Source organism: Cyanobium sp. ATX 6F1, assembly GCF_024346315.1.
Classification (GTDB): Bacteria; Cyanobacteriota; Cyanobacteriia; order PCC-6307; family Cyanobiaceae; genus ATX-6F1.
In genome coordinates, this window is sequence record NZ_JAGQCS010000003.1 from 275,054 (window position 1) to 329,298 (window position 54,245).

57 protein-coding genes (2 of these 57 running past the window's edge) are annotated in these 54,245 nt (G+C 67.6%); 25 read left to right on the forward strand and 32 right to left on the reverse strand.

Features of this window, described 5'->3' with window-relative positions; genetic code table 11:
- Positions 1-1,337, reverse strand: partial view of a glycine--tRNA ligase subunit beta gene (glyS, locus tag KBZ13_RS06530; RefSeq protein ID WP_255007582.1) — the 5' portion only. 841 nt of this gene lie to the left of the window's left edge; 1,337 of the gene's 2,178 nt are visible here — the first part of the coding sequence; the start codon lies at positions 1,335-1,337; its stop codon lies off the left edge, out of view.
- 89 nt (positions 1,338-1,426) lie between these two features.
- On the opposite strand from glyS, the gene sir reads away from it, so the two are divergent.
- Together sir and KBZ13_RS06540 are read left to right on the forward strand one after the other, a co-directional pair.
- On the forward strand, positions 1,427-3,190 hold the full coding sequence (gene sir, locus KBZ13_RS06535) for a sulfite reductase, ferredoxin dependent (protein ID WP_255007584.1): 1,764 nt from the start codon (positions 1,427-1,429) through the stop codon (positions 3,188-3,190).
- Positions 3,187-3,753, forward strand: a complete 567-nt coding sequence (locus tag KBZ13_RS06540; RefSeq protein ID WP_255007586.1) for a hypothetical protein — start codon at positions 3,187-3,189, stop codon at positions 3,751-3,753. Before sir ends, KBZ13_RS06540 begins: the two co-directional genes overlap by 4 nt.
- On the opposite strand, the gene KBZ13_RS06545 is transcribed toward KBZ13_RS06540, so the two are convergent.
- The 11 genes from KBZ13_RS06545 to KBZ13_RS06595 all read right to left on the reverse strand — a co-directional run bounded on the left by KBZ13_RS06545 (position 3,726) and on the right by KBZ13_RS06595 (position 14,767).
- The gene (locus KBZ13_RS06545) at positions 3,726-4,451 is read right to left on the reverse strand and encodes a M15 family metallopeptidase (RefSeq protein ID WP_255007588.1); all 726 of its coding nucleotides are present in this window, start codon (positions 4,449-4,451) and stop codon (positions 3,726-3,728) included. The two genes, KBZ13_RS06540 and KBZ13_RS06545, sit on opposite strands and share 28 nt — an antisense overlap.
- A gap of 43 nt (positions 4,452-4,494) precedes the next feature.
- Entirely contained in the window at positions 4,495-7,029 is a 2,535-nt protein-coding gene (gene recG, locus KBZ13_RS06550; protein WP_409995619.1) for an ATP-dependent DNA helicase RecG, read from the reverse strand.
- Positions 6,987-8,312: a hypothetical protein gene (locus tag KBZ13_RS06555; RefSeq protein ID WP_255007590.1), complete on the reverse strand. Its 1,326-nt coding sequence runs from the start codon at positions 8,310-8,312 to the stop codon at positions 6,987-6,989. Before KBZ13_RS06555 ends, recG begins: the two co-directional genes overlap by 43 nt.
- 113 nt (positions 8,313-8,425) lie before the next feature.
- Positions 8,426-9,088: a translation elongation factor Ts gene (tsf, locus tag KBZ13_RS06560; protein ID WP_255007592.1), complete on the reverse strand. Its 663-nt coding sequence runs from the start codon at positions 9,086-9,088 to the stop codon at positions 8,426-8,428.
- 80 nt (positions 9,089-9,168) lie between these two features.
- Complete coding sequence (gene rpsB, locus KBZ13_RS06565; RefSeq protein WP_255007594.1) at positions 9,169-9,885, reverse strand: 30S ribosomal protein S2; 717 nt, start codon at positions 9,883-9,885, stop codon at positions 9,169-9,171.
- 132 nt (positions 9,886-10,017) lie between these two features.
- On the reverse strand, positions 10,018-10,950 hold the full coding sequence (locus tag KBZ13_RS06570; protein WP_255007595.1) for a glycosyltransferase family 2 protein: 933 nt from the start codon (positions 10,948-10,950) through the stop codon (positions 10,018-10,020).
- A 78-nt stretch (positions 10,951-11,028) separates the two neighbouring features.
- On the reverse strand, positions 11,029-11,184 hold the full coding sequence (locus KBZ13_RS06575) for a hypothetical protein (RefSeq protein WP_011293689.1): 156 nt from the start codon (positions 11,182-11,184) through the stop codon (positions 11,029-11,031).
- Positions 11,185-11,223: 39 nt separating this feature from the next.
- Positions 11,224-11,922 carry a DevA family ABC transporter ATP-binding protein gene (locus KBZ13_RS06580; RefSeq protein WP_255007597.1) on the reverse strand — a complete coding sequence of 233 codons (699 nt, stop codon included), beginning with the start codon at positions 11,920-11,922 and terminating at the stop codon, positions 11,224-11,226.
- A 3-nt stretch (positions 11,923-11,925) separates the two neighbouring features.
- Positions 11,926-13,053, reverse strand: a complete 1,128-nt coding sequence (devC, locus tag KBZ13_RS06585) for an ABC transporter permease DevC (protein WP_255007599.1) — start codon at positions 13,051-13,053, stop codon at positions 11,926-11,928.
- 56 nt (positions 13,054-13,109) lie between these two features.
- Entirely contained in the window at positions 13,110-14,009 is a 900-nt protein-coding gene (locus KBZ13_RS06590) for an HlyD family efflux transporter periplasmic adaptor subunit (RefSeq protein ID WP_255007601.1), read from the reverse strand.
- 32 nt (positions 14,010-14,041) lie between these two features.
- Positions 14,042-14,767, reverse strand: coding sequence for a phycocyanobilin:ferredoxin oxidoreductase (locus tag KBZ13_RS06595; protein ID WP_255007603.1), 726 nt, complete (start codon positions 14,765-14,767; stop codon positions 14,042-14,044).
- Between the two features lie 21 nt (positions 14,768-14,788).
- Between KBZ13_RS06595 and KBZ13_RS06600 the strand changes: the two genes are divergently transcribed.
- Complete coding sequence (locus KBZ13_RS06600; RefSeq protein ID WP_255007605.1) at positions 14,789-16,093, forward strand: M16 family metallopeptidase; 1,305 nt, start codon at positions 14,789-14,791, stop codon at positions 16,091-16,093.
- A complete protein-coding gene (locus KBZ13_RS06605) occupies positions 16,090-17,361 on the forward strand; it encodes a M16 family metallopeptidase (RefSeq protein ID WP_255007606.1) in 1,272 nt (423 codons plus the stop codon). The genes KBZ13_RS06600 and KBZ13_RS06605 overlap by 4 nt, the downstream gene beginning before the upstream one ends.
- On the opposite strand, the gene KBZ13_RS06610 is transcribed toward KBZ13_RS06605, so the two are convergent.
- Positions 17,351-17,611 carry an NAD(P)H dehydrogenase assembly family protein gene (locus KBZ13_RS06610; RefSeq protein WP_255007608.1) on the reverse strand — a complete coding sequence of 87 codons (261 nt, stop codon included), beginning with the start codon at positions 17,609-17,611 and terminating at the stop codon, positions 17,351-17,353. The genes KBZ13_RS06605 and KBZ13_RS06610 overlap by 11 nt on opposite strands.
- 72 nt (positions 17,612-17,683) lie before the next feature.
- Between KBZ13_RS06610 and KBZ13_RS06615 the strand changes: the two genes are divergently transcribed.
- Genes KBZ13_RS06615 through KBZ13_RS06630 form a run of 4 tightly spaced genes read left to right on the forward strand, consistent with a single transcriptional unit; the run spans position 17,684 to position 22,557 of the window.
- Positions 17,684-18,262, forward strand: a complete 579-nt coding sequence (locus tag KBZ13_RS06615; protein WP_255007610.1) for a biotin transporter BioY — start codon at positions 17,684-17,686, stop codon at positions 18,260-18,262.
- On the forward strand, positions 18,259-18,735 hold the full coding sequence (gene lspA / locus KBZ13_RS06620; protein ID WP_255007612.1) for a signal peptidase II: 477 nt from the start codon (positions 18,259-18,261) through the stop codon (positions 18,733-18,735). Before KBZ13_RS06615 ends, lspA begins: the two co-directional genes overlap by 4 nt.
- The gene (locus tag KBZ13_RS06625; RefSeq protein ID WP_255007613.1) at positions 18,716-20,926 is read left to right on the forward strand and encodes a transglycosylase domain-containing protein; all 2,211 of its coding nucleotides are present in this window, start codon (positions 18,716-18,718) and stop codon (positions 20,924-20,926) included. The genes lspA and KBZ13_RS06625 overlap by 20 nt, the downstream gene beginning before the upstream one ends.
- Positions 20,923-22,557 carry a YcjF family protein gene (locus tag KBZ13_RS06630; protein WP_255007615.1) on the forward strand — a complete coding sequence of 545 codons (1,635 nt, stop codon included), beginning with the start codon at positions 20,923-20,925 and terminating at the stop codon, positions 22,555-22,557. The genes KBZ13_RS06625 and KBZ13_RS06630 overlap by 4 nt, the downstream gene beginning before the upstream one ends.
- A gap of 102 nt (positions 22,558-22,659) precedes the next feature.
- Here the strand turns inward: KBZ13_RS06630 and KBZ13_RS06635 are convergent, their stop codons facing one another.
- Complete coding sequence (locus tag KBZ13_RS06635) at positions 22,660-24,081, reverse strand: pyridoxal phosphate-dependent decarboxylase family protein (protein ID WP_255007617.1); 1,422 nt, start codon at positions 24,079-24,081, stop codon at positions 22,660-22,662.
- A 71-nt stretch (positions 24,082-24,152) separates the two neighbouring features.
- Here KBZ13_RS06635 and KBZ13_RS06640 point away from each other — a divergent pair, with 71 nt between their 5' ends.
- Complete coding sequence (locus KBZ13_RS06640; protein WP_255007618.1) at positions 24,153-24,671, forward strand: nucleoside deaminase; 519 nt, start codon at positions 24,153-24,155, stop codon at positions 24,669-24,671.
- On the opposite strand, the gene KBZ13_RS06645 is transcribed toward KBZ13_RS06640, so the two are convergent.
- Together KBZ13_RS06645 and KBZ13_RS06650 are read right to left on the reverse strand one after the other, a co-directional pair.
- Positions 24,631-25,827 (reverse strand): pyridoxal-phosphate-dependent aminotransferase family protein, encoded by a 1,197-nt coding sequence (locus tag KBZ13_RS06645; protein ID WP_255007620.1) that lies wholly within the window; start codon positions 25,825-25,827, stop codon positions 24,631-24,633. The genes KBZ13_RS06640 and KBZ13_RS06645 overlap by 41 nt on opposite strands.
- Before the next feature lie 57 nt (positions 25,828-25,884).
- Positions 25,885-26,403 carry an allophycocyanin subunit beta gene (locus KBZ13_RS06650; RefSeq protein WP_255007622.1) on the reverse strand — a complete coding sequence of 173 codons (519 nt, stop codon included), beginning with the start codon at positions 26,401-26,403 and terminating at the stop codon, positions 25,885-25,887.
- A 235-nt stretch (positions 26,404-26,638) separates the two neighbouring features.
- Between KBZ13_RS06650 and glnA the strand changes: the two genes are divergently transcribed.
- Positions 26,639-28,060: a type I glutamate--ammonia ligase gene (gene glnA / locus KBZ13_RS06655; RefSeq protein ID WP_255007623.1), complete on the forward strand. Its 1,422-nt coding sequence runs from the start codon at positions 26,639-26,641 to the stop codon at positions 28,058-28,060.
- A gap of 298 nt (positions 28,061-28,358) precedes the next feature.
- On the forward strand, positions 28,359-29,420 hold the full coding sequence (locus KBZ13_RS06660) for a class I SAM-dependent methyltransferase (protein WP_255007625.1): 1,062 nt from the start codon (positions 28,359-28,361) through the stop codon (positions 29,418-29,420).
- Positions 29,421-29,447: 27 nt separating this feature from the next.
- Here KBZ13_RS06660 and KBZ13_RS06665 read toward each other — a convergent pair whose 3' ends face one another.
- Positions 29,448-29,720 (reverse strand): hypothetical protein, encoded by a 273-nt coding sequence (locus tag KBZ13_RS06665; RefSeq protein WP_255007627.1) that lies wholly within the window; start codon positions 29,718-29,720, stop codon positions 29,448-29,450.
- A 36-nt stretch (positions 29,721-29,756) separates the two neighbouring features.
- Between KBZ13_RS06665 and KBZ13_RS06670 the strand changes: the two genes are divergently transcribed.
- Complete coding sequence (locus tag KBZ13_RS06670; RefSeq protein WP_255007629.1) at positions 29,757-30,077, forward strand: DUF6439 family protein; 321 nt, start codon at positions 29,757-29,759, stop codon at positions 30,075-30,077.
- Here KBZ13_RS06670 and KBZ13_RS06675 read toward each other — a convergent pair.
- Together KBZ13_RS06675 and KBZ13_RS06680 are read right to left on the reverse strand one after the other, a co-directional pair.
- A complete protein-coding gene (locus KBZ13_RS06675) occupies positions 30,031-30,483 on the reverse strand; it encodes an ATP-binding protein (protein ID WP_255007631.1) in 453 nt (150 codons plus the stop codon). The genes KBZ13_RS06670 and KBZ13_RS06675 overlap by 47 nt on opposite strands.
- Positions 30,484-30,508: 25 nt before the next feature.
- Positions 30,509-31,231: a GUN4 domain-containing protein gene (locus KBZ13_RS06680; protein ID WP_255007632.1), complete on the reverse strand. Its 723-nt coding sequence runs from the start codon at positions 31,229-31,231 to the stop codon at positions 30,509-30,511.
- Between the two features lie 88 nt (positions 31,232-31,319).
- Here KBZ13_RS06680 and mnmH point away from each other — a divergent pair, with 88 nt between their 5' ends.
- Genes mnmH through KBZ13_RS06700 form a run of 4 tightly spaced genes read left to right on the forward strand, consistent with a single transcriptional unit; the run spans position 31,320 to position 34,907 of the window.
- Positions 31,320-32,375, forward strand: a complete 1,056-nt coding sequence (gene mnmH / locus KBZ13_RS06685) for a tRNA 2-selenouridine(34) synthase MnmH (protein ID WP_255007634.1) — start codon at positions 31,320-31,322, stop codon at positions 32,373-32,375.
- Between the two features lie 16 nt (positions 32,376-32,391).
- The gene (gene psb28 / locus KBZ13_RS06690; protein WP_255007636.1) at positions 32,392-32,808 is read left to right on the forward strand and encodes a photosystem II reaction center protein Psb28; all 417 of its coding nucleotides are present in this window, start codon (positions 32,392-32,394) and stop codon (positions 32,806-32,808) included.
- A 6-nt stretch (positions 32,809-32,814) separates the two neighbouring features.
- Positions 32,815-33,891: an AI-2E family transporter gene (locus KBZ13_RS06695; protein ID WP_255007638.1), complete on the forward strand. Its 1,077-nt coding sequence runs from the start codon at positions 32,815-32,817 to the stop codon at positions 33,889-33,891.
- On the forward strand, positions 33,888-34,907 hold the full coding sequence (locus tag KBZ13_RS06700) for an AI-2E family transporter (protein ID WP_255007640.1): 1,020 nt from the start codon (positions 33,888-33,890) through the stop codon (positions 34,905-34,907). The genes KBZ13_RS06695 and KBZ13_RS06700 overlap by 4 nt, the downstream gene beginning before the upstream one ends.
- Here the strand turns inward: KBZ13_RS06700 and KBZ13_RS06705 are convergent.
- The 7 genes from KBZ13_RS06705 to rsmA form a co-directional block, all read right to left on the reverse strand.
- The gene (locus KBZ13_RS06705; protein ID WP_255007642.1) at positions 34,898-35,086 is read right to left on the reverse strand and encodes a hypothetical protein; all 189 of its coding nucleotides are present in this window, start codon (positions 35,084-35,086) and stop codon (positions 34,898-34,900) included. The two genes, KBZ13_RS06700 and KBZ13_RS06705, sit on opposite strands and share 10 nt — an antisense overlap.
- Positions 35,083-36,093 carry a protein translocase subunit SecF gene (secF, locus tag KBZ13_RS06710; RefSeq protein ID WP_255007644.1) on the reverse strand — a complete coding sequence of 337 codons (1,011 nt, stop codon included), beginning with the start codon at positions 36,091-36,093 and terminating at the stop codon, positions 35,083-35,085. The genes KBZ13_RS06705 and secF overlap by 4 nt, the downstream gene beginning before the upstream one ends.
- Positions 36,094-36,096: 3 nt before the next feature.
- A complete protein-coding gene (gene secD / locus KBZ13_RS06715) occupies positions 36,097-37,608 on the reverse strand; it encodes a protein translocase subunit SecD (RefSeq protein ID WP_255007645.1) in 1,512 nt (503 codons plus the stop codon).
- 1 nt (position 37,609) lies between these two features.
- On the reverse strand, positions 37,610-38,593 hold the full coding sequence (locus KBZ13_RS06720; RefSeq protein WP_255007647.1) for a pyruvate dehydrogenase complex E1 component subunit beta: 984 nt from the start codon (positions 38,591-38,593) through the stop codon (positions 37,610-37,612).
- Between the two features lie 65 nt (positions 38,594-38,658).
- Positions 38,659-39,063, reverse strand: coding sequence for a DUF3082 domain-containing protein (locus KBZ13_RS06725; protein ID WP_315859605.1), 405 nt, complete (start codon positions 39,061-39,063; stop codon positions 38,659-38,661).
- The gene (ispE, locus tag KBZ13_RS06730; RefSeq protein ID WP_255007649.1) at positions 39,060-40,022 is read right to left on the reverse strand and encodes a 4-(cytidine 5'-diphospho)-2-C-methyl-D-erythritol kinase; all 963 of its coding nucleotides are present in this window, start codon (positions 40,020-40,022) and stop codon (positions 39,060-39,062) included. Before ispE ends, KBZ13_RS06725 begins: the two co-directional genes overlap by 4 nt.
- The gene (gene rsmA, locus KBZ13_RS06735; protein ID WP_255007650.1) at positions 40,015-40,869 is read right to left on the reverse strand and encodes a 16S rRNA (adenine(1518)-N(6)/adenine(1519)-N(6))-dimethyltransferase RsmA; all 855 of its coding nucleotides are present in this window, start codon (positions 40,867-40,869) and stop codon (positions 40,015-40,017) included. Before rsmA ends, ispE begins: the two co-directional genes overlap by 8 nt.
- A gap of 73 nt (positions 40,870-40,942) precedes the next feature.
- Here rsmA and KBZ13_RS06740 point away from each other — a divergent pair, with 73 nt between their 5' ends.
- Entirely contained in the window at positions 40,943-41,221 is a 279-nt protein-coding gene (locus tag KBZ13_RS06740; protein ID WP_255007651.1) for a hypothetical protein, read from the forward strand.
- A gap of 11 nt (positions 41,222-41,232) precedes the next feature.
- Here the strand turns inward: KBZ13_RS06740 and KBZ13_RS06745 are convergent, their stop codons facing one another.
- Positions 41,233-41,595, reverse strand: a complete 363-nt coding sequence (locus KBZ13_RS06745) for a YraN family protein (protein WP_255007652.1) — start codon at positions 41,593-41,595, stop codon at positions 41,233-41,235.
- 73 nt (positions 41,596-41,668) lie between these two features.
- Between KBZ13_RS06745 and KBZ13_RS06750 the strand changes: the two genes are divergently transcribed.
- The 4 genes from KBZ13_RS06750 to KBZ13_RS06765 are packed head-to-tail and all read left to right on the forward strand — an operon-like array spanning position 41,669 to position 44,374.
- Positions 41,669-42,148 (forward strand): pentapeptide repeat-containing protein, encoded by a 480-nt coding sequence (locus tag KBZ13_RS06750; protein ID WP_255007653.1) that lies wholly within the window; start codon positions 41,669-41,671, stop codon positions 42,146-42,148.
- A 1-nt stretch (position 42,149) separates the two neighbouring features.
- Complete coding sequence (locus KBZ13_RS06755) at positions 42,150-42,635, forward strand: hypothetical protein (RefSeq protein WP_255007654.1); 486 nt, start codon at positions 42,150-42,152, stop codon at positions 42,633-42,635.
- A gap of 53 nt (positions 42,636-42,688) precedes the next feature.
- Positions 42,689-43,078 carry a LexA family protein gene (locus KBZ13_RS06760; RefSeq protein ID WP_255007655.1) on the forward strand — a complete coding sequence of 130 codons (390 nt, stop codon included), beginning with the start codon at positions 42,689-42,691 and terminating at the stop codon, positions 43,076-43,078.
- A gap of 12 nt (positions 43,079-43,090) precedes the next feature.
- Positions 43,091-44,374, forward strand: a complete 1,284-nt coding sequence (locus KBZ13_RS06765) for a Y-family DNA polymerase (protein ID WP_255007656.1) — start codon at positions 43,091-43,093, stop codon at positions 44,372-44,374.
- A 34-nt stretch (positions 44,375-44,408) separates the two neighbouring features.
- Here KBZ13_RS06765 and KBZ13_RS06770 read toward each other — a convergent pair whose 3' ends face one another.
- The 3 genes from KBZ13_RS06770 to dnaG all read right to left on the reverse strand — a co-directional run bounded on the left by KBZ13_RS06770 (position 44,409) and on the right by dnaG (position 48,264).
- Entirely contained in the window at positions 44,409-45,737 is a 1,329-nt protein-coding gene (locus KBZ13_RS06770; RefSeq protein ID WP_255007657.1) for a Rieske 2Fe-2S domain-containing protein, read from the reverse strand.
- Positions 45,727-46,065 carry a hypothetical protein gene (locus tag KBZ13_RS06775; RefSeq protein ID WP_255007658.1) on the reverse strand — a complete coding sequence of 113 codons (339 nt, stop codon included), beginning with the start codon at positions 46,063-46,065 and terminating at the stop codon, positions 45,727-45,729. Before KBZ13_RS06775 ends, KBZ13_RS06770 begins: the two co-directional genes overlap by 11 nt.
- An 84-nt stretch (positions 46,066-46,149) precedes the next feature.
- A complete protein-coding gene (gene dnaG, locus KBZ13_RS06780; protein ID WP_255007660.1) occupies positions 46,150-48,264 on the reverse strand; it encodes a DNA primase in 2,115 nt (704 codons plus the stop codon).
- A gap of 97 nt (positions 48,265-48,361) precedes the next feature.
- Here dnaG and KBZ13_RS06785 point away from each other — a divergent pair, with 97 nt between their 5' ends.
- On the forward strand, positions 48,362-49,222 hold the full coding sequence (locus KBZ13_RS06785) for a DMT family transporter (protein WP_255007662.1): 861 nt from the start codon (positions 48,362-48,364) through the stop codon (positions 49,220-49,222).
- Here the strand turns inward: KBZ13_RS06785 and KBZ13_RS06790 are convergent.
- The gene (locus KBZ13_RS06790) at positions 49,167-49,622 is read right to left on the reverse strand and encodes a hypothetical protein (protein WP_255007663.1); all 456 of its coding nucleotides are present in this window, start codon (positions 49,620-49,622) and stop codon (positions 49,167-49,169) included. The two genes, KBZ13_RS06785 and KBZ13_RS06790, sit on opposite strands and share 56 nt — an antisense overlap.
- 22 nt (positions 49,623-49,644) lie before the next feature.
- On the opposite strand from KBZ13_RS06790, the gene ruvA reads away from it, so the two are divergent.
- Genes ruvA through KBZ13_RS06805 form a run of 3 tightly spaced genes read left to right on the forward strand, consistent with a single transcriptional unit; the run spans position 49,645 to position 51,087 of the window.
- Positions 49,645-50,325: a Holliday junction branch migration protein RuvA gene (ruvA, locus tag KBZ13_RS06795; protein WP_255007665.1), complete on the forward strand. Its 681-nt coding sequence runs from the start codon at positions 49,645-49,647 to the stop codon at positions 50,323-50,325.
- A gap of 58 nt (positions 50,326-50,383) precedes the next feature.
- A complete protein-coding gene (gene rpsO / locus KBZ13_RS06800; protein ID WP_255007667.1) occupies positions 50,384-50,653 on the forward strand; it encodes a 30S ribosomal protein S15 in 270 nt (89 codons plus the stop codon).
- A gap of 8 nt (positions 50,654-50,661) precedes the next feature.
- A complete protein-coding gene (locus tag KBZ13_RS06805; RefSeq protein WP_255007669.1) occupies positions 50,662-51,087 on the forward strand; it encodes a PAM68 family protein in 426 nt (141 codons plus the stop codon).
- Between the two features lie 9 nt (positions 51,088-51,096).
- Here the strand turns inward: KBZ13_RS06805 and KBZ13_RS06810 are convergent, their stop codons facing one another.
- Positions 51,097-54,245 carry the 3' portion of a DNA polymerase III subunit alpha gene (locus tag KBZ13_RS06810; protein ID WP_255007756.1) on the reverse strand. It continues 376 nt past the right edge of the window, so only the last 3,149 of its 3,525 coding nucleotides appear in the window; its start codon lies off the right edge, out of view; it ends in the stop codon at positions 51,097-51,099.

Genomic DNA, 54,245 nt, shown 5'->3' on the forward strand with positions numbered 1-54,245 from the left:
TGCTCCAGCACCGCCAGGGCCACCTCCCGCGGCTCCCCTTCGGCGAGCAGCAACTTGGCGCCGATCACCCCCTGCAATTCGGGGAATTCACCCACCAGCTGGCTGACCAGATCGTGCTTGCACAGCTGGGCCGCCCGCCGTGCATGGGCGCAGACGTCGCCCTCCAGGGGCAGGGCTTCGAGCAACAGCTCCGTGAGCCACTCCAGGCGCCGGGAGCGATCGAGCAGGCTGCCCAGGCCTTCGGCGAAGGTCACCCGATCGAGTTCATCCAGGCGGCGCTCACTGCTCAAGCTGCGGTCGGAGCGCAGGAAGAATTCGGCATCGGCGAGCCGGGCCTTGAGCACCCGCTCGTTGCCGCGCCTCACGGTGCTGGCGGCTGATTCCAGGCCATTGCCGATGCAGAGAAAGCTCGGCAGCAGCCGCCCCTCGGCGCTGAGGGCCAGGGGATCGCTGGGCGCCTCGGCATGGATCAGGGGCACGTAGCGCTGGTGCAGACGCATCACCGTGGAGAGCACCTCCGGCGGCAGGGCCAGGTAGCGCTCGGCGATGCTGCCCTCAATCAGTCTGGGGGACTCCACCAGATCGACCAGCTCATCGAACAGTTCGCTGGGCAGGTCAAGGCGGGCGCCACGCTCCTCGGCGGCCTGCTCCAGCGCCTGACGGATCCAGCGCGCACGTTCGAGCCGATCCACCTGCACCCCCGCCGCCGCCAGCGAGCTGGCGTAGGACTCGGCGTGCTCCAGGGGAACGCTCTCGGCCAGCAGCCGATGGCCACGGCTGTGGCGGGTGCTCCTGAGCGGAGGATCACTGCCCTCGAGCTGGAATTCGAGCAAGGTCGCATCGAGCAGGGCCACCAGCCAGCGCACCGGGCGGCTGAAGCGGATCTCCCCTTCGCCCCAGCGCATGAAGCGGCGCCCCTGCAGATCCGTGATCCAGCTGGGGATGCGCTCCACCAGCAACTCAGCGCTGGGGAGTCCGATCGAGCGCTGGCGGGCGAACACGAAGGCACCTTTGGGGGTCTCGCGAATCTCCAGCTCGGAGGTTTCGATGCCGCAGCGGCGAGCGAAGCCGATGGCCGCCTGAGTGGGCTCGCCATTGACGATCGCCTGGGCCAGCGGTGGTCCCTTGCGTTCCTCCAGCAGATCCTCCTGGCCCGCCGGCAACCCCTCCACCTGCACCGCCAGTCGCCGGGGTGTGCCCAGGCTGCGCAGGCTCCCATGGGCGAGCCGCAGTTCGTTCAGGTCGCGGCGAACAGCCGCCTCCAGCTGGGGCAAGGCGAGACGAACAAAATCCGCCGGAAGTTCCTCGGTGCCGATTTCCAGCAGGAAGGTGGCCACGAAAGCAGGTCTCAGCAGCCCACGACTGTATTGAACAACGTTGCTGGCACCGTCCATTCGCTACGGTCGACGCCTTCGGGTGAGTTGCCGTGACCGTCACCTCTGAGCCGACCAAGGCTCCGAGCAAGTTCGAACGCCTCAAGGCGGAAAGCGGACACCTGCGCGAACCGATGGCGAGCGAACTGACCAACACGAGTCAGCATTTCACCGAGCCGGCCGTTCAGATCCTCAAGTTCCACGGCAGTTATCAGCAGGACAACCGCGACAACCGCCAGAAGGGCAAGGAAAAGGACTGGCAGATGATGCTGCGGCTGCGCAGCCCCGGTGGCCGCATCCCTGTGCCGCTCTATCTGGCCATCGATGAACTCTCTGACCGGCTCGGCAACGGCACCTTGCGGGCCACCACCCGTCAGACCTTTCAGATGCATGGCATCGCCAAGGGTGACCTCAAGGAGGTGATCGCCACCATCCTGCGCCACATGGGCTCCACCCTGGCCACCTGCGGTGACATCAACCGCAATGTGATGGCCCCGGCCGCTCCGTTCGAGGGCGGTGGTTATCCGGCCGCCCGCCAGTTGGCTGAGCGCATCAACGACCTCCTCTTGCCCCAGGCGGCCGAGGGGGCCTACCTCGACATCTGGCTCGACGGTGAGCTCAGCCACCGCATCAAGCCCACTGCTGGGATTCGCAAGCTGCGCACGAGCCCGGCTCAAGGACCCGTGTTCAGCGGCGATGGGGCCGAACCCATCTACGGCGACACCTACCTGCCGCGCAAGTTCAAGATCGCCGTCACCGTTCCAGGCGACAACTCCGTCGACCTGCTCACCCAGGACATCGGACTGGTGGCCTTCAGCGACACCAAGGGGCGTCTCAAGGGTTGCAACGTCTATGTCGGTGGCGGCATGGGCCGTACCCACAACAAGGAGGAAACCTTCGCCCGAATCGCCGATCCGCTCGGTTATGTGGCCGCCGCCGATGTGCTGCCTCTGTTGCAGTCGATCGTGGCCCTGCAACGGGACCACGGTGATCGGGAGCAGCGCCGACATGCCCGCATGAAGTACCTGATCCACGACCGCGGCATCGACTGGTTCCGCCTCGAGCTGGGGCGCTACTTCAGCTCCACCCTGCTGCCGCTGAAGGCTGAGCCGAAACGCAAGCTCGTGGACTACCTGGGCTGGCACCGCCAGGGCAACGGCCTCTGGTTCGTGGGCCTGCCCGTGCTCAGCGGCCGCCTGCAGGGCGAGCTCAAGCGCGGCCTGCGTGATCTGATCGCCACCTACCAACTGGATGTGCGGCTGACACCCAACCAGGATCTGCTTCTCTGCAACATCGCCAGCAGCCAGCGCAGCAGCGTGCGCACCGCCCTCGAGGCGCTTGGCTTTGCCCGCCCAGAGGCGCCGCCGCCCCTGGCACGCCATGCCCTCGCTTGCCCGGCCCTGCCCAATTGCGGGCTGGCGGTGACGGAAGCCGAGCGGATCTTGCCGAATGTGCTTGATCGTCTGGACCGCCAGCTGAAACGCCTTGGGATCGATCGTTCCGTGCTCGTGCGTGTCACGGGCTGCCCGAACGGCTGCGCCAGGCCCTACATGGCGGAGATCGGCTTGGTGGGTACCGCTGACGGGGATTACCAGCTCTGGCTGGGGGGAAGTCCTGGACTCACCAGATTGGCCGAGCCATACATTTTCAGGATGCCCCTGGTGGTGCTCGAACCGATCCTCGAGCCCCTGTTCCTCGCTTGGCAGTCCACGGGCCTGGGCACAAGCTTCGGAGACTTCGTGACCCGGCTGGGCAACGATGAGGTCTGGAAGCTGCTCAACCAGGGGGATGCCGCCTCCTTGCCGGCGCGTCCATGAGTGCGCTGCTGGCGCTGGCAGCGGCGGCCCTGCTGGCCCAGCGGCCGATGCCCCCGCAGCCACAATCCCCCACCAGGTATTACCAGCCGGATCAACAGGCCTGCAAGCCAGAGCAGTTGCTGGCGGGCTACCGCCAGGGGCTGGGTGCCTACGCCGATCAACCGCCCGCGGTACTGGAGCAGTTGAGCGCACTGCAGCGCCAGATCACGGCCCGCAGCCTCAAGGTCTGCCTGGAGAAGGGCCTGCTCAAAGCTGATCAGGTGGAGCGCCTGAGGGAAACCATGGGCTTGACGGTGCCAGCAGCGGCTCCCCTGCCGTCTGATTCACCTGTGCTGGCAACCCCCCAGCCGGCACCGCTCGTGCCGTCAGCCTCCAGACCAACAGCGCCCAAGCCAATGGCGGTCACGCCAGCAGCGGTCAAACCAGCCACCACGACACCCAGATCGGGCCCTGGCTCGAGCCCCAAACCGTCCGCCTTCGATATGTCGCCGATCGAACGGAACCCAGCTCGGATCTCCCCGATCGAGCCGAAGGCTCAGGATGATCCCTCCTCGCCCAGGTAGCGGCCGTAGCAGGCGGCATCGGCCCCCGAGAGCCACGCCCAGAGCTGATCGCCATGGCTGAAATGCCACCACTCGTTCGGGTGACGGCGAAAGCCCGCTGAGACCATCACCTCAAGGAGCAACTGACGCCGGCCGTGCCAGAGGGCGGCCTCAGCTTCAGGGTTCGAAGCGGCGGCCTCAGCGAAGTGGTCAGGTTCCGATACGGCCCCGATGGCGTCGATGGGGGAGCCCAGATTCAACGGCAGCCCCTGGGCATCGGCCAGGGTGAGGTCCACTGCGGCGCCGGTGCTGTGGGGTGGCGGCGTGGCGGGATCAAGGCTTGGCGGCGCCCAGAAGCGGGCCACCTCCAGCTCGATCGCCAAGCGTGCCGGGGTGGGCTGGCCGGTATCGACTCCCCGCTCTTGGCAGGTGCTGGCCACGGCGTGATCGACCATGAAGGCCTGCACGGCCACCGGACGCCAGCCATCGAAGATCGCCAGGCGCAGCCCCGGGGCGAGGGCTTCAAGAGTCGACTGAGCCTGCACCAGCCTGTTCACCACCGCCCGGCGAAGTCGAAACGGGGAGGCTCCAGGACCGTAGGGGGCCCCCAGGACCTGGTAGGGATGGGGTTCGATCCGCAGCAGCACCGCCGGGATCTCCTGCAGCGGATCCTGCCGCTCCTGGATCGGAATGGCGCTCCAGGGCCTAGGTGGCGCCATGACAACGGTGCACGACTGGGCCCATTGAAGCGGCCTTGCCGCCCTAATTGAGCTGGGCGGCTTCGCTGCTGCGCTGGCGCTGCTCGGCCAGGGCCTGGGCCAGGGCGGGATGGCGCTCCAGGGTTGGGTCCTCCGCCAGCAGGCGCCGGGCGGCCTCGCGGGCCTGCTCAAGCACCGCTCCGTCATCGCACAGGCTGGCCAGGGCCAGATCCGGCAGCCCCGACTGGCGCGTGCCCAGCACCTGGCCGGGGCCCCGCAGGCGCAGATCCATCTCGGCGATCTCAAAGCCATCGCCACTGCGCACCAACACCTCCAGGCGCTGGCGGGCGCCAGCGTTGCTGCTGTCGTCGATCAGCAGGCAGTGGGAGGCCGCCGCCCCCCGCCCCACTCGACCGCGCAGCTGGTGCAGCTGAGAGAGGCCGAAGCGCTCGGCATGGTCAATCACCATCACGCTGGCCTCCGGCACATCCACCCCCACTTCCACCACCGTGGTGGAGACCAGTACATCGGTTTCGCCGCGCGCGAAGGCTCCGATCGCCGCCTGCTTGTCGGCGCTGCTCAGACGCCCATGGAGCAGACCCACCCGCAACTCGGGGAACACCTGCTCCTGCAGCTGGGCATGGACCTCGATGGCCGAGAGCAGGTCGAGTTTTTCCGATTCCTCCACGAGCGGCAGCACGACGTAGGCCCGTTGGCCTGAGCGCACCTGTGCGCGGATCAGTTCGTAGGCTTCGCTGCGACCCCCGGGCCGCAGCAGACGGGTTTGGATCGGCGTGCGGCCGGGGGGCAATTCATCGATCTGGCTTACATCCAGATCCCCGTGAATCGAGAGCGCCAGGGTGCGGGGAATCGGTGTGGCAGTCATGGTCAGCAGATGGGGTTGCAGGCCCTTGGCCAGCAGGCGGTTGCGCTGGCGCACGCCGAAGCGATGCTGCTCATCGACCACCACCAGAGCCAGCTGATCGAAGCGAACGGGATCCTCCAGCAGGGCGTGGGTTCCCACCAGCAGGCGCAGGCTGCCGTTCTCCAGGTCTTGCAACAGGGCCCGCCGACGGGGCTGGGGGGTGGATCCGGTGAGCAGCGCCACGGTCACGTGCAGCTGGGGCATCCACTCGCAGAGCTTGTTGTAATGCTGCTCCGCCAGCACTTCCGTCGGTGCCATCAGAGCCCCCTGGTGACCGGCCTCCACGGCGGTCAGCAGCGCGGCGACCGCCACAACGGTCTTGCCGCTGCCCACATCCCCCTGGACCAGACGAGCCATGGGCTGGGGCCGCGAAAGATCGGCGCGGATTTCCGCCAGCACCCGCCGCTGGGCCCCCGTCAGGGCAAAGGGCAGCAGGTCCAGGTACCGGCGCACCAGACCGCCCTCGCCGGCCGGCAGGACCAGGGGTGGGGCCGGGCGGCTGGTGAGCTCCTGGCGGCGGCGGAGCAGGCCGAGCTGCAACAGCAGAAATTCATCAAACACCAGGCGTCGACGGCTGGCGCTCAGCTGCTCGGCGTCGCTGGGCCCGTGGATCTGGAGGAGGGCCGCAGGCAGATCCATGAGCCCCTCTTGTTGGAGCAGCCCCCTGGGCACCGGATCCCCCCAGCTCTTCACGGCCGGTAACAGCGACTGGATCGCCTGGCGCAGCCGGTCTGCTCCTAAACCCTCGGTGAGCCCGTAGACCGGCAACAGGCGGCCGATGCGCTCCGAACGCACGGGTGCCTTGGCGCTCTCGAGCACTTCGATCAGGGGATCCTGCAGGCTCAGGCCGTAGGGGCCTTCCTTGACCAATCCGCTGACCGCCACCAGAGCACCCGGCGGAAACTGCCGCTCCTGGCTTTTGAGCCAGCCCAGAGCGCTGAAGCGCCGGCCGGCAAAGAAGCGCGACACCTTGAGCCTGCCGGTGATGTCCTGGAGCTGAAGCTCCTGGATCGAGAGGTTGGGATTGCGGGGGCTGTTGAAGACATGGCAGCGACGCACCGTCGCCACCACCGTGGCGGTCTGACCCGCCACGAGGTCACCGATGCGCAGCAGGTTGGAATAGTCGAGGTAGTCGCGGGGGTAGTAGCGCACCAGGTCGCGGGCCACCAACAATCCCAGGGCCGCCAGACGGGTGGCTGTGCGTGGGCCGATGCCCTTGATCTCCGCCAACGGGGTGTCAGCAGCGATCGTTGCACCACTGGCGGCAGGCTCAGCGCCGCTGGACCCTGGACTGGAGGCTTCAGGGCGAAGGCGCAGCCTGGGCGGTCCGATCGTCTGGGGTGGGTGCAGGGCCTGGCGAAGCTGGTGCAGGCGCTCACGGCACTGGCGCACCAGGTTCTGGCGGCGGCCCAGGGGCAGGTTGGCGTAAGCGCCAAACCCCTCCGCCAGGGCCATGAGATTGTCCTGGGCACCGGCGGGGAACCCCCCCGGCGGTTGTTGGCAGCTGCGGGCCAGAAAGTCGCTGAACCGTTCCCGGCGACCGGTGAGATCGGCGAAGCCCCGCTCCGCCTCCAGCTCCAGGGAGCGTTGCAGCGCAAGGAACCAGGCCTCCTGCTCAGCGGTTGGACCGCTCAGGGCTGGGGGGGATTCACCTGGTTGTCGTCCTGCAACCACTGCTGTTCGGCTTCGAGGGCCTGCAGCCGCCGCTGCCAATGGCGGTGCTGCTGGGCCATTTTGCGCAACTCCTGGCGTTGCTGCTCGAGGCGCTTGCGACAGGTGCGCAAGGGCGGGAGGGCGAATTCCAGATCACCGCAGCGCAGCAGCAGCCCCAGGGTCTCCATTTGCATCCCCCCGACGGTGGAGGCGAAGGGCAGTTGCAGCCGCAGCAGGTTGGCGGGGGCGGGCTGGGGATCGATCTGACCCTGCAGCACCGCCTCCAGCAGGTTCACCGGCATCAGGCTTCGGGTGAGCCTCAGGCGCAGCAAATCCACATTCAGGCCGTGGGAGAGGTTGCGCAGCCTCCGTTGCAGGGCCAGGTCGAGGGCCAGCCACCAGCCCAGAAGCTGCATCGGATCGGTGGGCAGCAGCGGATGATCAGCGAGTTGATCCCCAGGGCGACTCGACGCCCCATCGCCAGGGCGATCGAGCCCGGAACGCTCCTCCTGGGGCGGGCGGCCCATGGTTTCCGCCGCGAGGCTGAACATTGACTGCAGCAGCTTCAGCTCGGGGTTGCGATCGGAGCCCCTGGGGCGTGCGCCCGATCGATCCGTTGCAGCGTGGGCGCTCCAGAACCTGGTGCCAGGGTCCCAGGCGCCCTCGTCCAGCTCGTCTTCTTCGGATTCATCAGCTTCGCCAGCTTCACCATCAACGCCGCCAGCTGGGGAGTCTTCGAGCTCGAAACGCTGCTGATCGACGTGCTCGCTGTTGCCATCAGCGCTGCCGAAGACTGCGTGATCGTCGAACGTTTCCTGCTCGTCGCTCAGCTCGTCATCCTCCCCGTCCGCCTCGAGTTCTTGCTCAGGCGCCCTGTCCCCCGCCATCGCCCCGGGGGGGAAGAGTCCCTCCAGGCCCGTGGTGAATGGCGCGGAACGCCCCAAGCCCGCCAATCCGGCCAATCCCTCGCTGAACAACTCCGCCGAGAGGGGCAGGTCCATACCCAGTTGCACCGATCCCTCCGGCAATTCCTCGCCGGCCGTTCCATCCGTGGCCTGCAGCGCCGCCAGGATCGAGTCCTGCCGCTCCTGGCGCTGGCGACGGTGCTCCTGCTGCATCTGCTGGCCGAGCACGCAGAGCTGCTCGATCGTGAGCAGGGAGCCGCAACGTTGGACCAGCTGCCCCAGACGCCGGTGTAGCTCCGAGCGTTCAGCGGCGCTGATCTGGGCGTAACGCTCAGGATGCACCTGGGTGGCCAGATGGAAACAGGCCTGCTGCACCTGATGCAGCAGGCCCTTGCGCAACACCTGGAGGTAGAGGGCCCACTGGCGATAGAGCTCTGGGCGGAGCCTCTCGACCCGCTCCTGGATCAGACCCAGCTGACGCTGGGCCTCGTTCAGTGGCTGACTGGTGACGTTCAGGCGGCCTTTCCGCTCAGGGCCGCGACTTCGGAGACGAAATCCGTGGAGGCCACTTCGATGCCCTCTCCGAGGGTGTAGCGGGTGAAGCGGCGCACCTGAATGTTCTCGCCGGTTTTGCCGGCGGCCTGCTTCACCATCTCGCCCACGGTGACGGCGCTGTCGCGGATGAACGGTTGATCGAGCAGGGCCAGCTCCTTGAGGCGCTTGCCGATCCGTCCCTCGACGATCTTGAGCTTCATCTCTTCCTTCTTGCCAGCCAGGTCATCGCGGCCCAGCTCGATCGCCTTCTCCCGCTCCGCCACCTCGGCGGGAATCTGGTCGGTGCTGACGTACTCCACATTGGGGCAGGCGGCGATCTGCATCGCGACGTTGCGCACCAGTTCCTGGAACAGCTCGCCCCTGGCGACGAAGTCGGTTTCGCAGTTGACCTCGACCAGCACCCCGACGCGGGCACCGGTGTGGATGTAACTGCCGACGGCACCCTCGGCGGCCGTGCGGCCGGACTTCTTCTCGGCGGTGGCGATGCCCTTCTGCCGCAGCCACTCGGTGGCCTTGGTGGTGTCGCCGCCGCTCTCGGTCAGCGCCTTCTTGCAATCCATCATCCCTGCGCCGGTCTTGTCGCGCAGTTCCTTGACAAGTTTCGCTGAGATCTCAGCCATGGGTAGGGGTTTGGGAGATTTATTGGGTGGGAATCGGCCCCCTGCCTCTGCGGGGGCCGAAGCCGTTGATTCGGCCGGGTTCAGCCTTCGTCGTCGTCGCCACGTTGGTCCTGGGCACCATGGCGACCCTCGTTGATCGCGTCCGCCAGGCGCCCGAGCACCAGTTGCACCGAACGCACGGCGTCGTCGTTGCAGGGGATGGGCACGTCGGCCAGATCGGGGTCGCAGTTGGTGTCGAGCATCGACACCAAGGGGATGTCGAGCTTGCGGGCCTCGAGCACAGCGTTGGTTTCACGCCGTTGGTCCACCAGCACCACCACATCGGGCAGACGGCGCATGTTCTTGAGGCCGCCCAGGTACTTCTGGAGGCGTTCGAGCTCGCGGCGCAGCACGGCCGCTTCCTTCTTGGGCCTCAGGGCGATCGCGCCGGAGGACTCCATGCGCTCGAGGTCCTTGAGGCGGTCGATGCGGGCGCGCATCGTGCTCCAGTTGGTGAGCATGCCGCCCAGCCAACGCTGGTTCACGTAGGAGGCACCGCAGCGGGTGGCCTCCTGGGCGATCACCTCAGAGGCTTGCTTCTTTGTGCCGACAAACAGGAAACGCTTGCCGGAACGGGCCGCGCTGCGGGTCCATTTGTAGGCGTTGTTCATGCAGACGGCGGTCTGCACGAGGTCGATGATGTGAACTCCGTTGCGCGCGCAATAGATGTAGCGCGACATCTTGGGGTTCCAGCGGCGCGTTTGGTGCCCGAAGTGGGCACCCGCCTCCATCATTTCAGCGAGTGTGACAACAGCCATGGTTGGGGGGTTTCGGGTTCGCCTCCACCTGCCAGGGATCGTCGGGCCAAGGGCCCCGATCACCCGAAACACGCAGGTGTGCGGAATGTATGGGTACCCCTCAACCTATCAAACCGCCCGCAGCGCAGGCCCTCAGCGCAGGCCCTCGGCCCGGGCTTCCTGAAACAGGGCCCTCACGCCAAGGCGGTTGAGGGGCAGCCGCAGCAACTCCATGGCCAGGGCGTTATGGCCATGGCGGATCAACCAGCCCAACAGGGGACGCAGGCTGCGCTCATTGATCAGGCCCCCCAGGGTCAGGATCTCCCAGAGCAACCTGTGCAGCCAGGTGAACTGGATGATGAAGCGCACCCGGCGGGTGGGGTGCTTGCGGTAGAAGACCAGGCCCATCTTGGCCCGCTCCCGTTCCACCCTAATCAGGTCGCCCACCTGCTCAAGCCGCAGGGCCGGGTGCCAGTGGTACCCAACGGCCTCCGGGCAGCGCACCAGTTGCACCCCCTGGCGTCTGAGCCGCTCCCCCAATTCCAGGTCTTCCCAGCCGTAGAGCCGGAAGCCCAGATCGAACAGGCCGGTGCTCTCCAGCAAAGTCCGGTCGATGGCCACGTTGCCGGTGGCGAAGTAGGCCCAGGAGAGATCGCTGAGCTTGTGGGGTTCGGCGGTGGGGTTCTCGAAATTGCTGGTGTTGATCACCGCGCCGTAGGTGAAGCAGAGGCGGTTCCCCTGACGCTCCCAGGCCTTGCTCAGGGCGCCGGCGTGGGCCAGCAGGAAATCCGCTGTGACCACCAGATCGCTGTCGATGAAGACGATCACATCGCCCCTGGCATGGGCAACGCCGCGGTTGCGCCCCTCCGCCGGACCGCCATGGTCCTGCCGGATCAGGCGCACGTGGGGGAAGGCCGCCGCCTGCCGCTCTAGCCAGTCGATCGTGTCGTCGGTGGAGCCGTCGTCGACCAGCACCACCTCGTAGCTCTCGATTGGAGCCTTCAGGCGCTGCTGCTCGAGGGCCCGCAGGCACTTTTCAAGGATCGGCCTGCGGTTGTAGGTGGGAATGACGACGCTGATGTGCATGGCGGCGGACCGTAGCGGTCAAAAAAAGGGGACCCCTGCGGATCCCCAGCCATTGGATGGTTGACGTGAGGCCGAGGCTCAATCGGCGGCGCCACCGTTGTTGGCCGTTCCCGTGACACCGTTGCCGGCGCCTTCACCACGGCCGTCGTTGCGCAGCTTGCGCTTCTTGAACTTGCGCGCGTAGGCGCGGTTGCGCTCCTGCTTTTCTTTCTTGAGGTTCCTGCGCTTGGACATGCGACGCCTGAATGGGAAGGAGAAGAACTCTCAGCCTACTCAACCGGCCTGAAGGGCCATGGAGGAGAGCGTGAGCCGGCCATCCTCCATCTGCACCAGCCGATCCGCCACATCAAGGATGCGCGGGTCATGGGTGACCATCAGCACGGCGCAGCTCTGCTCCCGGGCCAGCCGACGCAGAAGTTCCACCACCTCGCGGCCCGTCTGTTTATCGAGTGCGGCGGTGGGCTCATCGGCCAGCAGCAACTGGGGGTGGGTCGCCAGGGCCCGGGCGATCGCCACCCGCTGCTTCTGCCCACCGGAGAGATCGTGGGGCAGTTTGCCCAGGTGATCCCCCAGGCCCACGGCCCGCAACCATTCCCGGGCCTGGTCGCGGCGGGCGCGATAGCTCAGACCCGGCAAGAGATCGGAGCCCATCTGCACGTTCTGCTCGGCGGTGAGCGAGCGCAGCAGGTTGTGTCCCTGGAAGATCATGCCGATGTGGCGCCGAAGCAGCTGGCGCTGGGAGCGACTGGAACCGTTGAGCTCCTGATCGAACACGCGCACCTGGCCCGCCTGCACCTGCCTGAGGGCCCCCACCAGGGTCAGCAGCGTTGTCTTGCCGCAGCCGGAGGGGCCTGTGAGCAGCACCACCTCACCGGCTTCGATGCGCAGATCAATCGACTGCAGCACCTGACGCTGGTTCACCCCCTCGCCAAACCAATGGCTCAACCCTTTGACATCGATGGCGGCAACCATGGCTCAGAAGATCTCCGCGGGATCGGCATCGCCCAGGCGGCGCATGGCCAGGGCGGCGGAGGCCATGCACATCAAAAGAATCATCGAGAACACGATCAGAGCCCGATCGTTCGCCATGGCCACCGGTAATTTCGTGGCGTTCTGGATCACGCCATAGAGCACCTGGCCGGCGCCGTAGGCGGGCAGATAGCCCAGCACCGCCAGCAGCAGGCCCTCCTGGGCCACCACCCCCAGCAGGCTCAGCAGGCTGTAGCCCATGGCCATCAAGGTGGCGTACTCGGGCAGGTGGTCGCTCACATCGGAATAGAGGATCTGATAGACGATCACGCAGCCCACCACGAAGCCCATGCCCGCTCCGAGGGTGAAGATGAAACCGATGGCGGTGCTGCTGCGCCAGTAGTCCATTTCCATCTGCATGAAGCCATCTTTCGTATAGATCGTCACGTCCTTGGGGAGTCGTTGACGCAGGCGCTTCTTAACCTGCTCGATATCCGCACCTTGGGTCAGTCGAACCAACCCCAATTCGATGCTGCCCGCCGGTGTGGAGGGCATCAGGCTGAGAAAGGTCTCATTGCTGGTCAAAACGTTGCCGTCGGCGCCGAAGGATGGACCCACGGACATCAGTTCAGCGACCCGCACCCGGTTGCCTGCCACTTCGCTCTCCACGGAGCGGCCTTCGTTGAACCAGGCTGCCACTGGGCCGAATTCCTCCCGGGAAAGGTCATCGAAGATCACCCGGCCCTTCTGGGTGAGGAGATGGGACTTGCGATTCAACGCCTCGTCAACGAAGACCGGATCGCCCGGTTCAATGCCAATCGCCAGGATTCCTCGGGTGTCCTTGGTCTTGGGGTTGCGCCAGAGCAGCTGCATCCAATGCACCGGCGAGATGCCTTCCACTTCAGGGTCCGCCAGGGTCTGCACCAGGCGCCGCTTGGGGAAGCCCGCCATCGAGATTGAGCTTTTGGTGCGCGGACTCATCAACACCAGGTCGGCATTGAAGATCTTGTGGACGGTGATGCTCGAATCAAACAGGGCGTCGCGGAAGCCCAGCTGCATGAACATCAAGATGCCCGCGAAACTGATCCCCGCCAGGGCCACCGCCAGACGCACGGGTTGGCGGGTCAGCAGCATCCACGACAACGGAATCCCGCGGCTTTGCCATAACCCTGTGATCCATGGGAACGGATTCACGGCTCGAAGCGGCTGATGGTCTTGAGACCGGCCAGGCTGCGCACCTTGGCCATGTCGGACGGATCCAGCTGAATGCGGACTTCGACCACCCGGGCGTCAGCATCACCGGTGGGGTCGGTGGAGACCACCACCCGTTGGCGGACCTGGGGGCTGATTCGCAACACCTTGCCGAGCAGAGCGCCATCGAAGCCACCGTTCTCGCTGGTGATGCGCACGCTCTGGCCCAGGCGCACCCGGTCGATGTCGCTTTCGTAGACCTCCGCCACCACCTCCATCCGCTCACTGGCTCCCAGTTCGAGGATGCCGTTGTCCCCGGGTCGCTCCCCCACCCGGGCCCGCAGCCGCAGCACGGTGCCGTCAATCGGTGCCCGCAGCACCGTGTTGATCAGATCGACATCGACCTTGGCCAGGCCGGCCTTGGCCTCATCGAGCTGACCCTTGAGCTCGATCAGTTTGAGCTCGCGGGCCTCCAGGTCGTCGGTGGAGGTGGCACCACCTCGGGCCAGCTGGCGGTAGCGCTGGGTTTCCCGCTGCAGGACGGCGTAGCGGGCGTTCAAGCTGGCTATGCGCGTGCGCAGCACCAGACGATCGGCCTGCAGGGTGGGGCCGTTGTCGAAGCGGGCGAGCAACTGGCCCGCCTGAACCGCTTCGCCTTCATCCACCAGCAGTTCGCTGATCCGAGGGCTGCCACCGAAGCCGGTCATCGGGGCCGCAAGCTTGCGCACATCGCCGGCGGGCTCCAGCCGGCCGAGGGCCGAGACCGATTCCCGTGCCTGGCGGGCAAGGGCAGCGGATCGCTGCTGGGCGGGGGTCGCGACCTTGGCAGCGACCGGCTTCTGCTGGGAGCGCCAAAGGCTGAAGGCCAGAACGGCCAGCAGGGCCAGGCCTCCGGCCATCAACCAGCGGCTTCGGGGCGGGCGCAGATCGCTCAGAGGGGCGCCGGATCGTCGAACAGGAGGTCTTCGATGTAGCGGTTCGCCCACTGGGGGTTGAACGCCTTCTCGAGCACCCGCCGGGTCTTGTCGTTGCGTTTCTGTTGCTGACAATAGTCCAGTTGAGCGCTATGTCTTGAAACGGTACCTGGATCATCCAGGGCCTGAGGCTCAGCCCTGCGGGTCGCGGCGGCCAGCACCTCCAGTAGCAGCATCACATCGTCGATGAACCACTGTTCCTCCTCGCCATTGCTCGGCCGCACGAAGCGCACGTAGGGGGAGAAGATCGTTCCCCAGGTGGGCAGCTCCCGGGGCTGCCTGTAGGGGCGGATGGGCATGGCCGCCAGGGCTGTCTCGATGGCGCTGGGGAGGCCGCCATCGAGGGGTGAGAGATCCGCAATGGCAGCGGAGACTCCGGCTGGGCCGGCCACGATGTCGGCACCGAAGACGGGCAGATCAAAGCGCGGATCGGGAAAAAACACGCAGTGGAGGATCTGCAGTCCGCCGCCCAGGCGGGCGGTTTCCAGGTGCAGCTTGCGCAGGCCCCGGCACTGGCGCAGCTCATTGCGGATGAACAGGCGCTCGCCATCGAGGCTGCCACTGATCGCCTCCAGGGCCGGATCGATCGCCAGGGGGGCCAGATCAGGCAGTCCCTCCCAATAGCTGCGAATGCGCTCGGCCAGGGCATCGACAAGCGGATGGATGCTCGAAGTCGGCGTCACCGTGGGGGGAAGGCCAGCAGAATGGTGATCCTGCCACGCTCCTACGGCCCATTGCCCCTGCCTGCCTCCCCCGCGCCGGCGGTTCCGGTCGCTGCGCTTCAACCTTCGATCACTCACCTGGCCAACGGCGTGCAGGTGGTGGAATTGGAGATGGCGGATGCTCCCGTGGTCTGCCTTGATTTCTGGTCCAAGGCGGGTAGCCGTCTGGAACGGCCCGGGGAATCAGGGCTGGCCCATTTCCTTGAGCACATGGTGTTCAAGGGCAGCCGCAGCCTCGGCCCAGGGGACTTTGACCGTCAGGTGGAATCGCTGGGGGGGAGCAGCAACGCCGCCACCGGCTTCGATGATGTGCACTATCACGTGCTGATCACGCCCGAAGGAGCGGCCGAAGCCCTGGATCTGCTGCTCGAGCTGGTGCTTGAACCACGGCTCGATGGCGACGATTTCGCGATGGAGCGCCAGGTGGTGCTCGAAGAGCTCAGCCAGAGCGAGGACCAGCCCGATGAGGTGGTGTTCCAGACCCTGCTCAGCCAGGCCTGCCCAGGCCATGCCTACGGGCGCGCGATCCTCGGCGAACGCGCCGCCCTGGAGGACCACCAGCCGGAGGCGATGGCCGCCTTCCACAGCCGTAACTATCGGGCTGATCGCTGCTGCCTGGCCCTGGCCGGACCCCTGATCGGTCTGGGCCTGGGCGAGCGCCTGGCGGCCGGCTCTCTTGCCAGGCTGAGCCGCGCTGCGGCCGAGCCGATTCCCGATGATCTGACTCTCGCGGTCGGCAGGTGCCACCTGGAGGTGCCGCGCCTGGAGGCGGCCCGCCTGTTGATGGCCTGGCAGCTGCCCCCCGCCCGGGATCACGAGGCGGTGATCGGCGGCGATCTGCTCACCACCTTGCTGGCCGAAGGCCGCCGCAGCCGCTTGGTGGCCCGGTTGCGGGAGGAGCTGCGGCTGGTGGAGAGCATCGATCTTGACCTCAACGTGCTGGAGGCCGGCAGCCTCGCCCTGCTGGAGGCGGTCTGCGAGAGCGAGCAGGTGGAGGCGGTGGAACTGGAAATTCACAAGGCGTGGCGGGAGTTGATGGAGCAGCCCCCTGAGCCCGCCGAATTCCTGCGCGCCCAGCGACTGGTGGCCAACGGCTACCGCTTCTCCCTGGAATCGAGCGGCTCGGTGGCGGGGCTGATCGGCAGCCACGCGCTCTGGGGACGTCCCCTGGAGCTGGAGCATCCGCTGGAGAGCCTTGAGCGGTGGACGCTGGAGCGCCTGCACAGCGAACTGGTGCCCCTGCTGAATCCCGATCGGGCCTTCACCCTGGTGGCCCTGCCCGCATGAGCGTCGAATATTTCGAGCTGCCCGGGGGGTGTCCGGTCTGGGTGCAACACCGAGCGGGACCCGCGATCGTCTCGGCGAAGTTGCTGATCCGGGGCGGCAGCAGCGGCGATCCCGCCGGCGGCCGGGGGCTCACCCAACTGCTGGCCGGGCTGCTGACCCGCGGCTGCGGGCCCCTCAGTGCCGAAGATCTGGCCGAACTGGTGGAAAGCCGCGGCGCCGGCCTCCGTTGTGAAGCCAATGAGGATGGTCTGCTGATCAGCCTCAAGTGCGCCAGCGCCGACAGCGCCGCCCTGCTGCCCCTGTTGTTGACCATGGTGCAGCGGCCCTGGTTGCGGCCCGACCAGGTGGAACTGGAGAGGGGGCTGAACCTGCAGGCCCTGCAGCGGCAGCGGGAGGACCCCTTTCAACTTGCCCATGATCAGTTGCGCCTGCAGCTCTACGGCACAGGCCCCTACGGCCATGACCCCCTCGGCATCGAGGGCGAACTGGAGGAGCTGGGGGTGGAGCAGCTGAGGCAACGGCTGCCGGATCTGGGCCGTGAGGGAGCGGTGCTGGTGATCTGCGGCCAGCCGAGCGAGCCGGTGCGAGCTCTGCTCGAGCCCCTGGAAACCGGAGAGCCCTGGAGCAGCTTTGCGCCCGGGCGGGTCGATGGACCTGGGGGTGAAGCGGGGGAGCGGCTGGCCCTGCTGGCCGATGAGACCGAACAACTGGTGCTGATGCTGGGGACCACCACGGTGCCCCTGGGTTCCGCCGACGCCTTGGCCCTGCGCCTGCTCCACTGTCACCTGGGAGTGGGCATGTCCAGTCGGTTGTTTGTCGCCCTGCGGGAGCGGCACGGCCTGGCCTACGACGTGGGGGTCCATGCCCCCGCCCGACGCGGGGCCGCCCCCTTCGTGTTCCACCTCTCCAGCTCCGCCGAGCGAGCGGAAGAGGCCACCACCCGGCTCCTGGATGAATGGCAGCGCCTGCTGGAGGTGCCCTTGAGCCTGGAAGAGTTGACCCTCGCCCAGGCCAAGTTCCGCGGCCAGGAGGCCCTGGGCCGCCAGACCTGCAGCCAGATCGCCGATCGCCACGCCCTGCTGCTCTCCCACGGCCTCGACTGGGACTACGCCGATGGCGCGCTGGTCCAAAGCCGCGAGCTCACCCCCGCCGATCTGCTCGCTGCCGCCCAACGCTGGCTGGGGGCACCGGCCCTCAGTCTCTGCGGGCCGGCCAAGGCTCTGGAAGCCGCCGCTGCCAGCTGGCGGCGGCACCCCCTCAGTTCGTAGCGGGCGCCGAGGGTGATGGGACCGCCACCAGTTGAGCCGTCTCCAGCAGAAAGGCACCCCGACGAAAACGCACCGCCAGCAGTCCCTTGGCTCGCACACCCACCACCTCGCCCACCTCCTCGCGATCGATCAGATCGGCGGGCCGCAGCATCGGCATCGGATCGGCGCTTTTGAGGTACGCCGGCACCACCACCAACTGCACCTGGTCGCCCACCGTGAAGGTCACCGTCTCGCCAGGGGAATCAGCCATGGGGGACTGGTTGCACCGTCTGTTCAGCCGAACCTACTTACTGCAGGATGGGTGCTGCCGTCCTGGGATCGTTTGCGGGCCCTAGCCACCTGGAGCGGAGCCGTCGCCGGCCTGCTGTTGATCGTGATCGGCGGCCTGATCCAGGCGGCCGTGCCCGCCCCGGGCCATGGCGGTGGCGTCGCCTTGATCCCCTTGCCGATCACCCTGCAGGTGCCGGCGCTGCTGCTGACAGCCCTGGTGTGTGGCCCCCGCGGAGCGATGCTGGCGGCCGTCGCCTACCTCTCCCTGGGTCTGTTCCAATTGCCCGTGTTCCATGGCGGTGGCGGAACCGCCTACCTGCTCGACCCTGGTTTCGGCTACCTGGCGGGGTTTCTGCCGGCGGCCTGGGTGACCGGTCGCCTGGCCCGTCAAGAGGGAATGGATGATCCCCTGGCCCTGGCGGGGGCGGCCGCGATCGGGCTGGCTGTGCTGCAACTCTGCGGAACGGTGAACCTGTTGCTGGGCAGCCTGGCGGGCCGCTGGGCCGTGGGTCTGCCCCAGTTGCTTTTGAGCTACAGCCTGGGCCCCTTGATCCCTCAACTGCTGCTCTGCTGTGCCGTCGCCGTGCTGTCCCTGCCCCTGAGGCGGCTGCTGCTGCTCGAGCGCCGATGAGAGTGCTTCGAGGCCACCAGGTGCGGGTGCTGGTGTTGGCTGCGGTGGTGGTTGGCCTCGACCAATTCACCAAGGCCCTTGCCCTCCAGCACATGAACCCCGGCGAGGCCCTGCCGCTGCTGCCCGGCCTGCTGCAGCGGCGGTTGGTGTTCAACACCGGTGCCGCCTTCAGCCTGTTCACGGCGGCCACGCCGCTGCTGGGGGTCGTCAGCCTGCTAGTGGCCCTGGGGTTGGTGATCTGGCTGCTGCGCAGCGGCCCCCTACGGTTCTGGCAGGGATTGGGGGTGGCGGTGCTGCTGGGGGGAGCGATCGGCAATGGCCTCGACCGCTGGCGCCTCGGAACCGTGGTCGATTTCATTGAACTGGTGCCGGTCCAGTTCCCGATCTTCAATGTGGCCGATGTGGCGATCAACCTTGCCGTGCTGTTCCTGCTGCTCGACCTGCTGAGACCCCATGGCACCCACCAGGGTTGACTCCGTGAGTGGCCGCCTCGGTCAGCGATTGGCCGCCGCCAACCGTCCGGGCACAGCGCTGCTGGAGCTGTTTCTCCCTGGCCAGGGCAGCCGCCGCCTGCCGCTCCACGGTGGCCTCTACCGCATCGGCCGCGACCCCGACCTGGAGGTGGTCATCGACCACCCGGCCGTGAGCAAACAGCACGCTTACCTGGAGCAGCAGGGCCGCCATTGGCTGCTGCTCGACAACGCCTCCACCAATGGCCTCTGGTGGCAGGGGCGGCGCATCCAGCAACTGCTGCTCAGCGACGGGGATGTGGTGCGTTTCGGCCCCAGCCAGGAGCCCGGGTTGCCGGAGATTGCCTTTCGCCGGCGGCCCAGCCCGCGTCTGCCGCAGCTGGCCCGCATTCTGAGCCTGGGGCTTGGCGGCCTGGCGACGGCGGGACTCGCCCTGCTGGGGCTTTCACTGCTGCAGATGCCCGTGCGCGGCAGCCTGGCCACGGTGCGGGGGCCCCTGGCGCTCTACGACCGCAGCAACAAGCCGCTCACCTCCGCCGACTCCAGCCAACACCGGGAACAGTCCTCCCTGTCGGGTTACCCGCCCGTGCTGGTGACTGCGCTGCTGGCCAGTGAGGACAGCCGTTTCTGGTGGCATCCCGGGGTCGATCCGATCGGCACCGCCCGCGCCCTGGTGGCCAACCTGCTCGGGGGGCGGGTGCTGGAGGGGGGCAGCACCCTCACCCAGCAGCTGGCCCGCAGCCTTTACCCCGACCAGGTGGGCCAGGGGGAAACCCTGGAGCGCAAGTGGCGGGAGCTTCTGGTGGCCCTGCAGCTGGAGGCCCGATTCAGCAAGCACGACCTGCTGCTCAGCTATCTCAACCGCGTCTACCTGGGGGTCGGTTGGGGCTTTGAAGACGCCGCCCGGGCCTACTTCGGCCGGCCGGCCTCCCAGCTGCAACTGGAGGAGGCGGCCCTGCTGGTGGGTTTGCTGCCCTCCCCCAATGGCAACGATCCCTGCTCCAATCCCCAAGCGGCCCTGGCGGCCCGCAACGGGGTCCTCAACAAGATGTCCGACACCGGCAAGATCAGCGCTGACCAGGGACGGCGCAGCCGGCGGCAGCCGATTCAGCTGGGTCCCCAGGCCTGCCGGGGAGGTACCGGCCTCCGGCCTGCCCCCTTCTACACCGACCAGGTGCACCAGGATCTGCAGAACCTGCTGGGGGCCGACGTGGCCGCCGAGGGCAATTTTCTGATCGAGACCTATCTGGATCCTGTCCTCCAGACCGTCGTGGAACGTCAGCTGCGCCAGGAGCTCCAGGCCAGCGCTCCCCTGAGGGTCAGCCAGGGGGCGGTGGTGGTGCTGGATTCCCGCAACGGTGGTGTGCTCGCCATCGCCGGTGGCCGGGATTACCGCTACAGCCAGTTCAATCGCGCCAGCATGGCCCTCAGGCAGCCGGGCAGCACCTTCAAGCTGATGACGTATCTGGCGGCCCTGGAGCGGGGCATGGGGCCCACCGACGCCATCAGCTGCGCGCCCCTGGAGTGGGGCGGCCAGACCTTTGCCAGTCACTGCGGCGGTCGGGTGAGCCTCACCCAGGCGTTCGCGATGAGCAGCAACACCGCCGCCCTGCGCCTGGCCCGCCGTGTCGGGCTGGATGCCGTGGTGCGCAAGGCCCAGGATCTGGGCATCACCAGCCCACTCACGCCGGTGCCCGGTCTGGCCCTCGGACAGAGTGAGGTGCGCTTGATCGAACTCACAGCGGCCTATGGGGCCGTGGCCAATGACGGCATCTGGCATGCCCCCACCACGATCCGCCGGCTCACCGATGCCGAAACCTGCGGAGGCCTCGAGAGCGCCCGCTGCCGCGCCGCCCGTCGGACCAGCAAGCGAGCGGTCAATCCAGGCCGCCGCGTCATCAAAGCGGAAACGGCACGGCAGATGCAGGGGTTGCTGCGGGCGGTGGTGCGCGGCGGCACCGGCACCGCCGCTTACCTGGGCGGCCAGGAGGGCGGCAAGACAGGCACCACCAACGAGGCCCGCGACCTGCTGTTCGTGGGCTATGAGCCCCGCCGGCACTGGGTGATCGGCATCTGGCTCGGTAATGACGACAACACCCCCACCTCCAGCAGCAGCGCCCTGGCGGCGGGCCTGTGGAGCAGCATCGTGCGGGGCGCCGGCAGTGGCAGCCTCGCCCCCACAGCCGGCCCTTGAAGCGGACACCCCCCGCCCGGCTCTGGTGGCTGCTGGCCCTGGCCCTGGTGGTGCTGGTGGTGGTCGGAATCGTGGTGCAGGTGTTCAACAACCTGCTCTGGCAACTCAGCTACCTGTTGCCCAGTTGGCTGGTGGGGCCGGTGTTGCTGCTGCTGGTGGGCGGCGGCGCCCTGCTGCTGGGGCGTCTGGCCTGGCCCTGGATCACGGACTTCGGCCGTGAGTCAAAGGGCAAGGCCGATCCCAAAGCACTGGAGCCGCCTCCCTCCTCGCGCCAGGAGGCGGCCCGCCGCAACCTCGCGGCGATCGATCAGGTGCTCGATCGGGTGCGTGATGACGTTCAACGGGAGGCCCTGCGCCAGGAGCGGCAGCGCATCGAAGCCGACCTGCAACGGGGCGATCTGGTGCTGGTGGTGTTCGGCACAGGCTCCACCGGCAAAACTTCGTTAATCCGAGCTTTGCTCGATGAGGTGGTGGGCCAGGTGGGGGCCGCCATGGGCTCCACCGAGGGCTGCACCACCTACCGGCTGCGGCTGCGCCAGCTCGAGCGGGGGCTGCAACTGATCGACACCCCTGGGGTGCTCGAAGCCGGCGGTGAAGGCCGTCAGCGTGAAACGGTGGCCCGGCGTCAGGCCGCCCTGGCGGATCTGCTCGTGCTGGTGGTCGACGGGGACCTGCGGGCGGCGGAGATGGAGGTGTTCACCGCCCTCGCCAGCCTGGGCAAACGCCTGTTGCTCGTGCTCAACAAGTGCGATCTACGCGGCGAAGCCGAGGAGCGCCGGTTGCTGGAGCTGCTGCGCAGCCGCACCCAGGGGCGCATCGCCCCCGACGATGTGGTGCCCGCCAGCGCGGCGCCGCAGTCGGTGCCGATGCCCGGCGGCCGGCCCCACCAACCGCAACCGGAGTTGGAGGCGCTGGTGCGCCGGCTGGCCACCGTGCTGCACCAGGACGGCGAAGAACTGATCGCCGACAACATCCTTCTGCAGAGCAGGCGCCTCTCCGATGCCAGCAGGGAACTGTTGACGCGCCAGCGCCGCAGCGATGCCGAGACCATCGTCGATCGCTACATGTGGATCGGTGCCGGAGTTTTGGTGGTGACACCCCTGCCGGTGGTCGACCTGCTCGGCGCCGCGGCGGTCAATGCCCAGATGGTGGTGGAGATCGGTCGCGTCTATGGGGTGACTCTCTCGCGCCAGACCGCCCAGGATCTGGCCGTGTCCGTGGGCCGGACCCTGGCCAGCCTCGGGGTGATCAAGGGCGGCCTCGGGTTGATCGCCACCGCCCTCAGCCTCAACCTGCCGGCCCTGATTGCCAGTAAAGCGCTTCAGGCGGTAGGGGCCGCCTGGCTCACGCGCATTGCCGGATTGAGCTTCATCACCTACTTCGAGCAGGACCAGGACTGGGGTGACGGTGGCCTGCAGGAGGTGGTGCAGCGGCAATACGACCTCAACCGCCGTGATTCGGTCCTGAAGCGTTTTCTCGAGGCCGCCTTCAACCGGGTGGTGGAGCCGCTGCAGCGGGGGAAGGATCCGCAGTTACCACCCCGTCCGGGGGGAGCGCCTCGCCCAGGGCCATCCCGCCCAGGGCCTCAGGAGGAGGGGGAAGCAGGGGACCGCGGGCATCGAGCACCGTGATCAGCACCAGATAAAGCACACCGATCAGGATCGAAAGGGCGCCGGTGATGATCGCCAACCAGCGGCCACGCCTGGCGTCGGCAGCCTTGGGGCCATTGCTGTTCATCGCTTCAGCTCTGGATCGATCAGGGAGGCCGCCACAACCTTCGCCACGCTGTTGAGGTGCAGCTCCTGGGTGTGGGGGTTGCCCAGCACGGCCTTGAGGTGGTGGCGGCCGCGGTAGAGGGGACGCGAGAGCATCAGCTGATCCTCCAGCAACCGCTGACGGGTGCGCAGGGACCAACGCTCCGCCTGATCGCGGTCGATACCGATGGGCGTGAAGGCCAGCAGATGCAAGGGGCCACCCAACAGCTCCAGCTCCAGGGGTTGGAGCCTGCGCTCCAACAGGCGCCGGCGTTCGATCGCACCGTCGATCACCGCCTCGATTCCCGACAGGCCCAACTGACGCAGTCCAAGCCAGAGCTTGAGAACTTCCCCCGAGCGGGTGCCCTGCAGGCCGCATTCACCGCCGTGGGCCTCGCCCCAGCTGGGTTCCATGTAGGGCAAACCGGTGCCGAAGGCCGATAGCAGCTGATCCGGCTGCCGCAGCAGCAGCGCCGAAGATGTTTTGGTGATCCCGAGCAGCTTCTGGGGATTGACCGTGATCGAATCGGCCCTCCCCAGGCCATCGACCCGATGGCGGTGGCGCTCGCTCAGGGCGCAGACCGCGCCGATCGCTCCATCCACATGCAGCCAGATCCCAGCCGAGTGGCAGAGCGCGGCCAGCTCAGCGAGCGGATCCACCGCCCCACGCACGGTGGTGCCGGCCGTGGCCACCAGGGCGATCACCGGACGACCCAAGCGCCTCAATTCCGCCAGCCGCTCGCCGACGCGCTCGAGATCGAGGCGCCCCAACCGATCCGTTGGAACGCTGATCAGAGCCTCGGGAGGCAGACCCATCACCGTGATCGCCTTCTGGAACGACACGTGGGCGTCGGCGCTGGTCAGCACCACCGCCCGGGGGTCGTGGGCCAGACCGCGGCTGTGCCGCGCCGTCACCAGGGCGGTGAGATTGCTGAGGCTGCCGCCACTGGCCAGCACGCCGCCGCTGCTCTCACCGAGGCCCAGGCGGCGGGCCAGCCAGGAACACAGATTGCGCTCCAGGTGCGTGAGGCTGGGGGAGAGCTCTTCGGCCAGCAGGTTGTTGTTCAGCCCGGCACAGATCAGCTCCGCCACCACCGAGGCGCCCAGGGGCGGCGGATCAAGGTGAGCGATGGCGCCGGGATGGTTGGCGTTATAGGCCCCCTCCATCACCAGCTGCAGATCGCCCAGCAGCCGGTCGCAGCCAAGGCCCTGGGCCTCCGGTTCCACCACCGGCATCACACTGAGGGCCGGCAGAGGAGGCCGCTGATTCGCCGTGGCCAACCAGCGACAGAGCAGAGCGGAAGCCTGGGCAAGGAAGGCTTCCAGGGCCGGATCCCGTTGGGCCGGGTCGGCAAAGGGAAGCGGGTCGCCGTTCGGCTCCAGCTGGGGCGTGACGGCCAAGGTCGAGCAGGGAGGTTGGATCATTCTCCCCTGCAGGCTGTCAACCTGGGGCCAGAACCCGCCTGATGCGGATGGCCCCCGCAGCGTTCGAGTTCAAGCCATGCCCCATGGATGAACCGCTGCAGTGGCTCTGGATGGCCCGGCTGACGCGACTGGCGGCTCGCATTGGTGAGCGCGGGGAAATCCCGGTGGCGGCGGTGATCCTCGATGGCCGTGGCCTCGCCCTGGCCTGGGGCAGCAACCGCCGTGAGAGCCAGGCTGATCCCCTTGGCCACGCTGAACTGGTGGCCCTGCAGCGGGCCGCAAGGCTGCGGGGTGACTGGCGTTTCAACGACTGCACCCTGCTGGTGACGCTGGAGCCCTGCCCGATGTGCGCCGGGGCCCTGGTGCAGGCGCGCATGGGCCGGGTGGTCTTCGGTGCCCGTGATGCCAAACGCGGGGCCCTGGGCAGCTGCCTGGATCTCTCCACCGACTCCAGCGCCCATCACCACATGGAGGTGGTGCCGGAGGTGGACGCCGCGGCGAACAGCCAGCTGCTCGAGGACTGGTTCAGGCGGCGACGGCGGCAACGGAGGGAGACGCAGCCCTGAAGGCCGGCAGTTCCTTCTCAAGCAGATCAAGCAGCCGATCGACGTTGTCAGGCGTGCTGTTGTAGCCCATCAGACCGATGCGCCAGACCTTGCCGGCCAGGGCGCCCAGACCGCCACCCACTTCGATGCCGTGCTTGTTCAGCAGGTGCAGGCTGAAAGCCTTTCCATCGACGCCTTCAGGGATGCAGACGGTGGTGAGGGTGGGCAGGCGAAGCGGTTCGGGAACATGCAGCTCAAGACCCAGACGCTCCAGACCCGCCCAGAGGCGCTCGGCGTTGCGGCGGTGGCGGGCCCAGGCGTTCTCGATGCCCTCATCGGCCAGCAGACGCAGGGCCTCGCGCATGCCGAAATTCATGTTCACCGGGGCGGTGTGGTGGTACACCCGGTTGCTGCCCCAATATTGATTCAGCAGGGAGACATCCAGATACCAGTTGGGCACCTTGCCGCTGCGGGCGCTGAGCTTGGCCTCGGCCCGGGGACCCATGGTGAAAGGGCCCAGACCGGGCGGGCAGCTGAGCCCCTTCTGGCTGCAGCTGTAGGCCAGGTCCACACCCCACGCATCCAGGTGAATGGGCACCGCCCCCAGGGAGGTGACCGTATCGAGAATCAGCAGGGTGCCGTGTCGGCGGCAAAGCTCACCGATGCCCTCCATGGGCTGCAGCACGCCGGTGGATGTTTCAGCGTGAACCAGCGCCAGGATCGCGGGCTTGTGTTGCTCGAGGGCCGCTTCGATTTCAGCGAGGCTGAAGGCTTCACCCCAGGGGCGCTCGATCGTGTGCACCTCGGCCCGGTAGCGCTCAGCCATGTCCACCAGGCGCAGGCCGAAGTAGCCCATGACGGCGACCAGCACCTTGTCGCCCGGCTCCACCATGTTGGCGAGGGTCGCCTCCATGGCGGCGCTGCCGGTGCCGCTCATCGGAATCGTCAGCCGGTTGTCGGTCTGCCAGGCGTAGCGCAGTAGTTCCTGCACCTCACCCATCAGCTCGATGTAGAGAGGATCGAGGTGCCCGATCGGGTGGCGCGAGAGGGCCGCCAGCACGGTGGGATGGGCGTTGGAGGGGCCTGGTCCCAGCAGCAGACGGTCCGGCGTGGCGATGGGGGCCAGTCGCTGCCTGTGACGATCGCTCACGGGGGCGGAAGAGGAGGGGAGGGCCAAGTCCTGAACCGAAGAAGAAACAAGTTGGGTCGAAGCCTAATCAGCGACGCGATCGCCTCAGCGGGCGCGGACGTTCGTCGCCGCCAGACCCTTGGCCATGTGATCGAAGGGAACCCGCACCAGGGCCGACGGGGGGAAGCCGGCCTCCGCCAACAGTTCGATCACCACATCTCCCAGCAGGGTCAGGCCGCGCACGGTCGGGCCGGTGGGCACCCCCAGACTCTTGTAAGTGTCATCGAGACCGTTGAGCACGCGCTCATCGAGGATCTGGGGGTCGTCGGCCACCAGGGCGTAGCTGGCGTAGCGCAGGAAGTAGTCGAGGTCGCGCAGACAGGCCGCCCAGCGGCGGGTTGTGTAGGCGTTGCCTCCGGGAAGCAGCAATTCAGGGTCCTGGGCGAACAGCCGTTGGCTGGCCTCGCGCACGATTTCACCGGCCTCACGGTTGATCAGCTCGGCGGCGGCCAGGCGTAGCTCCGCTTCTGCGAAGTAACTGGAGGCCCGCTCAAGGGCGTCGCGATCGAAGTAGCGCCCCAGCTGGTCGTAGCGGCCGATCAGGCCCGTGATGGCATCACGCATGTCGCTCAGATCGACGCACCTGGCCGGAAACTAGCACCCGCAATCGTGCAAAACCCTGTCACCAGGCTCGATCTGGCGAATCTGACAGAAACGGTTACGCAAGCCGGAAACGGTCGCCGGCCCCCTCCATGGCGAAAGAAACAGTGGCAACCGACACCAAGGGAGCCCCTGGCTCTGCCTACGTTCCGGCCGCTTCCCCACCGGGACGCCGACCCTTGCGCGATTCCTCCCTTCCATGGCCCAGTCAGCCCAGGACGTTCTCCGCCAGATCAAGGAGGAGGAGATCGAACTGATCGATCTGAAGTTCGCCGATCTGCACGGCAAGTGGCAGCACCTCACCGTCCATGCCGATCTAATCGCGGCGGAGTCCTTCAGCGAGGGCGTGGCCTTCGACGGCTCGTCAATCCGCGGCTGGAAGTCGATCAACGAATCGGACATGGCGATGGTGCCTGATCCCGCCACCGCCTGGATTGATCCCTTCTATCGCCACAAGACCCTCAGCCTGATCTGCTCGATCAAGGAACCCCGCAGTGGCCAGCCCTATGGACGCTGTCCCCGTTCCCTGGCCCAGAAGGCGCTTGAGCACCTGCGCAGCAGCGGCCTTGCCGACACCGCCTTCTTCGGCCCGGAACCGGAGTTTTTCCTATTCGACGACGTCCGTTTCAACTCCAGCGAGGGGGGGTGCTTCTACAGCGTCGATTCGATCGAGGCGCCCTGGAACAGGGGGCGCCTGGAAGAGGGCGGGAACCTGGCCTACAAGAACAACTTCAAGGAGGGCTACTTCCCCGTCGCCCCCAACGACATCTTCCAGGACATCCGCAGCGAGATGCTGCTCACCCTCGCTCAGCTGGGCGTGCCGATCGAGAAGCACCACCACGAAGTTGCCGCCGCAGGGCAACAGGAGCTGGGGATCAGGTTCGCCGAGCTGCTCAGCGCGGCGGACAACGTTCTCATTTACAAATACGTTGTTCGAAACGTGGCGCGAAAATATGGCAAGAGCGCCACGTTCATGCCCAAGCCCGTGTTCGCCGACAACGGCAGCGGCATGCATGTGCACCAGAGCCTCTGGAAGGGAGGTCAGCCGTTGTTCTTCGGTGAGGGCACCTATGCCAACCTCTCCCAGACCGCCCGCTGGTACATCGGCGGCCTGCTCAAGCACGCCCCCAGCTTCCTGGCCTTCACCAACCCCACCACCAACAGCTACAAGCGGCTGGTACCGGGCTTTGAAGCGCCGGTCAATCTGGTCTATTCCCAGGGCAACCGCTCCGCCGCCATCCGCATTCCGCTGACCGGGCCCAGCCCAAGGGCCAAGCGCCTGGAATTCCGCTCCGGCGATGCCCTGGCGAACCCCTATCTGGCCTTCAGCGCCATGCTTCTGGCGGGGCTCGATGGCATCAAGAATCAGATCGATCCCGGCCCTGGCACCGATGTGGATCTGTTCGAGCTTTCCGCCGATGAGCTGGCCAGGATCTCCACGGTTCCCGCTTCCCTAGGCGGCGCCCTTGAAGCCCTTGATGCGGACAAGGACTACCTGTTGGCCGGTGGAGTGTTCAGCGAGGACTTCATCAGCAACTGGATCGCCCTCAAGTATGAGGAGGTGCAGCAACTGCGCCAGCGGCCCCACCCCCACGAGTTCAGCCTCTACTACGACGCCTGAGCGCTGAGCTGACGCCCCATGGCTTTAGCGGCGGTCACGCTGATGCAGGCTTGCCCAGATCAGATGCTCCCTGTCCACCACAAAGGCGGGCCCATCGGTATCGGCCTGGATCAAGCCTGGCCGCCAACCACTGCTGCCCATGGGGACCCGTTCCGTCTGGATCAATTTTGTAGCTGTTACTACTGATCTCTGGCCTCGGTCGTCAATCTTCACCGCGAACCGGTGCCCCTCCCCAGGGGCTGCAGGTCCACGCCGGTGGCCCCGATCGGTTGAAATGGGTGCCAACGCGGGAACTCCCATGCCGGATCTGGTCACCAAGCTGGCTTACCAGACCCTGCAGCAGGGCAAGAGCCTGATGGGATTGGCCCATAAGGAGCTGAGCACTCGTTTGATGGGAGTGCTCGATCCGGCCAACGTGCCCCAGACCGTTCCGGTTCCGAGCGAGGCACTGCAATCCCTGCGCGTTTCGATGGAGCGGCTCCTGGCGCTCGACTGGGAAGAGGCGGAGCAGGGGCTCTACCCGGCCTCCCTGCTGTTCGACGCCCCCTGGCTTGACTGGGCCACCCGTTACCCGCTGGTGTGGCTTGACATGCCACTGATCTGGAACCGGCGCAGCCAGCGCAAGGTGAGGGATCTGCCCGCCGATGTGCGTCCTGAGGACTATCCGGGCTACTACCTGCAGAACTTTCATCACCAGACCGACGGTTACCTGAGCGATCACTCCGCCGCCCTCTACGACCTGCAGGTGGAGCTGCTGTTCAACGGCAGCGCCGATGCGATGCGTCGGCGGGTGCTTCAGCCCCTGGTGCGCGGACTGCGGACCTTCGCCGAACGCTCCAGCAGGCAGCTGCGGGTTCTGGACGTGGCCACCGGCACCGGCCGCACCTTGCGGCAGATCCGCGGGGCACTGCCTGAGGCCCAGCTGGTGGGCCTCGATCTCTCGGCCTCCTACCTGCGCCAGGCGAACCGCTGGCTGAGCCAGCAAAGCCGCGAACTTCCCCAGCTGGTGCAGGCCAATGCCGAGGCGATGCCCTTCGCCGACGGAACCATGCAGGCGGTGACCTGTGTGTTCCTCTTCCATGAGCTCCCCAGGGAGGCGCGACGGAACGTGCTCCAGGAGTGCTTCAGGGTGCTGGAGCCCGGCGGAGTACTGGTGCTGGCCGACTCTGTGCAGATCGCCGATTCACCCCAGTTCATGCCCGTGATGGAGAACTTCCGGCGGATGTTCCACGAGCCCTACTACCGCGACTACATCGCCGACGACATCGAGGCGCACCTGCGCGACAGCGGTTTCGAAGGGGTGGCCGGCGAAAGTCATTTCATGACCAGGGTCTGGAGTGCCCGCAAGGCAGCCGCCTGAAGCCAATAGGGCTCTTCTCCACGGCCCTCAGCGGTGCAGGAAGAAGGCCAGCAACAGCCCGCCGCCACCCCAGCGCAGGGCCGTCCAGAGCACGTTCTCGCTCCAATCACTCGCGCGCAGGGCCGCTGGCAGGGGATCCAACAACCGTTGGGCGGTGGACAGGCGCTGGCGCAGGCGCCTGCTGCTGGAGCCGTTCTCGCCTGTGCTGAGCCGATCGGCGCGGCTCACCTGACCCAGCAGCACGCTGAGCGCATGCAACCAGCGGCCAGTGGGATAGGGGGTGCGCGAAGGGCGGGCCATGGAGCCAGGATGGACCGAGGCTGCCCCCATCGTCCAGTGTCCGAATCGATCGACCAGCCGATGGGCGTGACCGTGGTGAACAGCCACGGCTGGCCGGAGGGGAGCGCGGAGGCGGCGATTCAGCTCCACCGTCTGTTGACGATTCAGGAGCGGGACTGGCATGCCCTCAAAAGCCAGGCGGACCGTCGGGGCGCCGAGCAACTGGCCGCCGCCCTTGTGCAGTTACTGAGCGCCGGGCGCGGCGGCGGCGACAACCGGGAGCAGGCACGCCGCAACGCCATCGAACTGGCGGAGCATTCCCTGGGCTGGCTCAGACGGGAACGGAAGGATCCCGGCTGCCCGCAGCACGGTCGATGAGCCGGGTGGCCATCGACGGCGAACGCCGGGCCGCCACCTGCAGACGGTTGCCCCGCCGACTCCAGCGCACGTCATCGAAACAGTGCTGAATCAGAAAGAAGCCGCGCCCGCCGGCCGCATCCATCCGTTCTGGGAGTCCGATCGAGCGGGCATCGGCCGGCACCCCGCAACCTTCGTCCTGGATCTGCCAGACGTACCAGCGCGGGCTGACGATGCGGCGGATGCGCAGGCATTTGCCCGGATCGCAGCCGTTGCCATGGCGAACGGCGTTGACCAGGGCCTCCTGCAGCCCAAGCTGAAGGCGCTCCAGCTCGCCTGTCATGGTGATCGGCTCCAGCAGCAGCTCCACTAGGGGGGCCAACCGCAGGGTCGACGGGGTGATGAAGTCGGCCCAGCGCAATGCCATTCCGCCTGATCGATCCTCTTTGACCCTAACCCTCGGCGCGCTCCCGCAGGGCGGGATGGGCCAGCAGGGCATCCATCAGTCGCACACCACGTAACTGATTGATCAAGGGCATGTGGCCCTCGGGGGCCTCCAGCGTCCAGGTGAAAGCGGAGGGGTAGCGGGTCCACACGCCGTCCTGTTTCCAGCCGAGGCGGGGCCAGAGCCGCTCCCAGCGGCCATCCAGGGCGCGCAGCAGCCGGGCCTGCACCGAAAATCCGAAGCGAGCCCGTGAATAGACGGTCCAGAGACGATCGAGGCTCACCAGATCGGTGCCGCTGATCGGCTCCACCTCGCTGTAGTACACGTAGCCGCGTCGCACCGCTTCGGAACCGGCCAGACGGCGCAGCACCTCGCTGGTGAGACGGTCGGCGGCCTCGAAGTTCTGCTCCATGAGCTCTTGCTGCAGCGGCCCGTGGTCGATGCCCTGCCCGCTGGGGGCCCGCAGCCAACCGCCTGGATGGCTCGAAAGAAAAGCCTCGCTGAGGTCGTCGCGATCTTCGAGCAACAGCTGGATCAGGGCGCCAGGCCCCCAGTCATCGCCATCGGGGTCACAGCGCTTCAACCGCTCCACCAGCATCGGACGCCACTCCTGACGGCGGCTGATCAGCGGGTTCAGCAGGCCGCGACGCTGGCGCAGCGAAGCAGCCAAAAACTGATCCAAGAGCTGCTCGGCGCTCAGGGCTGAGGAGACGGGGGGGCCGGAGAGCATGGTGACGGGCCGGCGTCTCGGTGCGCCAGCATGGCCCACTATGTCAGGCCAACCCAGGCCAGGCCTGGGTCCGAAGCGCTGCTTCCCGATGGTCAACCGCCTGCCTGTGGAGGCCTTTCTCAACCAAGCCGGACCCTTGATTGACGTGCGCAGTCCGGCGGAATTCGAGCAGGGACATCTGATCGGCTCCATCAACCTGCCGCTGTTCAGCGATGCGGAGCGGGCTGAGGTCGGGACCACCTACAAAGCTCTTGGTCGCCAGGAGGCCGTGCGCCAGGGCCTGCGTCTGGTGGGCCCGAGATTGGCGCAGCTCGGTGATGGGCTGCTGGCCCAGGGCGCTGGCGCCAATGCCGGCGCCTTGAGGCTCCTGTGCTGGCGCGGGGGGATGCGCTCGGCCAGCGTGGGGTGGCTTGCCGGCAGCCTCGATCTCCCCGTGGTGCTCCTGGAGGGGGGCTACAAAGCCTTCCGGCGCTGGGTGCTGGAGCGCTTCGAGCAGAGCTGGCCCCTGCGCGTGCTCGGGGGGCGCACCGGCAGCGGCAAGACCGAACTGCTGCTCGCCCTGGCCGGGCGTGGGGTGGCGGTGGTGGATCTCGAGGGGCTGGCCCAGCACCGGGGCAGCAGCTTCGGTGGTCTGGGCAGGCCGCCCCAACCAAGCAGCGAGCACTTCGAGAATCTTCTCGCCACCGAGCTCCACAGCCAACGGGGCGCCAGCGAAATCTGGCTGGAGGCCGAATCCGCCCAGGTGGGGCGTTGCCGCATCCCGGGAGCCCTCTGGCGCCAGATGGGCCAGGCACCGGTGCTGGCGATCGAGCGCCCTCTGAAAAACCGCCTGCAGCGGCTCGTGGCCGACTACGGCCAGCAGGAGCAGGCGGGGCTGGAGCAGGCGACCCTGCGGATCGCCAAGCGCCTGGGGCCCCAGCGCACGGCCGCCGCCCTCGAGGCCCTGAGCGTCCAGGACTGGACCGGCGCCTGCCTGCAGATGCTCGACTATTACGACCGTTGCTATGACCGTGAGCTGTCCCGGTCCGAGGGCCTGGCCGCTGGCGGACCCCGGCGGCTGGATCTGGGCAGCGCCGATGCCGACGCTTGCGCCGAACGGCTGCTGCGGGAGGGACTGGTAGAGGACCGCTGCCTAGGATCGTGATTTGTGGGCGCGGGCCATGGCTGTCATTCAGTTTTTCCGTGGTGTCGATGAACCGGTCGTGCCCGACATCCGTCTGACCCGCTCAAGGGATGGCCGCACCGGCCAGGCCCTGTTCGTGTTCGAAGAGCCCCAGGCCCTGGAGCCTGATGCCATCGGTGACATCACCGGCATGTTCCTGATCGATGGCGAAGGGGAACTGGTGACACGAGATGTGAAGGCACGTTTCGTGAACGGCAAGGCCAGTGCCATCGAAGCCACCTACACCTGGAAGTCCACGGCGGATTTCGAGCGATTCATGCGCTTTGCCGAGAGCTACGCCGACACCCATGGCCTCGGCTACGCCGCCAACGCCCCGGCGGCCGATGCCACGGTTTCCGATACCCCGGATTCCGATCTCGTTCCTGAAGCCGATGCCGATCCAGTCGAAGGCTGAACTGGTTTGAAGTTCGCCGACTGGCTGGCTCTGACGGCCACCATCGCCGCTGGGACGCTCCTCTGGAGCCTGCGCGATGTGCTGGTCCTGCTGTTCGCGGCCCTGGTGCTGGCGATGGCGTTCTGCACGTTGGTGGGTTCGATCCAGAGACGGCTCCAGATCGGCCGACCCCTGGCCCTGGCGCTGAGCCTCTTGCTGCTGTTGGTGTTGGCGCTGGTCCTGGCCACGGTGGTCCTGCCACCGTTCATGGCCCAGTTCACGCAACTTCTGGGCCAGTTGCCCGCAGCGGGCCAGGCCCTGCTTGGGATGCTGCGGGGCTGGCTGGCCCAGGGCAGCCAGATGATCTACGGCCGCAGCGACGGCGGCTGGAGCTGGCTGCAACAAAGCTTGCCCATCAATGGTGATGGGGGCGCCGCCCTGGCCTCAGGCCTGGGCACCGGAGTTCTGAGGCTGCTGGGTCTGGCGGCGGGCAACCTCGGCAGCGGTCTGGTGAGGCTGTTGTTCGTGGTGGCCGTCAGCTTGATGATCACCGTGCAGCCGCTGGCCTACCGGGAGGTGGCGATCCTGCTGCTGCCCTCCTTCTACCGGCGCAGGGGCCGGCAGGTGCTCGAGCTCTGTGGCACGGCCCTGAGCAGTTGGATGGTGGGGGTGCTGATCAGCTCCTGCCTGGTGGCCCTGCTCTCCGGAATCGGCCTGATGCTGCTCGGGGTGAAGTTGGTGGTGGCCAATGCCCTGCTGGCCGGGCTGCTCAACATCATTCCCAACGTGGGGCCCACCATGAGCACGGTGTTCCCGATGGCTGTGGCGGTGCTGGATTCGCCCTGGAAAGCCCTGGCCGTGCTGGTGCTCTACGTGGTGGTGCAGCATCTGGAGAGCTACTTGATCACCCCGTCGGTGATGCAGGCCCAGCTGAAACTGCTGCCGGGCCTCACCCTCAGCGCCCAATTTCTGTTCACGGTGCTGTTCGGCCCCCTGGGCCTGTTGCTGGCGCTGCCGATGGCGGTCTGTCTGCAGGTGATCGTGCGCGAAGCAGTGATCCGTGATCTGCTGGATCCCTGGAAGCGGCAACGGCTGGGCCCATGAGTTCGCGCAAGTTGCTGGGGCTGCTGGCCGTTGTGGTGGTCGGCCTGCTGCTTTGGGAACTGCGCTGGGTGCTGCTGGTGTTCTTCGGGGCCGTGGTGCTGGCGGTGGCCCTCGATGTGCCCTTGAGCCTGCTGCGGCGCCTGTTCCCCCTTAACCGCCCAACGGCCCTGGCGATCGTGGTCACGGTGATCGTGGTGGTGGGCTACCAGATCACCACCCTGCTGCTGCCGGAGCTGCTGCAACAGATCAATGAATTCACCAGCCTGGTGCCGGAGCTGCTCAATCGACTCTCCGAGCTGGTGGGCAAGTCCGCCGGACTCAGGAGCATCGAGAGTCAACTCAACTCCTTTTCCACCTTCGATCGCCTCCAACCCATCGGCGCCCAGCTGCTGGGCCTCGCCGGCGGAGCCGCCAACAGCACGATTCAATTGCTGCTAATGGCGCTGCTGTCGCTGCTGCTGGCCCTCGATCCCCGCAGTCACCAGCGGATGCTGATCGCGGTGACCCCGAGCTTCTACCGCGAGCGCATGGGGCATCTGCTCCACGATGCCCGCCAGGCGCTGGGGGGCTGGTTGGCGGGCATGACGATCTCAGCGATCACCGTCTTCCTGCTCACCTGGGCCGGGTTGGCGGCCCTGGGAGTGCCCCTGGCGTTGTTGAGCGGCCTTGTCTGCGGCTTGCTCACCTTCGTGCCCACCATCGGACCCACCTTTGCCACCTTGCTGCCCCTGGCCGTGGCCCTGCTGATCTCCCCTGCCAAGCTGCTGCAGGTGTTGGTGCTGCGCCTGCTGATCCAGAACGGCGAGGCCTTCCTGCTCACACCGATCCTGCTGAGCCGCACGGTGAATCTGCTGCCCACCGTGGCCCTGATGTCGCAGTTGTGCCTTGGGGCCCTGCTGGGACTCCCCGGCGTGTTGCTCGCCCTGCCCCTTGTGGTGGTGCTCCAGGTGGTGGCCCAGCAGGTGCTGGTGGAAGAAATCATGGATCCCTGGACCGGCGCAAAGCCCTATCGGTAGCGACGCAACAGCGAAGGCATCGCCACCAGCACGGCCACCGCCAGGGGGTGACTGAACAGGGCAAAGGACATCGATGACCAGGTGAAGTGCTGCAGCAGCAGCACGGCTTCACTGCGCAGATCCGCCAGGGCCAGGATCAACAGCAGCAGGGGGACGAGCCGGAAACCTTTCAAACTCAAGGGGCCGCCACAGGCCTGGGCTTCGGTGCTGACCAGATCAGCGGCAACAGGGTTGGTGCCACAGCGATGCTGGACCAGCTGCCCACACCGATGCCCACCGCCAGGGCCAGGGCGAACCAGAACAGGGTGCTGCCACCGAAGAAGATCAGCCCCAACAGGGGAAGAGAGGTGGTCAGTGAGGTGTAGAGCGAACGGGTCAAGGTGGCATCCACGGCGTCATCCACCTGATCGGTGACGGGGAGATCCCCGAGGGCGGCCTGTTTTTCTCTGATGCGATCGAACACCACCACCGTGTCGGTGACCGAATAACCCGCCACCGTGAGCAGGGACACCGCGAACAACGTGTCAACTTCAATGCCGCCGATCAGGCCCAGCCAGGCGAACAGACCGCAGGTGATCAGGACGTCGTGGGCCAGACAGAGCATGGCCAGGAAGGCGTAGATACGGTCGTAGCGGAAGGTGATGTAGAGGGCGATGAACAGAAAGCTCACCAGCAGCGAGGTGATGCTGCTGCCGAGCAGCTGCGAGCCAAGGGTGGGGCCGATGGTGTCCACCTGGGTTCCCTTGCTGGACAAGGGTCCAAGACTTGGCTTGAGCCCCTCGATCACGGCGTTGGTCTGATCGGGCGAAAGGGCGCTGAGCCGCAGCAGGACCGTCTGCCCCTTGTCGAGCAGCTGCACCGAAGCCCCACTCAGGTTGGGGATGTCTCCCTTCTCCCCGCCGGGCAACTTGATCGCTTCGAGGGCGGAGCGCAGCTGGCTCGCCTGAAGACTGCCGCAGTCGGAACCGCAGCGCCGCTCCAGCTGGATCTGGGTACCGCCGGTGAAATCAAGGCCGGGCTTGAGGGGTGCGCCAATCGATGGATTGATCCAGCAGAGCCCCATGCCGACCACGCTCAGCATGCAGGCCAGGCCGGAGATCCACCAGCACAACACCCGGTGGCGGTTGATGCGGAAGCGGGGGTGGATCGGGGTGGAGGGGAGTCGGGTCGAGGTGGGAAGAACCATGGATCAGGCCGCTCCTCCAGGGAGCTGACGGGCGGGGATGAAGTAGGGCAGGCGGCGCAGGGCCGGATAGCTCATCAGCAGCCGCAGCAGGGTGCGCGTGCAACTGAGGGCGGTGAACAGGCTGAGCAACACGCCGATGCCGAGGGTGACGGCAAAGCCCTTGACCAGGCCGGTGCCGAGGGCGAACAGGGCCACGCAGCTGATCAGCGTGGTGACGTGGCCATCGAGGATCGAGGAAAAGGCCAGGGAGAAGCCCGTGTCGATCGAGCGGATCAAGGTGTTGCCCGCCCGCAGTTCCTCCTTCACCCGCTCGAAGATCAGCACGTTGGCATCCACCGCCATGCCGACGCTGAGGATGAACCCGGCGATGCCGGGCAGCGAGAGGGTGACGGGAATCAGGGCGTAGATCGCCAGGTTGAACAGGGCATAGAGGCTCAGGGCGATGACGGCGACGCCACCTGGGAGGCGATAGACCACCACCATGAACACCGCCACCAGGGCCAGGCCCGAAAGGCCGGCCAGCAGGCTGGAGCGGATGTTCTCGGCCCCCAGCGACGGGCCCACGGTGCGCACCTCGATGATCTTCACGGGCAGCGGCAGGGAGCCCCCCCGCAGCTGCACCTCGAGATCCCGGGCCTCCTCGGCGGTGAAGTTGCCGGTGATGCTGGCGGAGCCGCCGCTGATGCCCGCCACGGCGAATTCCTGACCGACGCTGGCTTCGCTGATCGAGCGGCCGTCGAGCACGATCCCCAGCAGCCGGCCCTTGCCGGCGATCGATTTGGTCAGTTCAGCGAACTTGCGCCCCCCCTCCTGGTTGAAGGAGAGGGTCACATCCCAGCCCTGACCCGTCTGCTGCTGCTGGCGGCCGGCGGTGACCAGATCCTTGCCGGTGAGCAGAGGGGGCTCGTAGAGGCCGATGATCCGCCGGTTGACCTCCGTCAGCAGCGCTTCGAGCTGGTCGGCTTCGCTGCTGCCCTCGGGAAGCTTCAAGCCCAGTCCGCTGAGGGCCTTCGCCCGTTCATCGGCCGAGAGCCGGGTGGTGGGCGGCGGGGCCGGTGCACCATTCGGATCAGATTTGGTTTCGCTCCTGCGGCCCTTGACCAGGGCCAGCACCGCCTGGACCTGCCGCTTGAGCTTCAGCAACCCCTGCATCTCCTGCTCGGTGCCGGGTTTCTGGGCCCGAAACTCGAGCAGGGCCGTGGTGCCGAGCACCTTGGCAGCCCGGCTGGGGTCCTGCTCGCCGGGGAGCTGCAGCACCAGCTGGTTGTCGCCCACGGTCTGCAGGGTGGATTCGGCCACCCCGAGGCCATTGATCCGGCGCTCCAGCACCTCCTTGACGGCATCGCGTTGCTCAGCGGTGACCTTGGTGATCGCACCGGCCGGCATCACCTCGAGGGTGAGCTGGCTGCCACCCCGCAGATCAAGACCGAGTTGAAGCGGGTAGGCGGCCAGCAGGGCTCCGGCGCTGATGGCCAGGGCCAGGATCAGGGCCAGCCATCCCTGTTGTCGTGCCATCTCAGATCCGCCCTGCCTTGAGCTGGCGCGCGGTCTCGACGATCTGATGGGGCTGAATGATCGTCAGGTTTTCCAGGTTGCCGTTGTAGGGGGTGGGGATGTCCTGGCTGGAGAGGCGAATCGGGCGGGCATCGAGGTCGTCGAAGCAGTGCTCGGTGATCAGGGCGATCAGCTCGGCGCCGATGCCACCGGTCTTCATGCACTCCTCAACGACGATCACCTTGTGGGTCTTGCGGATCGACTTACTGATCGTCTCCATGTCGAAGGGCTTGAGGCTGATCAGGTCGATCAGCTCCACATCGATGCCTTCGGCCTCCAGCTGCTCGACGGCCTTCAGGCAGTGGTGACGCATGCGCGAGTAGGTGAGGATCGTCACGTCCTTGCCTTCCCGCACCAGATCGGCCTGGTCGAGGGCACAGACGTAGTCGCCCTCGGGTAGTTCCTCGCTGAGGTTGTAGAGCAGCACATGCTCGAAGAACAGCACCGGGTTGTTGTCGCGAATCGCCGCCTTCATCAGGCCCTTGGCGTTGGTGGGGGTGCTGACGGCCACGATCTTGATGCCGGGCACGGCGTGGAAGTAGGCCTCCAGGCGCTGGCTGTGCTCGGCACCGAGTTGGCGGCCCACGCCGCCGGGACCGCGCACCACAGTGGGAATGGTGTAGTTGCCGCCGCTGGTGTAGCGCAGCATCCCCATGTTGTTGGAGATCTGGTTGAAGGCCAGCAGCAGGAAACCCATGTTCATGCCCTCCACGATCGGGCGCAGGCCGGTCATTGCGGCACCGACGGCCATGCCGGTGAAACTGTTCTCAGCGATCGGGGTGTCCAGCACCCGCAGTTCGCCGTACTTCTCATAGAGGTCTTTCGTGACTTTGTAGGAGCCGCCGTACTGGCCCACGTCTTCGCCGAAGACGCAGACGTAGGGGTCGCGGGCCATTTCCTCGTCGATGGCGTCCCGCAGGGCGTTGAAGAGCAGGGTCTCGGCCACGGTGAAGAATCGTCCGGCCAGGGCCGGGGCTGTTCTGGCCAGGCCAGAGGTGCCGCCAACTTATCTCAGTCGGCTTCGCCGCCGGACCCCGTGGCGGCGGCGGGCCGCAAGCTGCGCAGGAAGACCAGAAACAGCCCGAGGCCCACAAAGGCGAAGCTGAAGGTGGCCAGGAAGCTGGTGCCCACCACCATCGTCTTGACGGCGGTGCCGATGCTCTGGGCGATCGGAGCCTTGTAGGCAGGCGGATGCTCGGCGTAGTAGTCCAGCACGCGCCGGCTGATGCCCAGGCTGACCCAGGCCAGCCCAAGGCTGGTGAGTGAACCGGAGAGAAAGCTCAGCGGCCCCTTCCGGGGGCGGGCCTCTGCGGAGTCGACGGAGTGGCCCTGATTCGTGGCGCCGCCAGGGGCCAAGGGGCTCAACGCCCGGGCCGCGTCGTCGTTGGGGTTGTCGTCTGGGAAGTCCGAAATCATGGAACGATTGTGGCTGAGCTTCCGGCCGAGAACGCGTCGCCTTTCGCCCCGGTGAACCCACAACACCAGGACTCGAAGCCTCCCTGCTCCAGGGCCTCGCCCAGTGATTCGCGCGCCAGCTCGGCCGCCTCCAGGCTGGGGAAGAGGGCAAACAGGCTGGGACCCGATCCGCTCATCGCCACCGCGATCGACCCCTCGGCCCGCCGCAGCAGGGCCAGCCCATCCCGCACGCTGGCCTGCTCGGGCTCCACCACCGATTGCAGGTCGTTGCGCAGGGGCGGCCATGGGCGCTCACCGCGCAGGGCAGCCTGGAGGGGCCCCGTTCGCAACATCGACCGGCGCTGCTCGAAATCCGCCTCCTTCTCCAAATAGAAATCCCCGCGCAGCTCCCTGCAGCGGCCGTAGGCCCAGGGGGTGGAGACGCTGGCGGACGGGTCCTTGATCAACAGCACCCCCAGGGCTGGGGGCGTTTCCAGCGCCATCGGTTCGAGCCACTCGCCGCGCCCGAAGCAGAACTGGCTGCCGCCATCCAGGCAGAAGGGCACATCCGAGCCCAGCTCGGCCGCCAAGGCCTGCAACTCCGCGGGGTTCAGGTTCAGGTTCCAGAGCTGAGCCAGGCCCCGCAGGGCGGCGGCCCCATCACTGGAGCCCCCCGCCAGACCGGCACCGATCGGAATGCGTTTGCTGAGCTTCAGGTCGGCCCCCAGGTCTGTTCGTCCGCAGTGCCGGCGCAGGGCTTCGGCCGCCTTCACGATCAGGTTGCTGCCGTCGGTGGGCAGATCGCCCCGGTCGCAGTGCAGCCGAATCTGGCTGTCTCCGCGGCGGGAGAGCTCCAGGGTGTCGGCCAGGTCGATGGTCTGCATCACCATCGCCAGCTCGTGGAAGTGATCGGGGCGCAGGCCCAGCACCTCCAGGTGCAGGTTGATCTTGGCCGGAGCCAGGATGCTCAGGTCAGCCATGGGATGCGGTGGGGCCGGCGATGGCGGCGGGGGCGGTGGGGCTGGCCTGATTCAAACCGGCCGCCAGGGCCACCCAGCGCTCCGGCGCCAATTCCTGTGGCCGCTGGCGCAGGTCGATGCCCGCCGCCGCGGTGACCGTCTCCAGCCGATCGTTCGGCAGCAGGCCGGCCAGGGTGTTGCGCAGCATCTTGCGCCGGGCGGCGAAGCAGCGCCGCAGCAGCTGCTCCACCTGCGCGGCCAGTTCCGGCTCCAGCCTTTGCTCGGGGGCCAGCGGTTCCAGGGCAATCACCTCCGACATCACCTTCGGTGGCGGCTGAAAGCAGCGGGGCGGCACCGGGCAGACGGAGCTGCAGCGGGCCAGAAGCTGCATCCGCACGCTCAGGGCACTGAAGCTGCTGCTGCCGGCCCTGGCCCGGATGCGCTCGCCCACCTCCTGCTGCACCAGCAGCACCAGCCGCCGGTAGGGGCGTTCCACGGGCCGATCCAGCCGCCCCACCAACCGTTCCAGGAGCGGGCCGGTGATGTTGTAAGGGATGTTCGCCACCACCTTGTCGGCCTCCGGCAGGGGCAGGGCCAGCACGTCACCCTCGCTGAGTTCGAAGCGCGGATCCGCCCCGAAGGCCTCTCGCAGCCCTCCCACCAGATCGCGGTCCAGCTCAACGGCCCGCACCACGGCCGCCGGCGAGGCCAGCAGCCGCGCGGTCAGGGCGCCTCGACCGGGACCCACCTCCAGCACCCGGTCGCCCGGCACCAGCTCGGCGGCGGTCACGATCCGATCCAGCACCGCCTCATCCTTCAACCAGTGCTGGCCGAAGCGTTTGCGTGCCCGGTGGTCCGCGAAGGTCATCGAGACCAATGCCCATGGCTCCAGATTGACCCCCAGCATGGCTAGACAGGGGAAAGGCCTCCACTGCTGTCCCATGGTTCGCAGGACCCGTTGGTTGTTGCCGCTGCTGGGAGCCCTGCTCAGTGGCCTGGGGGCACCGGCCCTGGCCGGCAGCGTGACCGCCGATTCAGTCTGGGACCGCACCAATGCCACCCAGCGGGCGATGCAGCAGGTTCCGGCCGGTGCCACGGTCACCACCACCCGCTGCCAGGAGATCTCCGTCGGCATGGACAACTCCCGTTACCGCTGCACGGTGGAGTTCACCGCCGCTCCGGTGCCCCCGCCTGGTGCACCGGTCCCCTCTCCGCCCTGAAGACGCCCCGTTCACTCCAGGCGGAACCAGCGCACCGGCCCCACCGCCGGTGGCAGGGGCACCAGGGCCGCCACCCATTCCAGCGTTGCGTCACGCCACTCGGGATGCTCCACCGCCCAGCTGAGCCAGGCCCTGGCCAATCGTCTGCGCTTCTCACGCCCAATTGCCGCCGCGCCCCAGCCATCGGGCCCGGCGCGCGCACGCCCCTTGACCTCCACCAGCAGCAGGCGGCCGGGCTTGGCCAGCAGCAGATCCAGCTCGCCCCAGCGGCAGCGCCAGTTGCGGCTCACCAGACTCCAGCCCGTGGCCTCCAACAGCCCCAGCACCCAGTCTTCGGCCCAGGTGCCCGCGCGTTGTCGACTGTTGCCTCCCATGCCAGCTCGGCCGCTGCTCCCAGGGTTCCCCCCACCGGCCGTGACTAAGGTTCAGGTAGCTGCCTTGGGCGCCATGGCCGTTCTGCTGGCCTCACTGCTCGCCGCTCTGCTCTGGCTGTCACCGGGCCTGAGCGCACCGGCCTTCGCCGCCATGGACTACGCCAAGCAGGTGCTGATCGGCCAGGATTTTTCCCACACCGACCTGCGCGAGGTGACCTTCAACCTCACCAACCTGCGCGACGCCGACTTCACAGGCTCCGATCTGCGCGGCGCCAGCCTGTTCGGGGCCAAGCTCCAGGACACCAGCTTCCGTGGCGCCGACCTGCGCGATGCCACCCTCGATTCAGCCATCTTCGATGGCAGCGATCTCACCAATGCGGTGCTGGAGAACGCCTTCGCCTTCAACACCAAGTTCCGGGGCGTGACGATCGAAGGCGCCGATTTCACCAACGTGCCCCTGCGCGCCGACGCCCTCAAGACCCTCTGCGCCCAGGCCAGCGGCACCAACCCGGTGACCGGCCGCGCCACCCGCGAGTCCCTCGGCTGCGCCTGAGATGAGTTTCGATCCCCGCAGCCTTGAGCGGCTCAAGGAGTTGGGCCGGCGCCTGCCCCAGCCGCTGCCGCTGCCGACTCCCAAGCCGGAACTCTCGGCCATGGGCCCCGGGGGAGGCCCCGCCGTCCCCGCCAGCGAGCGGCGCCACAGGGTGGAGATCGAGACCGACCCTGAGGCGTTGTTCCACGAGCTGATGCAGGTGAGCCCCGACGGCACGGTGCCGCCCCATCTGCTGGAGCGGCTGCGGCAGGCGGAGGAGCAGAAACGCCAGGGCCAGCGGCAGCAGGCCCAGGGGGCCGAGATGCTGCGCCCGCAGCCCTCCGGGAAGGGCCCTTCAGCTTCGCCGTCTGCTGCCCCCGAACCTCCCCGCCGCAAGGCCGCCCGACCCACCGTGCTGGGCCAGCGGGATCCCCGCACCGCGGCGGAGCACCCCGAGCTGTACACGGCCTTCCAGCAACTGCTGCTGGAGGGCGACGAAGCGGACTGAAGACGAAGGTCAATACATCTGTACTAGCCTGAGGCGCCTGCGGCTGGACCCCCATGCGCCTTCCCCTGGCCACCGAAACGGTGGCGGCCGGCTTCCCCAGCCCCGCCGACGACTACATCGACAGCGGCATCGACCTCAACGAGCAGCTGATCCGCCACCCCAGCAGCACCTTCTTCCTGCGAGTCAGCGGCGAGTCGATGAACGGCGCCGGCATCCAGCACGGCGACCTGCTGATCGTGGACCGCAGCCTCGAGCCGCGCCCCGGCCAGATCGTGGTGGCGGCCTTTGAGGGGGCCTTCACCCTCAAACGCCTGGCCTGGCACCGGGGCCGCCTGCGGCTGGAGGCGGCCCACCCCGCCTACCCACCGATCGAGCTGGAGCTGGAGCACGGCGGTGACGTGCAGATCTGGGGCGTGGCCGTGCACGTGATCCACCCGCTCTGAGGCACCGCCGCGATGGCCCAGGCGATTGCACTGATCGATGGCAACAACTTCTATGCCGCCTGCGAGCAGGCCCTCGATCCGGCCCTGCTGGGGCGGCCGCTGGTGGTGCTCTCCAACAACGACGGCATGGTGGTCTCCCGCAGCGCCGAGGCCCGGCGGCTGGGGATCGCCATGGGCCTGCCCTACTTCAAGCTCCGGCCCGTGCTGGAGCGCCACGGGGTGGCGGTGCGCAGCTCCAACTACGCCCTCTACGGCGACATGAGCCAGCGGCTGATGTCGCTGCTGGAGGCGGCCAGTGAGGAGCTGGAGGTGTATTCGATCGACGAGGCCTTCGCCCGGCTGCACCGCCCCGCCGGCGGTGACCTGGGTCCCTGGGCCCGGGAGCTGCGCACCCGCATCCGCCAGGACCTGGGCCTGCCGATCGCCATCGGCCTGGCCCCCACCAAGGTGCTGGCCAAGGCCGCCAACCGCCTGGCCAAAAGCAACCCCGCCCAGGCCGGCGTGCTCGACCTCGGCGCCGCTCTGGGCTCGGGGGGACTGGAGGATTGGCTGGAGCGGGTGGCGATCGAGGACGTCTGGGGCATCGGCCGCAAGCTCTCGCGCTGGTGCCGCCTGCGGGGGATCGCCAACGCCCGCCAGCTGCGGGACATGCCCAGCGGTGAACTGCGCGCCCGCTGCGGTGTGGTGGGGGTGCGGCTGCAGCTGGAGCTGCGGGGGGTGGCCTGCCTGCCGCTGCAGCAGGGCGTGCCCGCCAAGCAGGAAACCTGCGTGAGCCGCAGCTTCAGCCGACCCGTGGAGGATCTGGAGGACCTGCGCCAGGCGGTGGCCACCTACGTGGTGCGGGCGGCCGAAAAACTGCGGCGCCAGCGCCAGTTGGCCGGGGCGCTCACGGTGTTCGCCCGCACCAGCCCCTTCGCCGACGGCTTCTACAGCCAGGCCGCCAGCGTGCGCCTGTCCCTGGCCAGCCAGGACACCGCCGTGCTGCTGGCGGCCGCTCTGCCCCTGGTGGGGCGCCTCTACCGGCCCCGCAAACGTTTCCAAAAAGCAGGGGTGCTGCTGCAGGAGCTGCAGGGGGAGGAGCTGCTGCAGCAGCACCTGCTGGTGAGCCAGAGCCCGGAGCAGCAGGCCCGCCGGGCCGCGCTGATGGAGACGGTGGACCGGCTCAACGGCCGCCACGGCCGGGGCACGGTGCAATGGGCCGCCTGCGGCCTCGATCCGCTCTGGGCGATGAAGCGGGAGCGGCTTTCCGCTGCCGCCACCACCCGCCTGGAGCACGTGCCGGTGGTCTGGGCCTGAAAAAGTCTGGGCCTGAAACAAGTGTGGGCCTGAATCAGCGGTTGCGCGGGGGCAAGGGATGCCCGGCGCGCAGCTGCTGGCGCCAACGGCCGGCCTGGAGCCAGATCAGGCCAGCCACCAGGGCCACAGCCAAGGAGGCCAGGGCCGCCGAGCCGGGCCCCCACCAGGCGGCTCCCAGCAGGGCCAGCAGGCCGATGACCGCCGCGATCGGACGTAACTGGGCCAGGCGACGGTCGGCGCCGCGGCAGCTGCGGCAGTGACGCGTGTGGCTCTCGTAGCGCTCCAGCAGGGGCGTCTGGCCCAGGCGCTCCGGCAGGGGCGCCTCCCCGAAGGGCCCGCCGCCCACAGCGCTCACCCAGTCATGCAGGGCACGCACGTAGGTGTCCGCGCGGGTGGCCAGATGGCAGGCGCGCACCAACGCCTTGCCGCCGCCGCGTTCCTCCAGCACACGCTCCTGGGCGTGCAGGAACAACTGGTCGTCTTCGAGCACCACGTGGTTCGCCAGATGCTGCAACCACTCGGGGCGCAGGTTGATCAGCCGCCCCGGCCAGGGGGAGCCGAAACGGAAGGGCAGACGCACGAGCAGGCGGCACTGCCCGCGCCGGATCGGCGTGGCGTACACGACCGTCTGAAAGCGGAGCGCTCCCTTGCCCTGGAGGTCATGGACCATCAGGCAGGGGCCGGTGAACACGGTGCTCTGGCTGCCAAGGCTGCCCTGGCGTGGGCCCTCCGGCCAGACCCCGGTGAACCCCTCGGGCCCGCTGGAGGTGAGCTCCAGGGCCACCGGCCCCGCCGATTCACGCTTGCCGACGGTGGCGTGGTGGGTGAAGGGCACATGGCTGACGTCCAGCACGTTCTCTAGCAGCGTCAGGGCGTCGTAGGGGAGATCGCGGAAGGAGTCCTGAACGGTCCAGCTGCCCGGGTCCTCCTCAAGCCAGGGCAACAGCGGCAGTGGAACGCTGGCGGCCTCGGCGGGATCGCCGGCGAAGACGAACAGCAGCCCCTGGCCAAGGGCGGTGGCGTAGGGGCGGCAGCGGCTGCGGGGGGTGTCGAGGCTGATGCCGGGGTCGGCCTGGGGAATGGCGGTGCAGTGGCCCTGACCGTTGAAACTCCAGCCGTGGTAGGGGCACTCCAGCTCGCCGCGGTCATTGAGGCGTCCCTGGGACAGGGGCACCAGCCGATGGGGACAGACATCGGCGAAGGCACGCCACTGACCGGCGGGGGCCTCCGGGCTCGCCTGGCGATCGAACCAGAGCACCAGGTCATCGCCCAGCAGGGTGAAGGCCGTGGGGCGATCGGGCTCCAGATCCTTCGAGAACGCCACCGGGTACCAGCTGCGGCGCCACAGCTGATCAGCTCCCATGGGTCCCCATCAACGGTGTGAAGTGCTCCCCCACCAGGGCGGTGACGAAACCGGTGGCCTGGGTGTGGGCTGCCGCCACATGCCACAGATACCGGCCCCGGGGCAACGACTCGGCGTTCCGGTCGTAGATCCTCAGCCAGCCGAAGCTGGTGCCGAGGGTCCAGTGCACATGGCTCCCCTCGGGGGGGTGGTCATCGGGGGGTGGCAGGCGCTCCAGCAGCTGGGTGTAGGTGGTGAACACATAGCCACGCAGCTCGGGCTCAGCGGCGGGAGCCAGGGGTGACGGCGGGGACGAAGGACCAGGGGCGTCAGGGGAAAACTCGCTCATCACTCCTGGGATCGTCAACAGAACCGGCGCCGGGGGGCGTCGGACCCAAGCCAGTCTCACGCATCGGCGCGGCGGCTGCGGCGTTCAGCTCGCCTGGCCCAGCACTTCCTCCAGCCCGGCGCAGCGTTGCTGGTCGAGGTGGCCGATGTGCTTGCGCTCGTTGTAGTACAGCTCCTGAAAGCGCAGGGCATCGCCGTTGAGCTCGGCGAACATTGCGGCGATCCGGGATTCCATGTCGAGGCCCACGGGGCGGAGGGCCGCTGCGATCGGTGGCTCGGGAGCAGCGGGCTCGCCGCGCTCCTGGTCTTCCTGCTGCAGCAGCTGGGCGATGCACTGCTCGAGCGTCTGAAGCCGCTGGGAGCGCCAGGCATCGAGCAGGTGACGGCAACGCTTGAGGCTGCGCTGGCGCTCCAGGGCCGCCGTGGTGCCGCGCAGTTGCAGCAGCGGTTGGGCCAGCCCCATGAGCTGGAGCTCACTGGGCTCCAGCAGCGGGGTGAGCCGGTTGAGCAGGGCGCTCTCCTCCACCAGCAGCCGGTCGGCCAGAAGCTGGGGCAGATCCAGATCCGCCAGGTCGGTGCCGGGATCGGTTCCGCGGTTCACCGCCTCCAGCCGGCCGGCGCCGAGGTTGTCTTCCTCGATTTCGCTGAGGGTGGCCCAGAGCAGGCGGTGGTGTTGCAGGGCGAACTCATCGAGTTCCCGCTGGCGCAGCTCGCGGCGGATCGCGCCGCGGTAAGGACCGCAGTGGAGATAGAGGCGCAGCAGTTCCGCCTCGGCCCGCTCCCGTTGGCCGATCTCGCCGGGCTGCTCCCAGCGGGCGGCGCGGCCATGCCAGCGCTGGCCCTTCACCTGCAGGCGCAGGTCGTCTTCGAGCTGGCGGGCGACGCGGGCCTGGCCGCCGGAGAGGCGTTCGGCCACTTTCTGGAGGTAGTGGCTGCGGAGGGCGCTCTGGGGCAGCTTGCCCAGCAGCGCCACCAGGGCCTGCACCGCCTGCTGGAACTGTTCGGCCTTGGCCAGGTCCTTGCCCTCAAGGGCCTGCTCGATCTGCCAGTCGAGCCACTGGGGCGCCTGCTCCAGCAGGGCGCGATACTCCCCGGCTCCGTGGTCCTTGAGGAACTCATCGGGGTCCTTGCCGGCGGGGAGTTGGAGTACCCGCAGCTCCACCTGACCCTGCAGGGCCAGCTGCTCCACCTCGCCGATCGCCCGCTGGGCCGCCCGCACCCCCGCCCCGTCGGTGTCGAAATTGAGCACCAGACGGCGGCTGTCGCAGCAGCGGCAGAGCTGGGTGATCTGCTGGCTGCTGAGGGCCGTGCCCAACGACGCCACCGCATTGGTGATCCCGGCCGCGTGCAGGGCGATCACATCGAAATAACCCTCCACCACCACAGCCTGGTCGTCCTTGCGGATCGCGGCGCTGGCCCGATCAAGACCGAACAGGTGTTTGCCCTTCTCGAAGACCTCCGTCTCCGGGGAATTGAGATACTTCGGCTCGCCCCCATCGAGGCTGCGGCCACCGAAACCGATCACCCGGCCCTGACGGTCGCGGATCGGCACCATCACCCGGTGGCGGAAGCGGTCGTAGAAGCCACGGCCGTTCTCGCCCGACTGGCCTTTTCGCGGCACCACCAGCCCGGCGGCCTCCAGCAACTCAGGGGCGAACCCCTCCACCTGCTGCAGGTGATTCAGCAGCCCATCCCAGCGTTCGGGGGCGTAGCCCAGCTCGAAGGCCTCCAGGGTGGTTTCGCTCAGGCCCCGCTGCTCCTTGAGGTAGGCCAGGGCGGAGGCCCCCTCCGGGCTGCGCAGCTGGGCGCGGAACCAGCCGCTGGCCAGGCCCAGCACCCGGTGCAGCTGCTCCTGGCGCGAGAGCTGCTTGCGCAGGCGCTCCTGCTGGGGGCCATCGAGGGTTTCCACCGGCAGCTGGTACTTGCGCGCCAGCTCCAGCACCACATCGCTGAAGCTGTGGCGCTGCAGCTCCATCAGGAACTTGATCGCGTTGCCGCCGGCACCACAGGAGAAGCAGTAGTAGAACTGCTTGGCCGGTGACACGGTCATCGACGGTGAAGTGTCGTCGTGGAAGGGGCAGATCCCCACGAACTCGCGCCCCTTCTTCTTGAGCACCACGTGCTCACCCACCACATCGACGATGTCAGCACGCTCCTTGACGGCATCGATCGTGCGGGGGTGGAGGCGCGGCAGGCTCAAGGCGGTGGATCCGGCACACCACCGGTGGAGTGAGGGTGAGGACCATTCTGCCCCAGGACACCAGAAGTGGGGAGGTGAGGGACAGGCCCTGCTCTGGATGCTCTCCAGTGCCCTGGCCTTCAGCCTGATGGGGGTCTGCGTCAAGGCGGTGGGCAGCCGCCTGAGCGTGGCGGAGGTGGTGCTGGCCCGGGCCCTGGTCAGCGTGGGGCTGAGCTGGTGGCTGCTGCGCCGCCGCAACCTGCCGATCTGGGGCAAGCGCAAGGGGATGCTGATCCTGCGGGGCGTGATCGGCACGGCGGCCCTGGGTTGCGTCTACGGCGCCCTCACCCAGCTCCCGTTGGCCTCGGCCACGGTGCTCCAGTACCTCTACCCCACCTTCACGGCCCTGCTGGCCTGGGCCGCCCTGCGGGAGCAGCTGGCCCCACAACTGCTACTGGCCATGGCCCTGGGCTGGTTGGGGGTGCTGGTGGTGGCCCAGCCCAGCTGGCTCACCGGCCAGCCCAGCACCCTGCCGCTGCTGCCGCTGCTGCTGGGGGTGGCTGGTGCGGTGCTCACGGCCCTGGCCTACGTGAGCGTGCGTGCCCTCGGGCGCAGCGAGCACCCCTTGGTGATCGTGTTCTATTTCCCCCTGGTGGCGATCCCGCTCACCCTGCCGTTGGTGGCGCTCCAGCCGGTGTGGCCCACGGCCACGGAGCTGCTCTGGCTGGTGGGGGTGGGGCTGTTCACCCAACTGGGACAGATCGGGCTCACCAAGGGCCTGATGGCCCTGCCGGCGGCGCGGGCAACAGCGATGAGCTATGCCCAGGTGATCTTTGCGGCCCTCTGGGGCTGGCTGTTCTTCGCCGAGCGCCTCAGCGGCTGGACCGTGCTGGGAGCCGCCCTGGTGCTCTCGGCCACACTCCTCAGCCTGGGCGTTCCCCCGGCAGGGGCAGCGGATAGGTCAACCAGTTCTGGCTGACGCCGTCGCTGGTGCCATCGGGGCGGACCAGACGCCAGCTCTGGCCCTTGGCGCCCCGCTCCAGGAAGAGCTCGAAGGGGCTGTCGACACGGATCGGATCACCGGCCAGACGCCAGTCGAAGCGACCCTCCAGGCGCAGACCGCGCTGGTCGCCGATGGTCAGGGCCTGCTGCTGCTCCACGCGCACCCGGCTCACCTCCGGCAAGCCGGTGGGATCAAGGGCGAGTGCCTCGGCAATCGAGCGCTGGGTCAGGGCAATCTGCAGCCCAAGGGCCTGGAGCAGCACGCGGTGGGGGGGCTGGGCGAGGCGATCACAGCCGCCAAGGGCCAGCAAGGTGCTCAGTCCCAGGGCGAGCAGGATCGTGCGCAGACGGGCCAGGGTTGTCAGACCGGGCAGCATGGGGGCCTTCTCGGGTCTCCCCATGATCGGCTGGCTGCAAGGGCAACTCGCCGATCGCTGGCAACAGGGCAGCCGCCACGGTCTGCTGCTGCTCTGCCATGGGGTGGGCTACGAGGTGCAGATCACCAGCCGCCACTGGACGGCGTTGCCGGCCGCCGGCGCTGAGCTCGCCCTGGCCACGCACCAACTGATCCGGGAGGACGCCTGGACCCTGTACGGCTTCGCCGCCCGCAGCGAGAGGGATCTGTTCCGCGAACTGGTGGCCGTGAGCGGCGTGGGGCCGCAGATGGCGGTGGGACTCCTGGGCTGCCTCGAACCCCGTGAACTGGTGCGAGCGATCGTGCAGGCCGACCTGCGCCTGCTCAGCTCGGCCCCCGGGGTGGGCAAGCGCACCGCCGAACGCCTGTCGGTGGAGCTGCGGGGCCGGCTGGAGGAACGCTTTGGCGAGGAATCCCCGCAGTTGGAGACAGCCCAGGGGCGGGCGCTTGATCGTGGCACCAGACCTGAGGCGGATCTCGAAGGGCCCGCCCCGCAGGGCCCCACCCGTGACGAGGTGCAGCTCACCCTCAGCGCCCTGGGCTACGAAGCCCTGGAGATCAACCGGGCCCTGAGAGCCGTGGGCGGTGCAGGCCTCGAGGCCAGCGCCGGCGCCGATGTCTGGTTGCGGGAATCCCTGCGCTGGCTCTCAAGGCCAGCGGCCTGATGGGGGGCCCATGGGGCGGTAAGTTGTTGGTTTGCTCCGTCAGGGCCAGACGCCGCGCATGCCGCTCGACACCACCAAAAAGCAGGAACTCATCAACACCCACCAGACCCACGGCACCGACACCGGTTCCGCGGAAGTGCAGGTGGCCATGCTGAGCGAGCGCATCACCCAGCTCACCGGGCACCTGCAGCAGAACAAGCACGATTTCTCCTCGCGCCAGGGGCTGCTCAAGCTGATCGGCCGCCGCAAGCGTCTGCTCTCCTACCTGCGCTCCATCAGCGAGACCCGCTACGGCAACCTGATCAAAACCCTCGGCATCCGGGGCTGAGGTCGCCCATGGGACGCCAGCGGAGCGCTCAGGGCGGCACAGGCGGTGACCCCATCGGCACCAAGGCCAGCCGTGCCTCGACGTCCCGATCCCCCGCAGTGGCGTCCGCCCGGAAAGAGAAAGCCCCAGCTCCCCAGGGCATCCCCCAGTCCGTGGCCAATCGCATGGCACGCCGCATCGCCCTGGCCACCGGCCTGCCCACGTTCATGGGCATGGGCGTGTTCGTGGGCAGTTACCTGCTGGTCAGCCAGGGACGGCTCGACATCCCCACGGGCGTCACCCTGGTGAGCTCGGGGGCCCTGTTCCTGCTCGGCCTGGTGGGGCTGAGCTACGGCGTCTTCTCCGCCAGCTGGGAGGAGGCCCCCGGCAGTCTGCTGGGCTTTGAGCAGATCAGCCTGAACCTCTCGCGCCTGCGCTCAAACGGCCGCTCCTGAGCCAGGAGCTCAGTGGGCCATGGGGGAACTGAGCCGGGCCGTGAAGGCCGCCTGGGCCAGCGTGCCCATGGCGGCGCTGGCGTCGTTGACGCAGAACTGATGCCCCAGGCGCACGTAGCGGGTCTCGTGGTCACGCCGCACCAACGCCACCACCGGCACCCGCCGGCAGGCCTGCTCCTGCTCATTGCGGTGCTGCGTGAGGCACTCCCGGAGACGATGCTGCACGGCGATGTCGTTGGCCTGCTCGGCCGGAAGCTCCACCAGCAACACCTGCAGATCGTCGATGGCGCGGCAATCGTCGACGATCAACTGCACCCGATCGTCGCGCCGATCAACGCTCGCCCAGATCATCAGACGGGCATCCACCATCAGGTGGTCCGCCAGACGGGCATAGGTCCTGGGAAAGACCACCGCTTCGCAGCTGCCGCTGAGGTCTTCGAGTTGCAGCACCGCCATGCGGTCCCCTTTGCGGGTGTTGACCTGACGGATCTCCGGCACCATCGCCACCACACTGACGCGGGCCTTGTCGGGCTGTTCCTCCAGGCTGGCCAGGCCGATCGGTGAGAGCAGACGCAAGGGGCGGGTGAGCTGCTTGAGCGGGTGATCGGAGAGGTAGAAACCCACCAGCTCCTTCTCCAGCCTGAGTTTTTCGCTGGGGGGGTAATCAGCCACAGGGGCCGCCCTGGGGGCGGTGCTGATGTCGGCGATGGCGGCAGGGGCCTCACCAGCAGGAGCCGTCGCCGCGAACAGATCAAAGAGGTTGCCCTGGCCACTGGCGCGGTCCTTGGCACGGGAGCTGGCCCAATCCAGGATCAGATCCAGATCGGCCATCAGCTGGGCACGGTTGGCCTTGGGCTCCAGGCTGTCGAGGGCACCGCCATGGATCAGTGATTCCAGGCCACGACGGTTGAGGGCGTTGCTGGCGAGGCGATCGCAGAGGTCGGCCAGGGACACGAATGGGCCGTTGGCGCGTTCCTCGATCAGGCTGCGGATGGCGCCATCGCCCAGGTTGCGGACGGCCGAGAGGCCGAACAGGATGCGCTCGCCGGTGGGGGTGAAGTCGATGCCGGAGGCATTCACATCGGGAGGCATCACTTCGATTCCCATGGCATTGCAGTTGGAGATGTAGCGCTGCACCTTGTCGGTGGCACCAGCATTCACCGTGAGCAGGGCGGCCATGTAGGCCACCGGGTAATGGGCTTTGAGGTAGGCGGTCTGGTAGGTGACGGCGCCATAGGCGGTGGAATGGCTCTTGTTGAAGCAGTATTCGGCGAACAGCACCATCTGCTCGAACAACCCTTCGGCCACACGCTGATCCACACCCCGTTCGGTGGCGCCCTGCACGAACAGGCTCTGGTGTTTCTCCATCTCGCTCTTTTTCTTCTTCCCCATTGCCCGCCGCAGCAGGTCGGCCTCACCAAGGGAATAGCCGGCCAGATCCTGGGCAATGCGCATGATCTGCTCCTGGTAGACCATGATTCCGTAGGTTTCCTTGAGAATCGGCTCCAGGCCAGGGCAAGCGAAATCGATCGCTTCGCGGCCGTGCTTGCGGTTGATGAACTTGGGAATCAGCCCCGCATCCAGGGGGCCTGGCCGGTAGAGCGCCAGGATCGATGAGATGTCTTCAAGAGAGGAGGGCTTGAGATCGCGCACGATCTGGCGCATGCCGCTGGATTCCAGCTGGAAGATGCCTTCGAGATCACCCCGGGCCAGCAGGGCGAAGGTGCCCGGATCCTCCGGGGGGAGGCGATCGGGATCAATCCGCTCACCGATCTGCTTGCGCACCAGCTCGATGGTTTTTTCGATCATCGTGAGGTTCTTCAGCCCCAGGAAGTCCATCTTCAGGAGGCCCATGGCCTCCACATCCTCCATGTAGTACTGGGTGATCACCTGCCCGTCGTTGTTGCGCTGCAACGGCACAAGCTCATCGAGCGGTTCGGCGGCGATCACCACGCCCGCCGCATGCACCCCGAAGGTCTTGTTGGTGCCTTCGATGCGCCGGGCCATGTCAACCCAGCGGCGCACGATCGGATCCTTCTCGTACTTCTCGCGGAACTCGGGAGCCGGTGAGTCGGGCCCGATCATCTGGGCGAGCTTGGCGGGCTTGCCGCGCACCACCGGGATCAGCTTGGCCAGCCGGTCGGCATCGCCGTAGGGGATGTCGAGCACCCGGGCGACATCCTTGAGCACCGCCTTCGAGGTCATGCGGTTGAAGGTGATGATCTGGGCAACCTTGTCTTCGCCGTAGCGTTGGGTGACGTAGTCGATCACCTCGCTACGGCGCTCGATGCAGAAGTCGGTGTCGATGTCCGGCATCGACTTGCGCTCCGGGTTCAAGAAGCGCTCGAACAACAGGCCGTGCTCCACCGGATCGAGGGCGGTGATGCCGAGGGCGTAGGCCACCAGCGAGCCGGCGGCCGAGCCGCGGCCCGGCCCCACCGGAATGCCCTGCTCCCGGGCAAAGCGGATGTAGTCCCAGACCACCAGGAAGTAGGTGGGAAACCCCATCTGCTCCATCACCTGCAGCTCGAAGGCCAGCCGCTCGCCGTAGGTGGGATCGATGGGGTCGGTGGCTGTCAGTTCAAGGCGCTGGCGTAAGCCCTGTTCCGCCACTTCAGTGAGATAGCTGACCGGCGTGTGGCCTTCAGGGATCGGGAAGCGGGGCATCTGGTAGCGGCCCAGGATGTCGTAGGGCTCAACTTTCGCGGCCACTTTGGCGGTGTTCGCGATCGCTTCAGCCACCAGCTCGGGCTCGAGATGGTCAGCGAACAGCCGCCCCATCTCCGCTTCACTCTTGATGTATTCCGTGCCCGTGTAGCGCAGGCGTTTCTCGTCGCTGACGAGCTTGCCGGTGAGCACGCAGAGCAGGGCGTCGTGGGCCTCCACATCGGCGCTGCTGAGGTAGTGGGCGTCGTTGGTGGCGATCAGCTCAATGCCCAGCTCGGCGGCGATGCGCACCATCTCGACGTTGACGATCCGGTCTTCCGGAGAGCCGTGGTCCTGGATCTCCAGATAAAAATCGCCGCCGAAGCGCTCCTGATACCAGCGGGCCACCTCCCGGGCCACCTCGGGGCGTCCCCGCAGGATCGCCTGGGGGATCTCACCCCCGAGGCAGGCGGTGGCCACGATCAAGCCCTCGCTGTGGCGCTCGAGTGTGG

Excerpts from the sequence above, each read along its gene's own strand:
- psb28 (WP_255007636.1), top strand. The coding sequence starts at position 32,392 with ATGGCTGTCATTCAGTTTTTCCGTGGTGTCGATGAACCGGTCGTGCCC.
- ispE (WP_255007649.1), bottom strand. The coding sequence starts at position 40,022 with ATGGCTGACCTGAGCATCCTGGCTCCGGCCAAGATCAACCTGCACCTG.
- KBZ13_RS06650 (WP_255007622.1), bottom strand. The coding sequence starts at position 26,403 with ATGCGTGATGCCATCACGGGCCTGATCGGCCGCTACGACCAGCTGGGG.
- KBZ13_RS06540 (WP_255007586.1), top strand. The coding sequence starts at position 3,187 with ATGAGTGCGCTGCTGGCGCTGGCAGCGGCGGCCCTGCTGGCCCAGCGG.
- mnmH (WP_255007634.1), top strand. The coding sequence starts at position 31,320 with ATGGTCAACCGCCTGCCTGTGGAGGCCTTTCTCAACCAAGCCGGACCC.
- KBZ13_RS06575 (WP_011293689.1), bottom strand. The coding sequence starts at position 11,184 with ATGTCCAAGCGCAGGAACCTCAAGAAAGAAAAGCAGGAGCGCAACCGC.
- KBZ13_RS06590 (WP_255007601.1), bottom strand. The coding sequence starts at position 14,009 with ATGGCCGGAGGCCTGGCCCTGCTGGCCGTTCTGGCCTTCAGCCTTTGG.
- KBZ13_RS06760 (WP_255007655.1), top strand. The coding sequence starts at position 42,689 with ATGCGCCTTCCCCTGGCCACCGAAACGGTGGCGGCCGGCTTCCCCAGC.
- KBZ13_RS06625 (WP_255007613.1), top strand. The coding sequence starts at position 18,716 with ATGGCACCCACCAGGGTTGACTCCGTGAGTGGCCGCCTCGGTCAGCGA.
- KBZ13_RS06770 (WP_255007657.1), bottom strand. The coding sequence starts at position 45,737 with ATGGGAGCTGATCAGCTGTGGCGCCGCAGCTGGTACCCGGTGGCGTTC.
- KBZ13_RS06605 (WP_255007606.1), top strand. The coding sequence starts at position 16,090 with ATGAGCGTCGAATATTTCGAGCTGCCCGGGGGGTGTCCGGTCTGGGTG.
- KBZ13_RS06580 (WP_255007597.1), bottom strand. The coding sequence starts at position 11,922 with ATGGTTGCCGCCATCGATGTCAAAGGGTTGAGCCATTGGTTTGGCGAG.
- KBZ13_RS06610 (WP_255007608.1), bottom strand. The coding sequence starts at position 17,611 with ATGGCTGATTCCCCTGGCGAGACGGTGACCTTCACGGTGGGCGACCAG.
- rpsB (WP_255007594.1), bottom strand. The coding sequence starts at position 9,885 with ATGGCTGTTGTCACACTCGCTGAAATGATGGAGGCGGGTGCCCACTTC.
- KBZ13_RS06785 (WP_255007662.1), top strand. The coding sequence starts at position 48,362 with ATGCTCTCCAGTGCCCTGGCCTTCAGCCTGATGGGGGTCTGCGTCAAG.
- KBZ13_RS06725 (WP_315859605.1), bottom strand. The coding sequence starts at position 39,063 with ATGATTTCGGACTTCCCAGACGACAACCCCAACGACGACGCGGCCCGG.
- KBZ13_RS06660 (WP_255007625.1), top strand. The coding sequence starts at position 28,359 with ATGCCGGATCTGGTCACCAAGCTGGCTTACCAGACCCTGCAGCAGGGC.
- rpsO (WP_255007667.1), top strand. The coding sequence starts at position 50,384 with ATGCCGCTCGACACCACCAAAAAGCAGGAACTCATCAACACCCACCAG.
- KBZ13_RS06600 (WP_255007605.1), top strand. The coding sequence starts at position 14,789 with ATGGTGATCCTGCCACGCTCCTACGGCCCATTGCCCCTGCCTGCCTCC.
- lspA (WP_255007612.1), top strand. The coding sequence starts at position 18,259 with ATGAGAGTGCTTCGAGGCCACCAGGTGCGGGTGCTGGTGTTGGCTGCG.
- glnA (WP_255007623.1), top strand. The coding sequence starts at position 26,639 with ATGGCCCAGTCAGCCCAGGACGTTCTCCGCCAGATCAAGGAGGAGGAG.
- KBZ13_RS06675 (WP_255007631.1), bottom strand. The coding sequence starts at position 30,483 with ATGGCATTGCGCTGGGCCGACTTCATCACCCCGTCGACCCTGCGGTTG.
- KBZ13_RS06545 (WP_255007588.1), bottom strand. The coding sequence starts at position 4,451 with ATGGCGCCACCTAGGCCCTGGAGCGCCATTCCGATCCAGGAGCGGCAG.
- KBZ13_RS06765 (WP_255007656.1), top strand. The coding sequence starts at position 43,091 with ATGGCCCAGGCGATTGCACTGATCGATGGCAACAACTTCTATGCCGCC.
- KBZ13_RS06790 (WP_255007663.1), bottom strand. The coding sequence starts at position 49,622 with ATGCTGCCCGGTCTGACAACCCTGGCCCGTCTGCGCACGATCCTGCTC.
- KBZ13_RS06700 (WP_255007640.1), top strand. The coding sequence starts at position 33,888 with ATGAGTTCGCGCAAGTTGCTGGGGCTGCTGGCCGTTGTGGTGGTCGGC.
- KBZ13_RS06665 (WP_255007627.1), bottom strand. The coding sequence starts at position 29,720 with ATGGCCCGCCCTTCGCGCACCCCCTATCCCACTGGCCGCTGGTTGCAT.
- KBZ13_RS06755 (WP_255007654.1), top strand. The coding sequence starts at position 42,150 with ATGAGTTTCGATCCCCGCAGCCTTGAGCGGCTCAAGGAGTTGGGCCGG.
- KBZ13_RS06680 (WP_255007632.1), bottom strand. The coding sequence starts at position 31,231 with ATGCTCTCCGGCCCCCCCGTCTCCTCAGCCCTGAGCGCCGAGCAGCTC.
- devC (WP_255007599.1), bottom strand. The coding sequence starts at position 13,053 with ATGCTGCTGACCCGCCAACCCGTGCGTCTGGCGGTGGCCCTGGCGGGG.
- KBZ13_RS06640 (WP_255007618.1), top strand. The coding sequence starts at position 24,153 with ATGGCCCCCGCAGCGTTCGAGTTCAAGCCATGCCCCATGGATGAACCG.
- KBZ13_RS06740 (WP_255007651.1), top strand. The coding sequence starts at position 40,943 with ATGGTTCGCAGGACCCGTTGGTTGTTGCCGCTGCTGGGAGCCCTGCTC.
- secD (WP_255007645.1), bottom strand. The coding sequence starts at position 37,608 with ATGGCACGACAACAGGGATGGCTGGCCCTGATCCTGGCCCTGGCCATC.
- KBZ13_RS06805 (WP_255007669.1), top strand. The coding sequence starts at position 50,662 with ATGGGACGCCAGCGGAGCGCTCAGGGCGGCACAGGCGGTGACCCCATC.
- KBZ13_RS06775 (WP_255007658.1), bottom strand. The coding sequence starts at position 46,065 with ATGAGCGAGTTTTCCCCTGACGCCCCTGGTCCTTCGTCCCCGCCGTCA.
- KBZ13_RS06745 (WP_255007652.1), bottom strand. The coding sequence starts at position 41,595 with ATGGGAGGCAACAGTCGACAACGCGCGGGCACCTGGGCCGAAGACTGG.
- KBZ13_RS06570 (WP_255007595.1), bottom strand. The coding sequence starts at position 10,950 with ATGCACATCAGCGTCGTCATTCCCACCTACAACCGCAGGCCGATCCTT.
- KBZ13_RS06750 (WP_255007653.1), top strand. The coding sequence starts at position 41,669 with ATGGCCGTTCTGCTGGCCTCACTGCTCGCCGCTCTGCTCTGGCTGTCA.
- secF (WP_255007644.1), bottom strand. The coding sequence starts at position 36,093 with ATGGTTCTTCCCACCTCGACCCGACTCCCCTCCACCCCGATCCACCCC.
- ruvA (WP_255007665.1), top strand. The coding sequence starts at position 49,645 with ATGATCGGCTGGCTGCAAGGGCAACTCGCCGATCGCTGGCAACAGGGC.
- tsf (WP_255007592.1), bottom strand. The coding sequence starts at position 9,088 with ATGGCTGAGATCTCAGCGAAACTTGTCAAGGAACTGCGCGACAAGACC.
- rsmA (WP_255007650.1), bottom strand. The coding sequence starts at position 40,869 with ATGACCTTCGCGGACCACCGGGCACGCAAACGCTTCGGCCAGCACTGG.